The organism is Microtetraspora niveoalba, from assembly GCF_001570405.1.
GTDB classification, from domain to species: Bacteria; Actinomycetota; Actinomycetes; order Streptosporangiales; family Streptosporangiaceae; genus Microtetraspora; species Microtetraspora niveoalba.
Window position 1 is genome coordinate 1 of the sequence record NZ_BBYM01000007.1, and the last position, 57,671, is coordinate 57,671.

A 57,671-nucleotide genomic window follows, 5' to 3' on the forward strand; every position below is an offset into this window, starting at 1 on the left:
ACCAGGATCGGCTCGGCCAACGCCGCCTGCGCATCATCCAACCGGGCCGTGGCCGCACAGATCGCCGTCACATACCCCTCGGCCAGACTCCCCCGCGCGAACCGCGCCCGCACCGTAGGCAGCCGGGCCAGCTCCACCGCAAGCGCCAGTACCCGCCCCGCACCCGGCACACTCATCCCCGCCGCCGAACGCAGCCAGGATCGGGTCGAGGCGTGACCGTGTCCCTTGGCCTCCCCGGCCGCGTGCACCCGGCCCACCCGTGCCGCGATCGCCGAGGTCAGCCGATCCCGCGCGTACAGCAGGTCCTCCGCCTCGGCCAGACACACCCCCGCCTCCTCCGGCATCACGGCTACCGCAAGCGCGGAGGCGGCCTGCCGCACCTGAGCGACCAACGGCCACGACACCCCACCAGCATCCGCACCCGAGGAAGCACCACCACCGGCAGTGGACGCCTCCCGGTCGGCGGAATAGCCCTCACGGACGGGAGCATCAGGGCCGGCGGGAGCGTCACCACCAGCGAAAGCGTCACCGCCCATGGAAGCGCCACGGTTGGGGGAAGCACCACCTCCGGCGGCGGACTCGTCACCGCCCACGGAAGCGTCAGGGCCGGTGGAAGCATCACCGGCTACGGGACTGTCACAGCCGGCGACTGCCGGGCCTGCCTCCGTACCTGGGGCCGATTTCGAAGCAGTCGGGTGTGAAGCCGCAACGCCGTGAGCGGAAGCGGTCGAAGTGGGACGCGGTTGAGTCGTATTTGAGGGAATCGCCCCATGGAGCCCGGGATAGCCGTTTCCATCTCGCCGGGAGCGGGTGAGTCTCGCAATTGAGGAAATCGCGTCATTTGACTCCAGGTGACCGCTTTTGTCTCCCTGAGGGAGGAAGTCATCGAAGGTGAATGCGGCGCGCGTCTGGGGGGTCTCCGCTGCTTGCGGGGTGCCGGAGGTGGTGACGCGGGCCCACCAGTCGGTGTCGCAGGGGTGGGACTCGTCATCGTCGCGCGACTTCTCCGAAAAGAAGCCGGCGGCCCCGAAGAGCCGAGCCATATCCACCCCCGATCTTGATTAGAACACCTGTATGAATAATGCCAGAGGTGCCAGCGCCAATCAAGTTGAATTCGTAAAGAATTTCGAGGAGAATATCGGTATTGTATTTCGTGAAATATCGGCCAAATTGGTCGCTCGTATTCGATCCGCAGGCCTTCACTGCACGCCGTCCCAGCTCTGTCGCCCGCTCTAGAGAACGAGAGCCGACAGCCGAGGTCACCTGATCGGCCTCCTTGTTGCAGCCGGTTTCTGTCGGATGCTCCGGCGGCTGACGAGCGATACCGGCTTGTCCTCGGGAGGCCGCCTTGTGGGGCCGCGTGAGGGCGACATCTCGGGTCGAGCGAGGGCCCCTCCCAGGTGCCGGGACGTCCCGCCGCCGGTGCGATTGGCAGCGCCAGACAGCCCCGGAGGGCGGACGCGCGCGGGCGAGGGAAGTGCCCGCCAAGGGGGATGCCCGTCCAGGAGAAGGGCCTGACAGGAGGGACGTGCTGGCTGCGGGAAATGCCCGCAAAGGGGAAGCGCTCGCCGAGGGGAAGGGCCCGCCGAGGGGAAGCGCTCGCCAAGGGGGATGCCCGTCCAGGAGAAGGGCCTGACAGGAGGGACGTGCTGGCTGCGGGAAATGCCCGCAAAGGGGAAGCGCCCGCCGAGAGGAAGGGCCTGACAGGAGGGAAGCGCTGGCCGGGGGGAGCGTGGGCGGGCGGGTAGACGAGCGGGTCCCCGCGGTGGTGAAGGGCATGCCGGTGCCCAAGGGAATCGGAGGTGGCCGTGGCAGTGGTTCCCGCGCGCCGCCGTCGCCGCAGGCGCTAGCGTTCGAGGATGGACCGGATCTTCAGCCTTGATGAGGCCAGGTCGCTCATGCCCGACGTCCGTGACAAGGTCGCCGACCTGGTGGCGCTACGGGCGGACCTCGCCGAACTCGCCTACGACCTGGCGAGCACCGGAAGCTCGTCTCTCGGCGGTATCCCGGAGCGGAAGGGGCTGGAGGCGCGGATCGGGGAGATCCTGACGTGGTTCGGCGATCAGGGCATCGAACTCAAGGGCGCGGCGCCCGTCCTCGTCGACTTCCCAGGGGTGCTCGACGGCGTCTCGGTCCGGCTGTGCTGGGTCGAGGGCGAGACGGACCTCGCCTGGTATCACCGCACCGAGCTCGGCTTCGCCGGACGGCGTCCCCTGCCCCATTGAGCGTATGTACCTGATGTGGCTTTGCCGGTGTGAGCATGCGTATCTGACGGCGTTGCCTGGCCGTGTGGGCCTCTGTTCTCGGTTTGGCTGGGTCGTGTGAGTGTGCGCGTCCGGTGGAGCCGCTTGGTGGGCGTATGGATCTGACCGAGTTGCCTGGCCCTGTGGACAGGTACCTGACGAGCGGCCGGGCGGTTCAGGGTTTGCGACCGACGCCGCAGATCGCGTCCACCTCGGTGGGGGAGGGGCCGAGAGCGGGGATGTCCGGCCGCCACATTGACGTCGTGACCACACCCGGCTCCACCAGCTCCAGCCCCGCGAAGAAGCCGGCGATCCGCTCCGGGCTGCGCAGATGGTAGGAACCGGCCGAGTTGCGGTTGTAGATCCGGATGGCCTCGTTGAGCGTCGCGCTGGTGTCGGCGCCGTCGCTGAGGGCCAGATAGCTCCCGGACGGCAGAGCCGCGAGCAGTCGCCGGAGGATCGCCCGGGGATCGTCGTCGTCGGGGAGCTGCCCCATGATCCCGAGCATCATGAGCCCGATCGGCCGGGTGAAGTCGAGCGTCCTGGCCGCCGCCTCCAGGATCGTGTCCGGATCGCGCACGTCGGCCTCGACGTAGTCGGTCGCGCCCGCCGGGACGCTGCTGAGCAGGGCTTGGGCGTGCACCAGTACGAGCGGGTCGTTGTCGACGTAGACCACCCGCGACTCGGGGGCGATCCGCTGCGCGACCTGATGCGTGTTGTCGGCCGTCGGCAGGCCGGTGCCGATGTCGAGGAACTGGCGGACACCCGCCTCCCCGGCCAGGTGGCGTACGGCGCGGGCGAGGAAGGAACGCTGCACCCGCGCGATGCGGGCGATGTCCGGGAACATCCGAAGGATCATGTCACCGGTCTGGCGATCGACCGCGTAATTGTCCTTGCCGCCCAGCAGGTAGTTCCAGACGCGAGCGGAGTGCGCGGCACCGGTGTCGATCCGGGAGGGCCACGCCGGTCCGGATGTGGAGGAACCGTCGGTCACTGCTCACTGCTCCTGCGCTCGGGACGGACACGGCAAGCGTAGCCCCACATACCCCCACAAGATCGACTTTTCGTGAATCAGTGTGTATTTCGTGAATTTCCGGCTTTGTGGCGCTTCCTGTGTCAGTGGTCCTGACCGGATCCTGTGTCAGTGGTCCTGATCGGAGCCGGCCTGGCCGATGCCGCCCTCCAGATAGACGGCGCCGCGTCCCAGAGTGCGCAGGCAGGCCCGGATCCGCCGGGCCATGTCCGGAAGCACCAGTTCGTCGAGATCGCCGGCGGCCACGAACGCGAACCGTTCCAGCTCGTCCGGAGGGAGCCGCACGGCCGCCAGATCGGACGCGGGCAGGACACCGCCGTCGAAGACGAACATCAAGCCCCCGTCCCACGGCGGCAGCGGCGGGACCCAGTCCACGCACAGCAGGGGCCCGATCTCGGGCGAGATGGACAGCTCCTCCCGAAGCTCGCGGACGCACGCCGCGCGCGGCGACTCGTCAGCCTCCAGAGCGCCGCCCGGGATGTCCCAGGTCGTCTTGTACGTGGGACGGACGAGCATGACCCTCCCGCTGTCGTCGCGGATCAGCGCACCGGCCGCCGCTCGCACCCGCGCCAGGCCGGCGATGTACGCGGGATCGGGCTCGTGATCGTGAACGCTCACCCCGCCGACCCTATGCGCGGGCACCCCGGCCATCCAGCACGCCGCCGCCCCCTCCCGGGCGCTCATCCGGAGTCCGCCGATCCTCCGGACGGCCGGGTGGGGCGCGACCGTGAAATGACGCCAGGCGCGCGGACATGGACGCAGTGACCGACGATCAAGTGAGGAGGCCGGATGGGAGCCGATCCCCACGGCCGGTTCGTGGAAATCTACGAACGCGCCTACGAACCGATACTCGGGTACGTCCTGCGCCGCTGCCGGGACCCCGAGGACGCCGCCGATGTGGTTGCCGAGACGTTCACCGTCGCCTGGCGGCGCATCGATGAACTGCCGGAGGGCGACGAGGCGAGGCTCTGGCTGTACGGCGTGGCCCGACGGGTTCTCGCCAACCAGCGGCGGGGCGAGCTGCGCAGGGAACGCCGGACGGAGGCGTTGCGCGAGCACCTCGCGTCCCTGCCCGTCCTGGCGCACACGCGTTCGCCCGAGGAGGACTTCTCCACGGTCGGCAGGGTGTTCCGCACGCTCCCGGACGGCGACAGGGAACTGCTGTCCCTGGTGGCCTGGGAGCGGCTGGACACCCGGCAGCTCGCCGCCACGCTCGGCATCTCCCGCAACGCCGTACGGATCCGGCTCTATCGGGCGCGCAGGAGGTTCGCGCGGGCCCTCGCCACCGCAGGAGTCGACCACCCCCACGCCGCCATGCTCGAAGGGAGCTCGTTGTGAACCTCGCGAACCTCGCCCGGCTGCGTGACGAGGACCTGGCCGGACAGGTGTCCACCGCCCCGGCCCGGGCGCTGATGGAGTCGATCGTGTCCGAGGAGCGCGCGCCGGCGGCGCGGCGTCTCCGGGCTCCCCAGCGCGGCCGTTTTCGGGGGCCCCTCCCCGAGTGGGGCGGGACGCGGCGGGCGCTCGCGCTCGGCGCGGTCGCCGTCGGGCTGGGCGTCGCCGTCGCGATCGGCGTCGGCCTGCCCGGCGGACCGGCCACCCGCTACGCCAACGCGGCGGTCTCCGTCGAGAGGGCGACGGACTACTTCAGCGTCACCGTCACCGATCCGGCGGCCGACCCGGGCCGCTTCGAGGAGGCGTTCCGGGCGGTGGGGCTGAATGTCACGGTGAAGACGATCCCGGTGCCGCCCGACGAGGTGGGCAGGCTGATCGGGCCGGTCGTGCCCGACGGGTTCCGTGGGCCGGGGAGCATCGGCGTGCAGGACGTGGAGCCGTGCGCGAGTGCGTTCTGCGCCAAGGTGTGGCTGCCCGCCGATTACTCCGGGAGGGTGGTGTTCGGGATCGGCCGCGCCGCCGCGCCGGGCGAGCCGTACGCCGACGACGTCGTGGACCCCTCGTCGGCGGAGGCGCTGGACGGCTACCGCAGCCACGGCAGGACGGTCGCGGAGGTACGGGACGAGCTGCGCCGGCGGGGGCTGAAGGTCGGCTATCGCCTGCACTGGACGCTTTCGGGACCGGGGCGACCGGACGGGAGCTTCTTCGACCAGCGGGTCACCGCCGACCGGATCGAGGACGGCTGGGTCGTCGAGGGCTCCCGCCACTCCAGCTCCGACACCGTCGATCTCTATGTCGTCCCCGGTCCGGAAGCGGGCCCGGCGCCCGATCCCATGGCGGCCTACGAGGCCGAGCCTCATTGGTACGACCGGACGGACTGACGCGCTTCTCCGGCCTTACCGCGCCCGCTCCCCGGAGCATCGACGGGGGAGCGGGCGTGAGCCGTGGAGAGGGCACCGAGCGCGGGCCGGACCGCCCGATTCCGACCGAGGCCCCGGCAGGGCCTCAGTCCTCGTCGGACTCCTCGTACGAGCCGAGGACGGAGCCGTAGCGCATGCCGACCAGGCGGGCCACGGCCTCGTGGGCGCCGAGGGGAGCGGCGCAGCCCGCGCCGATGGCCTCGGCCGCGGCGGTGGCGCGCTCGTGGTCCGCCTCGGGCCCGATGACGAACGGGACGAGGGCCAGCCGGTTGGCGCCGATCTTGCGCAGCCGCTCGGCGGCGTCGGCGACGTTCGGCACGCCGTCGAGTGCGGCGGGGACGACCGGCAGGGTGAGCCGGGCGGCCAGGAGCACCGCTGTGGCGTCCGCCCCGCGCGCGCCCTCGTCGCCGCCGGTGGTCGCCACGATGATGCCGTCCACCGGCGAGGTCACGTTGAACAGCCGCATGCGGTCGACCCTGGCCAGACCGGCCTCGGAGAGCCGCATGTGCAGCGCCTCGGCGAGCAGCGGGTGCGGGCCGAGCGGGTCGGTGATCGCCACCGGGGTCTCGCTCTGGGTGACCGCGTCGCGCACCGCGCGCATGACACGCGGGTGCGGCCCGGTCACCAGCGGCACGACAACCGCGGCGGTCTCGGCGGCCGGCCGGTCGGCGGCGGCGGAGACGAACTCCTTCGCCAGGTCGGCGCCGCCGTCGCTGAGCGAGACGAGGCGGAGGTCCACCTGGGGGTTGTCGAGCCGGATGATCGAGGCGATCTCGGCCGCGACGTCCCCCGCCATGCCGGGAACGGCCAGCACCAAGGCGGGCGCGTCCGGCGGCAGGTTCGCCGGCAGCGGACGCCGGTGGCGGCCGGATCCGGGCCGGAATGACCGCTCCCGGATGGGAAGCTTCGGCGGGTCGTCGTGACCTTCGTTCACATCGGCGGATTCTAGGGCGAATCAGGCCGAATGAGTGAACCAACCCACCGCTTGATGCCGATCTTTAGCCTGATCGGTTTACGCGATCGTGACTTGACGCTCTTCCCGGCGGGCGTGTTTCATTGCCACATCCCATCCGTAAACGTTTACAGAGCCAGTGCTTTCGTAAACGTTTACACCACCGTTGACGAGGTGACTTGTGGCCGAAGGCCCCACGATCAACACGATCGCCCGGCACGCCGGGGTGTCGATCGCCTCGGTCTCCCGGGTCCTGAACGGTCTGCCGACCCGCGAGGAGACGGTCCGCCGCGTGCTGCGCGCCGCCGAGGAACTCGGGTACGTCCCCAACTCCGTGGCCCGCTCGCTGAAGAGCCGGCGCACCAATCAGGTCGCGTTCGCGATGGCCGACATCGGCAACCCGGTCTATCTCGCGATGGTGCGCGAGATCCAGCCGGTGCTCCGCGCCGCGGGCTACCGCCTCCTGCTGCACTCGACCGACGCCGACGTCGCCGACGAGCTGGACGTGCTGCGCGGGCTCGGCGAGCGGTACGTCGACGGCCTGATCATGAGCCCCCTCCGGGTCACCGAGGGGCACCTGCGCGCCCTCGCCGCCGCCCGCGCCCCCGTCGTCGTCATCGGCTCGGTGCCCGAGGGCGCCGGCGTCGACAACGTCCGGGCCGACTCGCGCACCGGCGTCCGGCTCGCCCTCGACCACCTGTACGGCCTCGGCCGCCGCCGCGTCGCGTTCGTCAACGGCCCGGCCGACACCGTCCCCGGCGCCGCTCGGGCCGCCGCCTACCGTGAGGCGCTCGAGGCCCTCGGTCTGCCGTACGACGAGGATCTCGTCGAGGTCGGTGACTTCTATCGGGAGGACGGGGCGAGGGCCGTACAGGCGCTCCTGGACCGCGCGGGCGACGTGGACGCGCTCATGTGCGCCAACGACCTGATCGCGCTCGGCGCGCTCGACGTGCTGCGCCGGGCGGGGCGGCGGGTCCCCGAGGACGTCGCCGTCGTCGGCATGGACGACACCGACCTGGCCGCCGTCGCCTGGCCGTCGCTGACCAGCGTGTCGCTCGGCTCGGCCCGCCGCGGCCGCGCCGCCGCCGAGCTGCTGCTCGACCGCCTGGAGAACGGCGAGCGCGAGCCGCGGGTCGTCACCGTCGAGCCGCGCCTCGCCGTACGCGCCTCGACCGTCGGCGTGCGCGAGGCCGAGGAGCGCGACGAGGCCCTGCGGACCGGACGTGCCCCGCGAACCGGAAGAGCCCAGCGAACCGAGGAAGCCGTACAAGCCGCGGAGGCACCGGCCGGAGAGGTCGCCGGGGACGCGGGGGAGGGGCTCCGATGACGCTCACCGCCCCACGCGCCGCCGGGACCCGGCGGCGGCCCGCCCAGGGCCGGTCGCGGGCCCGGGAGACGTTCCTGCTGCTGCTCCCCGCCCTCGTGCCCGTGCTGGTGCTCAGCGTCGGCCCGCTCGTGTACGGCATCCTGCTCGCGTTCACCGACGCGAGGTCGGGGCGGAACACCGAGACGTCGTTCGTCGGCCTGGCCAACTTCGGCGACCTGCTCGCGGACGGCGACTTCTGGGAGTCGTTCCGGATCGGCATGGTGTGGGCGGTCTCGGTGACCGTGCTGCAGTTCCTCGCGTCGCTCGGGCTCGCATTGCTGCTCAACCAGGACCTGCGACTGCGCGGGTTCGCCCGCGTGCTCGCGCTGGTGCCGTGGGCGATGCCGCCCGTCGTCATCGGCCTGATGTGGCGGCTGGTCTACCACCCGGACGCGGGCATTCTCAACGCCGTCCTCGGCACCGACGTGGACTGGCTCAACGACTTCTCCGTGGCGCTCCCGGCCGTGATCGTGGTCGGCGTCTGGATGGGCATGCCGCAGACGACCGTCGTCCTGCTCGCCGGGCTGCAGAACGTGCCCAAGGAGCTGCACGAGGCCGCGGGAGTGGACGGCGCGGGCGTGTGGCGGCGCTTCCGGAGCGTCACGCTGCCGCAGCTCCGGCCGGTGATCGTCGCGATCACCTCGCTCGACTTCGTCTGGAACATCAACCAGTTCAGCCTGGTCTACGTCCTGACGCAGGGCGGGCCGGGCGGCCGGACCCGGCTGCCGATGTTGTTCGCGTACGAGGAGGCGTTCCGTTACGGCTTCTTCGGGTACGCGGCGACCCTCGGCGTGGCGATCACGATCGTCGTCCTCGCCGTGCTCGGCCTGTACCTGTGGCGCCAGATGAGGGAGGTCGACTGAGATGGGAGGCCGGACGGTGCGCACCGCCCTGAAGTACCTCGCCCTGCTGGGCTACGTCGTCTTCCTGGCGTTCCCGCTCGCGTGGCTGCTGTCGACCGCGCTGAAGACGCCGCAGGAGATGGCGAGCCTGGACCCGACCTGGATCCCGCGCGACCCGACCCTGGCGAACTTCGCCGACGCCTTCGGCGAGCAGGACCTCGTGGGAAGCGCGACGCGCAGCCTGGCGGTCGCCCTGGCGAGCGCCGTGATCACCGTGCTCGTGGCCCTTCCTGCGGCGTACGCGCTGGCGCGGTACCGCGGCGCGCTGAACAAGGTCGCGATCGGGTGGGTGCTGGTCAGCCAGGTCTTCCCGGTCATCCTGATCATCATCCCGCTGTTCATGGTGCTGCGCGGGCTCGACCTGGTGAACACCCTCCCCGGGCTCGCGCTCGTGCACGTCACCTTCACGCTGCCGTTCGCGCTGTGGATGCTCCAGGGCTACGTGCGGGCCGTGCCCCGCGAGCTGGAGGAGGCGGCGGCCGTGGACGGGGCGGGACGGCTGCGGGCGCTCGCGGCCGTCGTCGCGCCGCTGCTCGTCCCGGGCGTCGTGGCGACCCTGCTGTTCGCCTTCATCTCGTCCTGGAACGAGTTCCTGTTCGCGCTCGTGGTCCTCAAGGACCCCGAGGTGGCCACGCTGCCGCTGACGCTGGTCAAGTTCACCGGCCCGGAGGGCGTCGTACGGCTGGGCCCGCTCGCCGCGGCCTCGCTGCTGGCGACGATCCCGAGCCTGGCGTTCTTCGCGGTCATCCAGCGGCGGCTCAGATCCGGACTGATGGCGGGCGCGGTCAAGGGGTGACGCCGCCCCCGGATCCCGTCCCCGAGCTTTTCGATAGGAGAGTCACATGAGGCGTTGGAGTGCCGCGCTCGCGGTGGCGGCCGTCGTTCTGGCGGCCGGATGTTCGAACGGGGGAGGCGACGGCGACGGCGCCGCCTCCGACGGCCCGGTCAAGCTGCGGTTCCTCAGCCTGGCCTGGCAGAAGGAGTCGATCGCCGCCAACAAGCAGCTCGTCGACGAGTGGAACAAGGCCAATCCCAAGATCCAGGTCGAGTACGTCCAGGGGAGCTGGGACAACGTCAACGACCAGCTCGTCACCTCGTTCGAGGCGGGCGACCCGCCGGACGTGATCCACGACGACTCGCCCGCGCTGTCCGGCTTCGCCTCGCGCGGCTTCCTGCTCGACCTGTCGGGCTCGCTGCCGTCCGAGCTCAAGAGCGACATCCCGCAGACCGCGTGGGACACCGTCACCTTCGGCGACGGCAAGGGCGGCCAGGGCGTGTACGGCGTGCCTTTCCTGCAGGAGTCGCAGGTCCTCTACGCCAACAAGAAGCTCCTCGACGCGTCCGGCGTCCGGGTCCCGACGTCCGACGCCCCGTGGACGTGGGACGAGTTCGCCGAGGCCGCCAAGAAGATGACCAAGGGCGGCGCGTACGGCGTGGCCTGGCCGATGAAGTCGCCGGTCAACAAGGTGCTCAGCCTCGGGCTCAACTTCGGCGGCACCTTCTTCACGACCGAGGGCGGCAAGACCAGGGTCAAGGTCGGCGCCGAGGAGCGCGAGGTGCTGAGCCGCATCCACGACCAGCTCTACAAGGACAAGTCGGCCGACCCGTCGGCGCTCGGCATGGGCACCGCCGACCCGCTGCCCGGCTTCTTCGCCGGCAAGTACGCGATGGTGCCCGCGGGCGTCTACCTGCGCCAGCAGGTGGCCGAGCAGGCGCCCGACGGGTTCGAGTGGGTCACGCTGCCGCCGCTGAAGGGCGTCACCGCGCAGCAGGGCGCGACGTCGCAGACCCTGTCCGTGGCGGCCGACAGCAAGCACCCGCAGGAGGCCGTCAAGTTCATCGCGTTCTTCCTGAACGGTCCGAACCAGGCCAAGCTCGCCAAGGGCGACTGGCTGCTCCCGACGAGCACCTCGGCGGCGGCCGACCCCGCCATGACCGCCAAGGAGAACTTCTGGGACGTCGCCACCGCGTCGGCCAAGGACCTCGTGGTCGCGCCGTACCTCAAGGTGGACGGCTACGACGAGTGGAAGAGCAAGGTGGCCACGCCGACGCTCCAGGAGTACTTCGCCGACAAGATCAGCCTTGACGAGGCGGCGAAGCGGCTCGTCGAGGAGGGCGACAAGGTGCTGGAGCGGTACGGACGGTGACCGTGCCCCCCACGCCTTCCCTCGTGCCCGTCCGCCCGCCGCGCGACCGCGCCCGGGGCTGCCTGCTCGGCCTCGCGGCCGGCGACGCCCTCGGCGCGCCCGCGGAGAACATGACGCCCGAGGCCATCGCCGCGCGGTGGGGCGTGCTCGAGGAGATCGAGGGCGGCGGGACGGACGACACCGAGTACAGCCTGTTCGCCGCGTCCCTCCTCCTCCGGCACGGCCACGCGCTGACGTCGCGGGACGTCGCCGAGGCGTGGCACGCCGAGATCGTGGACCGGATCGACGGGCCGATGCGCGGCGCCGGGTTCTCCGAGCTCGGCACCGTGCGGGCGCTGCGCCGCGGGCTCGGGCCGCCGCTGAGCGGCCGGTGGCACCCGCACGGCTGGTCCGACGGCCTCGCCATGCGGGCGGCGCCGTACGGGATCTTCGCGGCGGGCGACCCCGGCGAGGCGGCGCGGCTGGCCGAGATCGACGGGCGGGTCAGCCACGACGGCGAGGGCGTCCTGGGCGGCCGGGCGGTCGCGGCGGCGGTGGCGGTCGCGATGACCGGCGCCGGACCGGACGAGGTGGTCGAGGCGGGCCTGCGGGCGATCCCCGCGGACTCCTGGACCGCGCGCGCCGCCGGGAAGGCGGTCGAGATCGCCCGTGACGGGAGGGAGCGGACCTCGCGGGAGGAGTTCGCCCGCGCCCTCCACGACTCCGTCGTGCTGAAGCACTACCCGTGGACGGATCTGGCCCCGGAGGCGGTCGCACTCGCCTTCTCCGCCTATATCAGGGGCGGCGGAGAGGTCGAGGCGGCCGTGGTCACCGCGGCCAACCTGGGCCGGGACGCCGACACGACGGCCGCGATCGCGGGCGCGCTGGCCGGCGCGGGCGCCGGAGAGGCGGGCGTGCCCACACGCTGGGCCCGCCGGATCGCGCCGGTCACCGGCCGCTGCCTGCCCGCGATGGCGGGCCGGCACGTCCTGGACGCCGCCGACCGGCTCGCCGGCGCTCTGACGGACCGCCAGGCGGACGGCCCCGCCGGCGGATGACCCCTGGAAGGGATGGAGAGAGCATGTCATCGGGGGGCGGAGGCGGCATGCCGCCGCCGGAGGAGGACCGCGTTCTCGGCGCGTTCGCCGGCCTCGCCGTGGGCGACGCCGCGGGCTGGCCGGCGGCGCGTCACCGGTCGCTGCGGCTCGCGCCGTGGAGCAGGCGGCTGCACCGGGAGCTGGACGCGTTCGCCGAAGAGCGCCAGGTGACCACGTTGCCGGTGCCGTTCGCGCTGAACCAGCCGGTCGAGCCGCTGGCGCTCGGGCCGTCCGACGACGCGGAATGGCTCGCCTGGACGGCGACGACGATCCACGAGGACCGCGCGGAGGCGTTCGGGCGGCTGGCCCGGCGTGACGACCTGCGCGCCCGGATCTCGGTCTGGTCCGCGCTCGACAACCTCGCCGCCGGCCTGGGGCCGCCCGCGAGCGGCCACGACAACCCGCACTTCTTCGACGACGCGGCGGCGGTGCGTGCGGTGGCGTTCGGCGCGGCGGGGATGGACCCGGTCGCCGACGCCGAGGTCACGAACTCCGGGGACGGCGTCCTCGGGGCGGTGGCGATCGCGACGGCGGTCGGCGCGCTGGTGAGGGGCGCGCCGATGCGGGAGGCGGTGGACGCGGCCGTCGCCGTGCTCCCGGAGGACACCGCGATCGGGCACGCCGCACGTACGGCCGTCGCGGTGGCGCGTAAGCACGGCGACCCGTTCGCCGCCGTCCCCGCGCTCGACGCGGCGCTGCTCGACCACGTCTACAGCTACGGCGTCGCCGCCGCCGAGACCGTCCCGATCGCGCTCGCCCTCGCCGACGCGGCGATGCCGGGCGAAGGCGCGTCCGGCTCCGCACGGTCCTTCACACGGTCCTCCACACGGTCCTCCACGGGGGGACGCGGGGCGGGGGAGGCGTTCGGCGCCGCCGTGTCCGCGGCGGCCTGCCTGGCGTCGGTCGCGGACTCGGCGCCGGCGCTCACCGGGGCGCTGGCCGGGGCGTACGCGGGGTACGCGGCGCTGCCGGAGGCGTGGCGGGAGTCGGCGCGCACGCTGGCCGGCTGCTGCCTGCCCGAACTGGCCGGCACCGACCTGGTCGCCGTCGCCCGGACCCTGGCGTCCGGAGGTCCGGCCCGAAGCGCCCCGGAGCAGGAGGGCGCGGCACAGGAGGGCGCGGCACTGGACGGCGCGCGACAGCACGGCGTGGCAAAGGACGGCCAGACAGGCAGCGGTACGACACAGAGCGGTTCGACAGACAGCGGTTCGACAGACAGCGGTTCGACAGACAGCGGTTCGACAGACAGCGGTTCGACACGGAGGGGGACGGCATGACGCCGCTTGAGGACAGGGCCGTCGGCTGCGTGGCCGGTGCGGCGGTCGGCGACGCGCTCGGCGGCGCGACCGAGGGGTGGACGCCGGAGCAGATCCGGGCGCGCTACGGGGGCCCGGTCGAGGGTGTGGTCCCGCCGTACCACGCGGACTGGCGCAACGCCCGGCCGATCGCGCCGTACCACAAGGGCGACGGCCACGTGACCGACGACACGCTGATGACCCACGCGCTGATCCGCGTGTACGAGCGGGTGGGCGGGCACCTGGACGCCTACTCCGCCGCCGAGCACCTGGTGCCCGAGATGATGGGCCAGAAGCGCTGGATCCCCGAGCTGGAGGCCGAGGCGCTGCCGCTGCACCGGGTGTTCCTGGCCGAGAAGTGGCTGGTCCTGCGGCTGCACTACGGCCACGCCGACCCGCGCGAGGCGGGCGTCGGCAACATCGTGAACTGCGGCGCGGCCATGTACATGGCCCCGGTGGGCGTCGTCAACGCGGGCGACCCGGACGGCGCGTACGCCGAGGCGGTCGACCTGGCGGGGGCGCACCAGTCCAGCTACGGCCGTGAGGCGGCCGGGGTGCTCGCCGCCGCCGTCGCCGAGGCGATGCGGCCAGGGGCCACGCCGGACTCGGTGGTCGCGGCCTGCCTGCGGCTCGCCCGCGACGGCACGCGGGCGGCCATCGAGGCGGTGTGCTCGGCCGCGCGCGGCATCGGCCACTGGGAGGGCTCGTTCGAGACGCTGCGCGCCGCCATGCGCCCGTACGACACGGTGGCCGACACCTATCGGGACCAGGGGCTGGGCGCGCGCCGCCCGAGCCGGGTGCACAGCATCGAGGAACTGCCGCTCGCCCTCGCGTTCCTGCTGATCGCCAAGGGCGACTTCCGCGAGACCGTGCTGGGCGGGGTGAACTACGGCCGGGACGCGGACTCGATCGCCTCCATGGGCGGCGCGATCGCCGGGGCGCTGGGCGGGCGGTCCGCCGTACCGGCCGGGTGGATCGAGGAGGTGGCGGCGGCGAGCAGGACCGACCTCGTCGCGCCCGGCCTCGCCCTCGCCGCCGTGGCGCGCCGGGTGCGCGCCGCGGACGCGGAGCGCCGCCGCGCGGCCGACGCCGCGTTCGCCGAGCTGCTGGCCGGGGGCGGGGCGTGACGCGGCTCACCTGGGTGCAGCCGGAGGACCTGGTGGGCCACGAGCTGCGCCAGGCCGCCGAGGACGGCAGGGGCGACCTGCCGGAGGTGCGGGAGATCGCGGCCCGCTGGCGGGCGGCCGGGGGGCATCCCGCGCCGCCCCGGGCCGGCGCCTCGCCGCAGGCCGCTCCCGTACGGCTGCGCCGCCTGGCGGAGGACCTGCTCGACGAGCTGGCCGCGATCCCCTCGCCGCTGCCCGAGCCGTCCGCCTGGGAGGAGATCGTCGCCGCCTGTCCGGACTGGCCCGGCGGAAGAAGCGCGGGCGGGGCAGGCAGCGTGGATCCGGCGCGGGTGCTCGGCGCCTGGCGGGGCCGGGCGGCAGGATGCGTGCTCGGCAAGCCGGTGGAGAAGATCCCCCGCGAGGGCATCCGGGAGATCGCCGAGGCGACCGGCAACTGGCCGATCCGCGGCTGGTTCACCGCCGAGGGCCTGCCGCCGGAGGTCGCGCTCAGGTGGCCGTGGAACCGGCGCAGCGCCGTCAACAGCCTCGCGGAGAACATCGACGGCGTTCCCGAGGACGACGACCTCAACTTCCCGCTGCTCGCGCTCGCCCTGCTGGAGCGGTACGGCAGGGGCTTCACCACGGCGGACGTCGCGCAGATGTGGCTCGACGAGCTGCCCGGCGGCCGGGTGTTCACCGCCGAGCGGGTCGCGTACCGGAACCTGCTGACGGGCATCGAACCGGAGCCGGTGGAGCCCGCGCCCGGCGCGGAGCGGGAGCCGGGGCGGACGACGGCCGCCTACCGCAACCCGTTCCGGGAATGGATCGGCGCGCTCATCCGGGCCGACGTGTACGGCTGGGTCAATCCGGGAGATCCGGCGACGGCGGCCGAGTTCGCCTGGCGCGACGCCCGGCTCAGCCACACGGCGAACGGCCTCTACGGCGCGATGTTCACCGCCGCGATGTGCGCGCGGTCCCTGGACGGCTCCTCCGTGACGGAGGTGGTCGAGGCGGGCCTGTCCGTGGTGCCCGCCGGGTCCAGGCTGGCCGGCGCCGTACGGGACGCCGTGGAGGCGGCCGGCGCCGAGCCGGACTTCGAGCGGGTCGTGGACCACCTGTACGCCCGGCACGGCGGCCTGCACTGGGTCCACACGATCAACAACGCGGCCCTGATCGCGGCGGCGCTGGTCCACGGGAAGGGGGACTTCACCGCCTCGATCGCGGCCGCGGTCGCGGCCGGCTGGGACACCGACTCGGCGGGCGCGACGGTCGGCTCGATCGTCGGCGGGCTGAACGGAGGCGTGCCCGGGCAGTGGTCCATGAAAGACCGCCTGACCAGCAGCGTCACCGGATTCGACGGCATCGCCCTGGGGGAGCTCGCCCGGCGCACCCGGTTGATGGCAGGGTAAGCGGGATAAAGGTGACGATCCTGGAGGAAGCATCGTGATCTCGGTGTTCGGCAGCGCCAACATGGACCTGGTGGCCTACGTACCGTCCGCTCCCAAGCTGGGCGAGACCGTCACGGGGCGGGCGTTCCGCACGATCCCCGGCGGCAAGGGCGCGAACCAGGCGGTCGCCGCCGCGCGGGCGGGTGCCCAGGTGGCGTTCATCGGCGCCGTCGGCGACGACGCCTTCGGCCCGGAGCTGCGCGGGGCGTTGTTCGAGGCGGGCATCGACACCAGCAGGCTGCGGGTCGTGCCCGGACCGTCCGGGATCGCCCACATCGTGGTGGAGGACAGCGGCGGCAACTCGATCGTCGTCGTGCCCGGCGCCAACGGCTCCGTCACCGGCTGCTCCGCCGAGGACGTCGCGATGATCGCCCGTTCGCGGGCGTTGCTGCTGCAGCTCGAACTGCCCCTTGAGGGGGTCGTCGAGGCCGCCCGCGCCGCGCGCGCGGCCGGGGTGCCGGTGGTCCTGACCCCCGCGCCCGTCGTGGAACTGCCCGGCGAGCTGCTCGACGCCGTGGACCTGATCGTGCCGAACGAGCACGAGGCCGCCGCCATCACCGGCGCGGCCGACCCGGACGACGCGCTCAAGGTCCTGCTCGACCGCGTCCCCGAGGCCGTGATCACCCTGGGCTCCCGCGGCGCGCTGTACGGCTCGCGCGCCGGGGTCCGGCTGCTGGTGCCGGCCGTGCGGGTCGAGGCGGTGGACACGACGGCGGCCGGCGACACGTTCGTCGGCGCGCTCGCCGTCGCCAGGTCCGAGGGCCGCGACCCCGCGGACGCGCTGCGCTTCGCCTCGACGGCGGCGGCGCTGTCCGTCCAGCGGGAGGGCGCGAGCACGTCGATGCCGAGCCGCGCCGAGATCGACGCGGCGCTTCTGTCGTGACCGCGGGCCGCGCGAGGCGGGGCCTGCCGCCCCGTCCGTGCGGCCCCGACGCGATCGCCGGGGGCGGCCCCGGTGCGCGAAACCCATGGGAGGAACGAATGACCGCCCCCGCCACGCCGCCCCTGTCGGGCGTACGCGTGCTGGACCTGGCGACGCTGTTCGCCGGGCCGATGGCCGCGATGCTGCTCGGCGACTACGGCGCGGACGTGATCAAGGTGGAGCATCCGGCGAAGCCGGACCCCTCGCGCGGCCACGGGCCGGAGGGGTTGTGGTGGAAGATGCTCGGCCGGAACAAGCGTGTGATCACGCTCGACCTGTCCACGCCGGACGGCCAGGACCTGTTGGTCGAGCTGGCGCGGGACGCCGACGTGGTGATCGAGAACTTCCGTCCGGGCACGCTTGAGCGGTGGAATCTCGGATACGAGCGGCTGAGCGCGGCCAATCCCGGGCTGGTGCTCGCCCGGGTGACCGGCTTCGGGCAGTTCGGCCCGTACGCCAGAAGGCCCGGCTTCGGCACGCTGGCCGAGGCCATGAGCGGGTTCGCGGCGATGACGGGGGAGCCGGACGGCCCGCCGACGCTGCCGCCGTTCGGGCTGGCCGACGGCATCTGCGCGCTCGCGACCGCGTTCGCGGTCATGACCGCGCTCAAATCGGGCCGGGGGCAGGTGGTCGACCTGTCGATCATCGAGCCGATCCTGGGCGTCCTCGGGGCGCAGCCCACCGTCTTCGACCGGCTCGGCGTCGTGCCCCCGCGCACCGGCAACCGGTCGGTCAACAACGCGCCGCGCAACACGTACCGGTGCGCGGACGGCTCGTGGCTGGCCGTCTCCACCTCGGCCCAGAACATCGCCGAGCGCGTGATGCGGCTGGTCGGCCGTCCCGAGTTCATCGCCGAGCCGTGGTTCGCGACCGGCGCGGGCCGGGTCCGGCACGCCGACGAGCTGGACGGGGCCGTGGCCGCCTGGGTGGCCCGGCACACCCGCGACGAGGTGCTCGCCGCCTTCGAGGAGGCGCAGGCCGCCGTCGCGCCCGTCTACGACGTGCGGGACGTCATGGCCGACCCCCAGATCGCGGCGCTCGACGCGATCACCACGGTCGAGGACCCCGAGCTGGGGCCGCTGCGGATGCAGAACGTCATGTTCCGGCTGTCGGAGACGCCGGGGACGATCCGCTGGACCGGCCGCCCGCACGGCGCCGACACCGACGAGGTGCTGGCCGCGCTCGGCCTGCCGCCCGGCCGGATCGCCGAGCTGCGCGAGAAGGGGATCGTGTGACGGATCACAGCCCCTCCGCGGTTGACCCGGTGTGTCAGGGGGATCATCAGGCGGCAGAAAAAGCCGTGAGGAGTGACCCCGTGCCCCCGACCATGCCCCCGACCGCGCCCCCAGCCGCGTCCGTGACCGCGCCGCTGACCTGGTTGTACGTGCCCGCCGACCGGCCGGACCGGGTCGCCAAGGCGCTCGCCGCGGACGCCGACGTCGTCATCGTCGACCTGGAGGACGCGGTCGCGCCCGAGAACAAGGGCCGGGCCAGGGCCGAGGCCGTCGCCCTGCTCGCCACGCCGCAGCCCCGGGTGCAGATCCGGGTGAACGACGTGCGCACGCCGTACGGGCAGGCGGACCTGCACGCGCTGGCCGCCCTCGTCACGGGGACGTGCGGCGTCCGGCTGCCCAAGGTGGAGTCGGCGGCGGAGGTGCGGGAGATCGCGGCGGCGCTGCCCGGCGTGCCCCTGCACCCGCTGATCGAGTCCGCCCTCGGGCTGGAACGCGCCTTCGAGATCGCCACCGCCTGCGACGCGGTGGCGAGCGTCGGGCTCGGCGAGGCCGACCTGCGCGCCGACCTCGGCGTCAGCTCCGATGGCGGGCTCGCCTGGGCGCGCTCGAGGATCGTGGTCGCCGCCCGTGCCGCCGGGCTGCCCGCGCCCTCGCAGTCGGTCTATCCGGACGTCCGGGACCTCGCCGGGCTGGCGGCGTCCTGCCTGGAGGGGCGCGCGACCGGGTTCCGCGGCCGGACGGCGGTCCACCCGGCCCAGCTCCCGGTCATCGTGGAGGCGTACCGGCCCAGCGAGGCGGAGATCGCCGCCGCCCAGGAGGTGCTCGCGGCGGCGGGCCAGGGGGCGGTGGCCCTGCCGGACGGCCGGTTCGTGGACGAGGCCGTGGTGCGGCAGGCCCGCCGCGTCCTGGAGAGCGCCCGCCCCGCCGCGTACCCGGGGCCGGCCGCGTATCAGGGCGGGGCCGGGGCGAGCAGGCCGTAGGCGACCGCGTACCGGTGGCCGAGCGCGTCGAGTCGCCGCGTGCCGCGCCTCGGCGGGGGGTAGGGGCCGGGGGAGACCCCGCGCGAGAGGACCCCCGCCGTGGACGCCGTCGACCCCGCCGCCGATCCAGCCCCCGACCGCACCGCCGACCGTGCTCTCGGTCATGCCGCCGACCGGACGTTCGATCGTGCCGCCGACCGGGCCTTCGATCGTGCTCCCGATCGTGCCGGGGGCCGGACGCCCTTCGGTCCCCGCGTCAGGGTGGCGAGCGCGCCGGTCAGCTTCGGTGTCTACGACGCGGAGAGCGCGTCGATCGCCCCTGACGACATGCTCGCCACGATGCGCGCCGCCGGATACGCGGGGACGGACTCCGGGCCCGTCGGCTACCTCGGCACCGGCGCCGAACTGGCGGACCGGCTCGCCCGGCACGGCCTCGCCCTCGCGGGCGGCTGGGTGGACCTCCGGTACGGCGACGCCCGCGGCTTCGCGGAGGACCTGGCCGGACTGGAGGCCGCGCTGGACGTGTTCGCCGGGGTCCCGGTGGACGACCCGCGGTTCGCGCCCCGGCCGACGCTCGCCTGCCCGGCCGACCCGGCGAGGTTCGCCCGGCCGGGCGCGCCGGTCGATCGGGCGCTCCAGCTCGCCCCGGACGTGTGGCCGGGGTTCGCCGCCCGGGTGCGGGAGGCCGCCGCCCGGTGCCGCGACCGCGGCCTCGAACCCGTCTTCCACCACCATCTCGGCACCGACGTGGAGACGGAGGAGGAGGTCGAGCGGCTGCTCGACCTCGCCGACGTCTCCCTGTGCCTGGACACCGGGCACCTGTGGCTCGCGGGCGGCGACCCGGTCGCCGCGATCGCCCGCTGGTCCGGCCGGATCCGGCAGGTGCACGTCAAGGACGCCTCCCGCGACACGCTCGCCCGCGTACGGGCGGCGGGCGGCGACCTGTGGGACGCCGTCCGCGGCGGCGTCTTCCCGCCGCTCGGCGGGGGCGACCTCGACCTGGACGCCGTGGTCGGCGCGCTCGCGCGGACCGGCTACGAGGGGTGGGTGGTCGTGGAGCAGGACGTCCCGGCGACCGGCCCGGACCTGGGAAGAGTGGCCGCCGACCAGGTGGCCAACCGGGAACGGCTGGCCCGGGCGGGTCTGGTCGGCGGCCCGCCTACCGCTCCGTCGGCGCCGCGAGGGCGCGGGTGACGGAGGCGAGCTCGTGCCAGCGGGCGGACAGGACGTCCGCCGCGCCGGGGATCAGGGCGGAGCCGGCGTCGAGCAGGTCCGCCCACAGCGACCGGCCGACGACGAAGCCGCTCGCGCCGGACGCGCACGCGACGGCCACCTGGCGGACGACCGCCCCGAAGTCCTGTCCTCCGGACAGGATCGTCCACGGGAGCGATCCGGCCGCGGCGTCCAGGTCGTCGCAGGCCGCGCGCGCGGCGGCGTGCCCGGCGACGGCGTCCACCCCGGCGGGGAAGGCGAGCTTGAGGAAGTCGGGCGCGCGACGCGCCACCTCCGCCACGACGTCGAGTTGACGGCGGCGCAACGACTCGGCCGACTCCTCCCGGTCGCGCGGCGTCACCAGGACCTCGGCCATGACGGCGAGGCCCACCGCGTGGAAGTCCGCGATCACCCGTTCGAGCAGCGCGAACCGGTCGGCCGACCCGGCGTCGTCCAGGTCCTCCACCCACATGAGCTTGATCGCGTCCGCTCCGGCCGCCGCCACGGTGGCCGCGTCCCTCCCGTCCGCCACGAGTTCGGCGGCCGGTACGGGCGCGGTGGGCGCGGTCTGCCGCTCCAGCCCGACGATCAGGCCGGACGGTGTGACGAGGTCACGGGACAGGCAGGCGGGCGCGCCGTGCTCGACGTCGACGAGTACGGACGACGGGAGGCCGCGCAAGGCGGCGACGATGTCGGCCTTGGGACCGGCCAGGGCGGCCGCGTCCGGGACCGGCGTCACCGGCCAGGCGTCGGGGCCGTGGTCGACGGCGAGCGACAACATCCGGCCGGACGGGTCCAGGACCCGCTGCACCGCGAGCCGGCGTCGCCCCGCGCCCGGCGCGGGGACGCGGGGGGCGGCCGGGGTGCGGCGCGGGCCGGCGGACGGCGTGCCGTACGGCGCGTCCGTGCTCCAGCGGCGCTCCGCCCGTGTGCCGAGAGCGCGGGCGGCGGCCGCGCAGAGGCCGAGGAACCCGTCCGGGTCCCAGGCGGCCCGGCCGACGAACAGGCCGTCCACCTCGGCGCTGCGCGACAGCTCGTCCACGTTGCCCGGGTTGACGCTGCCGCCGTACAGGATGACCGGGTCGGCCTGGCCGAGATCCTTCAGCACCGCGCGCACCGCCGCGTGGACCGGCTCGACCTCGGGCAGCGTCGCCGCCCGGGAGCCCTCGCCGATCGCCCACACCGGCTCGTACGCCACCAGGACCCGGTCCCGCTCGTCCGGCCGTACGCGGGCGAAGGCGGCGCGGACCTGGCCGGTCACGTGCTCGAGCGCCCGGCCCTCGTCGCGGACCACCTGGGTCTCGCCCACGCACAGCAGCACCCGGAGGCCGCGCGCGAGCGCCGCGCCCACCTTGGCCGCGACCACGTCGTCGGTCTCGTGGTGGTCGCGGCGCCGCTCGGCGTGGCCGATCTCGACCAGGGCGGCGCCCGTCTCGGCGATCATCGCGGCGCTGACGTCCCCCGTGTGGGCGCCGTCGGGCCAGGGGGAGGTGTCCTGCGCGCCGACGAGGACCGGCGACCCGCGCAGCGCCCCGGCGACCCGGTTCAGGTGCGTGTACGGCGGAACCACGAAGAGCCGCAGCGGCCCGTGGTGGGCCGGCCACCCCGCGGCGAGGGCCGCGGCGAACCGCTCGGCCTCCTCCGCGGACTTGGTCATCTTCCAGCTCGTGCCGATCCAGAACTCTCTGCCGGACATGACTGTCTCCCTCGTCCCCACGTTCATCCCCACGTTGATCTCGCCCCGTCCGCGATGCGCCGGTACCGCTCGTACGCGTCGGCCATCCGCCGCCGCCCGGCCGCGCCGGGCTCGTAGGTCGCGAGGTCCCGCACGGTTGCCGCGACCGCCTCGGGCAGGCCGGTGTACACGCCGGCCCCGACGCCCGCGACCATCGCCGCGCCGAGCGCGCCGACCTCCCGGGCCGACGTCGTGGTCACCGGCAGGTCCAGCCCGTCGGCGAACATCTGCAGCCATGTGCCGCTTCTGGTCGCCCCGCCGCTGATCCGGGCGGAGTCCACCGTGAAGTGCGAGCGCAGCGCGTCGGCGTGCCGGCGGTGGTTGTGCACCACGCCCTCGTACAGGGCGCGCACCAGGTGGCCGCGGGTGTGCCAGCCGCGCAGGCCCGCGAACCCGGCGCCGACCGCCGCCCCGTCGGGCGAACCGTACAGGAAGGGCAGGTAGGTGACCTCGGACGGGCCGTCGAGGACGGCGTCCACCTCGTGCGACAGCCGGGTGAAGACCTCGTCCGGCTGCCCGGCCGCGCTCAGCTCCGCCCCGCACAGGGTCTGGACGAACCATTCGAGGTTCGTGGCCGAGGCGGGGGACAGCGCCATGTTCAGCCAGCGGCCCGGCTCGACGAAGGTGCGGCAGTACCACGAGCGGCTGGGCGCGGGCGCGTCGCTGACGACCTGGTTGATGCTGTACGACCCGGCGACGACCGACAGCGTGCCCGGCCGGTGGACGCCGGTGGCCAGCGCGCACGCGTCCACGTCGTGCAGGCCCGACACGACCGGCGTCCCCGCCCTCAGGCCGGTACGGCGGGCGGCGTCGGCGGTCACGGCGCCGGCCACCTCGTGGCTGTTCACGATCGGCGGCAGCAGGTGCCGCCACCGGCCCAGCCCGTACGCGTCCACGACGGCGTCGGACCAGGTCTGGGTGTGCGGGTCGGTGAAGGACTGGCTGGCCTCGGTGGGGTCGGTGTTCACCTCGCCGGTGAGCCACGACTTCAGCAGGTCCTTGCAGCCGATGACCGCGGCGGTGCGCGCGACGACGTCGGGCTCGTGCTCGGCGAGCCAGGCCAGCACGGTGGCCGGGCTGGGCGCCCACGGCCGCTGCCCGCCGGTGGCGAAGGCCCGCTCGGCCGTGCCGTCCCGCTCCCAGCGGTCGAGCAGCGGCTGGGCCCTGCTGTCCAGCGACAACACGCCGGGCCGGGTCGGTACGCCGGCGGCGTCGACGAGGTAGAGGCCGTCGCCGTGCCCGGTGATGCCGACGGCGAGGATGTCCCCGGCCGGCACCCGCGCGGTGATCTCACCGAGCACGGTGTCGAACGCGGAGCGCAGGGCGGTGAGGTCACGCTCGACGTGGTGCGGGGCGGGGGTCTCGGCGCGCAGCCGGGCGGAGCCCCGGGCGACCTCGGCGCCGGACCGGTCGAACGCCACGGCCTTCAGGACGGTGGTGCCGGCGTCGATCCCCAGCAGAAGTCCGGTTCCCGGACGGTGACCGGACATGTGTCAGCCGATCTCGCCGAGCCGGCGGATGTAGGTGCGGTAACCGGCGATGTCCCGCTCGACCCGGCCCGCGTCCCAGCCGCAGTGCTCGGCCAGCACGGCGCCGACCCGCTCCAGCGCCGGGACGCCGAGGTCGGGTTCGAGGCCGATCATGGTACGGCGGGCGACGACGTCGGAGATCGTGGTCGCGAGCTCCTCGCGCACCGCGAAGACGACCTGGGCCGCGATGGTGCCGGTCGCCTCGTCCACGACCTCGGCCAGGCGCGGGTCGGCGGCGGCGAGCGCGGCGACGTCGGCCGCGCGCGTGCCGTACACGCGCAGCAGGCGCTCGGCGGTCGCGGCGGGCAGGCCGGACGCCGCGGTGAACTCGCGGGCGAACGCGTCGAGGTCGAGGGCGCGGGCGCCGGGCAGCCGCATCCGGGTGGTGGAGCTGCGCCGCCTGGTCCAGCGGCGGGACAGGCGCGGCGGGCGGGGGCCGTGCCTCCGGGCCTGGCGGGCCATGACGGCGTCGACGGTCTCCTCGGCCAGCCCGCGGAACGTCGTGAGCTTGCCCCCGATCACGGAGATCAGGCCGATGATCTCGGGGGCGTGGTCCACGAGCAGGTGCCGCCGCGAGATGTCGCCCTCGGGCTTGCCCGCGTCGTACGGCAGGGGCCGCACGCCGCAGTAGCTGTAGCGGACGTCCGCCGGGGTCAGCCCGGCCATGGGGATGATCCGGTTGGTCTCCTCCAGGATGTAGGCGAGCTCCTCCTCGTCGCTGCGCACGGTGTCGAGGTCGCCGTCGAAGCGCAGGTCGGTGCTGCCGATGAGATAGCGGCCGAGCCAGGGGATGACCATGAGCGGGCGGCCGTCGCGGTGCGCCTCATAGTAGAACGCCTGGTCGGGGGCGCCGGGGAACGGGTCGACGACGTAGTGGCTGCCCTTGGTGCCGCCCATGCGGCGGGCGCCCGCGCGGGCGCCGAGCGCGGCGGCGAGCGTCTGGTCCACCCAGGGGCCGGAGGCGTTCACGACGACGGGGGCGGCGATCTCGTGGCGCTCCCCGGTGAGCCGGTCGGTGAAGCCGACCCCGCGCACCCGGTCGCCCTCGGTGAGGATCTCGTCGACCTGCGCGTACGTGAGCACGGTGGCGCCCTCGGCGGTGGCGGCGAGCGCGGTCTCCAGGACCATGCGCTCGGCGAACTCGACCTGCGCGTCGTAGTAGGCGGCGCCGCCCTGGAGGCCGTCGGGGCTGAGGCCGGGGCACAGCTCCAGGAGCCGCTCCTTGGAGTACGCCCGGTGGTGGTCCACCGTCTTGTCGAAGCTGAGCAGGTCGTAGGCGATCATGCCGAGCCGCAGGATCGCCTTTCCGTGCGAGTTCCCCCGGTAGAACGGCAGCACGAACCGCAGGGGCTTCACCAGGTGCGGCGCCGCCTGCAGCAGCCACTCGCGCTCGCGCAGGGACTCGCGGACCAGCAGGACGTCCTTCTGCTCCAGGTACTTCAGACCGCCGTGGACCATGCGGCTCGACCAGGACGAGGTGCCGGAGCCGATGTCGCCCTTGTCCAGCAGGGCGACCCGCAGCCCTCGGGCCGCCGCGTCCCAGGCGATCCCCGCGCCGTTGACGCCGGCGCCGATCACGACGAGGTCGACGCCGCGGGCGAGCCGGGCGAGGGCGTCGGCGCGCCGCCGGAGCAGGGTCTCCGGTGTGCCGGCGGTGTCCCGGGTCAGCCCGTCCGGCGCCGACGGCGCGGACTCAGTGGAGGACGCGGCGGAGGGCGCGGACGACGTGGTCGGGTCCGGCTGGTTCATATCTCGTGCCACCTTGGTCGGTCGTTTCGACATGGCCGGGCCCCCGTGAGCGCGGCTGCGGTCGTACGCCCGGCGGGGCCGTTCGGCGATGGGTCGCCCAGATGTCGCGGCCCGCCTCGTGGACGTTCATCACATCTTTCGTGTGACATCCGCCAGTATCAGATGTGAAAAATATACCTGTCAACGTCTTGTTTCGGTGAAATTAACCATCTAGCGTGTCCCATCAAGCAGCGACGCTGTTAGATCTACCTTCTACCTTGTTACATCGGAGTCGGCGTGAACGGTTCGCTCGAGTGCCGGGATCTCACGAAAAGCTTCGGAGGTCTCCCCATCCTGCGCGGCGTGAGCCTGTGCCTGGAGCCGGGCACGGTCACCGTGCTGGCCGGTGAGAACGGGGCAGGCAAGTCCACGCTGATGAAGATCATCTCCGGCCAGCTCCGCCCCGACACGGGGGAGGTCCTCTTCGGCGGCGAGCCGCTCGCCCCGGGCGACGTCCACGCCGCGCGCGGCGCGGGCGTCGGCATCGTCCCGCAGGAGCTCGCGCCGATCCCCGACCTGTCCATCTACGAGAACCTCTTCGTCGGCAGGGAGAAGCGCACCAGGACGGGCCTGCTCGACCGCCGCGGCATGATCAGGGCGGCGCGCGAGATGCTCACCGTCTTCGGGATCGACCTCGACCCGCGCACCCCGATGCGCCGGCTGTCGGTCGGCATGACCCAGCTCGTCGAGATCGTCAAGAACACGTCGTGGGGCGCGCGCGTCGTGCTCCTCGACGAGCCGACCTCCGCGATCTCCGACCGCGAGGTCGAGCGCCTCTTCACGCTGGTCGACCAGCTCCGCGAGCGCGGCGTGGCGATCGTCTACACCACCCACAAGATGGCGGAGATCCAGGCGGTCGCCGACCGGGTCGTGGTCCTGCGCGACGGAAGGCTCGTCGCCGACGAGCCGCTGGCCGCCCTCTCCGAGCACGACATCGTCCAGCACATGATCGGCCGCGAACTGTCGGAGCTCTTCCCCGAACGGCCGGAGCCCGGCACCGAGGTCGCCCTGCGCGTCGGCGGCGTCCGGCGTGACGGCGCGCCGCCCGTGGACCTGGAGGTGCGCGCGGGGGAGATCGTGGGGCTCGCCGGCCTCATCGGCGCCGGCCGCACCGAGCTGCTGGAGACCCTCTTCGGCGTACGCGCCCGGACCGGCGGCGAGATCGAGGTCGGCGGGAGGCGGCTGCGGCCGAACCGGGTGACCGAGGCGATCGCGTCCGGCATGGCGCTCGTCCCCGAGGACCGCAAGGGCGCGGGGCTGGTCCTCTCCATGGACGTTCTCGACAACGGCTCGCTTCCCCACCTCGGAGCCTTCTCCGTCGCCGGGTGGCTCCGCTCCAAGGCACGGGCCGAGGCCGTCGGCTCATGGGGGCGGACGCTGGGACTGCGCAGCCGCGGGCTCTCCCAGGAGGTGCAGACCCTCTCCGGCGGCAACCAGCAGAAGGTCGTCCTCGGCCGCTGGCTGTCCGGCGACGTCAAGGTCCTCCTGCTGGACGAGCCAACCCGCGGCGTCGACATCGGCGCGCGGAGCGAGATCTACCGCGCGATCATCCGGCTCGCCGAGTCCGGGCTCGCCGTGCTGATGGCGTCGTCCGACATGGCGGAGGTCATCGGACTGTCCCACCGGCTCCTGGTCATGCGCGGCGGCGGAGTCGTCGCCGAGCTGGACCGCCGGGCCATGGACGCGCCGGACGTGCAGGAACGGATCTTCCGGCACGCCGCGGGCCTCCACGTCGCTTAAGAACCACTGATCCAAGGAACCCATCGTGAACGTAGCCGCGCCCAGCACGACTGGGAAGAACTCGCCCGCACAGCCGCCGGAACGGCGCGGCCCCGCCCTCGGCCGCGCCGGCGAGGCCGTACGGGAGTGGGCGATCCGCAATCCCATGGTCCTCGTCATGGCCCTGGTGATCCTCTACTTCCTGTACATGAGCGACCGTTTCGGCACGGTGGGCAACCTCCAGACGATCGCGATCGCCGCCGCGCCGTTCGCGCTCATCGCCCTGGGGCAGACGCTGGTCATCCTCACCGGCGGCATCGACCTGAGCGTCGGCAGCGTCATCGCCGCAAGTGCGATGACGGCGGCCCTCGTGGTGAAGGACCATCCCGAGCGGATGTGGCTGGCCGTCCTCGCCGCCGTCCTGGTCGGCGTGGTCGTCGGCGGGATCAGCGGCTTCGCGGTCTCCCGGCTCGGCGTGCCGCCGTTCGTGGCCACCCTGGGCATGATGACGGTCGCGTCGGGGCTCGCCTACGTCCTCGGCAACGGAGCGCCGATCAACGGCCTGCCCGCCGACTACTCCACGATCGCCAACACCAAGGTGCTGGGCATCGACCTTCCGGTCGTCATCATGATCGTCGGCTTCATCGTCATGATCGTCCTGATGTCGCGGACCACGTACGGCCTGCGCGTGTACGCGGTCGGCGGCAACCCGCTGGCCTCCCGGATCGCCGGCCTGAACGTGAACCGGACGCTGTTCAGCGTCTACGTCATCAGCGGCGGCCTCGCCGGGTTGTCCGGGGTGATCCTCTCCTCCCGCGTCATCTCGGCCTTCCCCAGCCTCGGCTCGGGCTACGAGCTCGACGCCATCGCCGCCGTCGTCATCGGCGGCGCGAGCCTCATGGGCGGTCGCGGCACGGTCTGGGGCACCATCCTCGGCCTGTTCCTGATCCAGACCCTCAACAACGGCCTGGACCTGCTGATCGTCCCCTCGTACTGGCAGAAGGTGATCAAGGGCGTTCTCATCATCGCCGCGGTCGCGCTGGACGTCTGGGTCGTACGGCGCCGATCGCGCTGACCCCCGGCCCGCGCCGCGCCTCACGGCGTCGCACCTCCACCGGGCCGCAACCGAACCACGCGGACGCCCCCGTGCGCCCGCATCCTCAGCAAAGGGAGCGCAAGTCACATGTTCAAGAAGATCCGGGCCACCGCCGCGATCACCGCGGTGCTCGCCCTCGGCGCGGCCGGCTGCGGCGCCGGAGCCTCCGGCTCCGGAGGCGGAGACGGCCAGGTCAGGATCGGTGTCACGGTCTACGACATGACCTCCTTCATCACCCAGGGCAAGGAGGGCATGGAGGCGTACGCCAAGGCCCGCGACATCAACCTGACCTGGCTCAACGCCGGCGGCGACGTCAACACCCAGGCCAGCCAGATGGAGCAGCTCGTCAACGCGGGCGTCGACGCCATCGTCATCGCGCCGGTGCAGGCGGACTCGCTCAGCCCGCAGATCGCCCAGGCCAAGGCGAAGAACATCCCGGTGATCGCGGTCAACACGTCCCTCAAGGACACCAGCTCGCTCGCCGCCACCGTGCTGCCCGACGACGTCGCCGCGGGCGCGCAGGAGATGCAGCAGATGGCCGACAAGCTGGGCGGCAAGGGCAACATCGTCGTCCTGCAGGGCCCGCTCGCCTCCTCGCCGGAGCTCGACCGGACCAAGGGCATCATGCAGACCCTGGCGAAGTACCCGGACATCAAGATCCTCGCCAAGGACACCGCGAACTGGAACCGCGAAGAGGCGGTCAACAAGACCAAGAACTGGCTGTCCAGCTTCGGCGACCAGCTCGACGGCATCGTGGCCGAGAACGACGACATGGCCCTCGGCGCGCTGCGCGCCCTGAAGGAAGCGGGCAAGACGCTGCCCGTCGTCGGCATCGACGGCATCCAGGACGGCCTGCAGGCCGTCAAGAACGGCGAGCTGATCGGCTCCTCGCTCCAGCACGGCCGGGTCGAGATGGGCGCCGGCCTCGCCGTGGCGCTCAAGGTCGTCAAGAAGGAGAGCGTCAAGAAGGACAACACGTACGTGATGCCGGCCATCACGCCGGAGAACGTCGACAAGCTCCTCGACCACGTGGTCACCGGCAAGGACGCCTTCCTCGCCAAACTTCCCGATCTTGTTGACAAGAACCTCGAGAGCGGCAACATCGCCAACGAGGAATGACCCGGTGGGCGGGGCGGTCACGGCCGCCCCGCGCACATCGTAGGGCGGGACCGGCACGGCCCCGCCTCGGAGCGGATGCGAGGTTCGGTTCAGGTGGGGAACAACACGGAGTTCCTGGAGGGCACGGGGCAGGGACGCCCCAACCGCCAGCAGGCACGGTGGGACCGGATCGCCGAGTACGTGATGCAGCACGGCTCCGTCCGCATCGAGGAGCTCAGCGAGCAACTCGGCGTCAGCGTCATGACCATCCACCGGGACCTGACCGAGCTGGAGAACAAGGGGCTGCTGCGCAAGACGCGCGGCCAGGCCACCGCCGTCGCGACCAGCCTGGTCGAGGCGAGCACGGTCTACCGCGGGTCGCGGAACCGCGACAGCAAACGCGCGCTCTCGGCCGCCGCGCTCGAGCTGATCGAGCCGGGGGAGGCCGTCGTGCTCGACGACTCGACCACGATCGTGCCGCTCGCGGAACGGCTGGTCGAACGCGCCCCCCTGACGGTGATCACACCGTCGTTGCACCTGATCAAGATGATGACCCGGCAGCCCGGCATCACGCTGCTGTCGCTGGGCGGCCAGTACTACGAGTGGGCCGACGCGTTCCTCGGCCGCGTCACCGTGGCCGCCGCCAGGGAACTGCGCGCCGACGTGTGCGTCATGTCCACCGCCGCGATCGTCGGAGACGTCTGCTACCACCAGATGGAGGAGATCGTCACGGTGAAGCAGGCGCTCCTGGAGTGCGCCGAGCGCAAGATCCTGCTCGCCGACCACACGAAGTTCACCCGGCGGGCCCTGCACGCGCTCATGCCGCTGGCCAGCTTCGACGTCGTCATCGTGGACGAGCAGACCCCGGCCGCCGAGGTGGAGCGGCTCCGCGGCAAGGGGATCAACGTGGTCGTCGCGCCGCCCGTTCCCTAGACGGCCCCGACCGCCGACCCGCCGGCCCAGCCGCCGGCCTACCGACTGGAGGATGTGATGACGCGCCTGTACAACGACCCCCGCGCGTTCGCCGACGAGATGCTCGCCGGATTCGCCGACGCCCACTCCCGCCATGTGACGCGGGTGCCCGGCGGCGTGGTGCGGGCCGCCGAGACGCCGGCGGGCAAGGTCGCGGTGGTCGTCGGCGGCGGCTCCGGGCACTACCCGGCCTTCTGCGGCGTGGTCGGCGCCGGTTTCGCCGACGGCGCGGTGGTGGGGCACGTCTTCACCTCGCCCTCCACCCAGGACGCGGTGTCGGTCGGCCGGGAGGCCGCCTCCGACGCCGGGCTCCTGTTCATCACCGGCAACTACGCCGGCGACGTCATGAACTTCACCCTCGCCCGCGACCGGCTGGCGGCCGAGGGTGTGGACACGCGGGTGCTGTTCGTCACCGACGACATCGCCAGCGCGCCCGCCGACGAGGCCGGCAGGCGGCGCGGCATCGCCGGGGACTTCGTCGTCTTCAAGGTCGCGGGCGCCGCCGCCGAGGAGGGCTACTCCCTCGACGAGGTCGAGCGGGTCGCGCGGCACGCCAACGACCGCACCCGCACGCTGGGCGTCGCCTTCGGCGGCTGCACCCTGCCCGGCGACCCGGCCCCGCTGTTCACCGTCCCCGGCGGACGTATGGGCGTGGGCCTCGGCATCCACGGCGAGCCGGGCATCTCGGAGGAGGACCTGCCGACCGCGGACGAGCTCGCCCGGCGACTGGTGGACGGCGTGCTCGCCGAGGTCCCGGCCGACGGCGCGCGGCGGCTCGGCGTCATCCTGAACGGCCTCGGCACCACCAAGCACGAGGAGCTGTTCATCGTCTGGCGCTCCGTGGCGACGCTGCTGGCCGAGCGCGGGTTCACCGTGGTCGAGCCCGAGGTCGGCGAGCTGGTGACCAGCCTCGACATGGCCGGCTGCTCGCTCACCGTCGTCCCGCTCGACGACGAGCTCGAACGGCTGTGGCGGGCCCCCGCCGACACGCCCGCGTACCGGAAGGGAACCGCGACGACTCCCGCGGCCCCGGGCGGGGCCCGCCGCCGGGCGGGCGGGACCTCCGGCGCGCGCCAGGAGACGGAGGCCGCGGGCTCGGCCGCCTCGCGGGCGTGCGCGGCGACGGTGGTCCGCGCCCTGGGCGCGATGAGCGAGCGGTTGCGCGCGGCCGAGGCCGAGCTCGGCCGGATCGACGCCGTCGCGGGCGACGGCGACCACGGCCGGGGGATGGTCAACGGCGTGAGCGCCGCGCTCGAAGCCGCGACGGCGGCCGCGGGCCGGGGCGCGGGAGCCGGGTCGGTCCTCGCCGCCGCGGGCGACGCCTGGGCCGCGAAGGCCGGGGGCACCTCGGGTGTGCTGTGGGGCGCGATCCTGCGCGCCGTCGGCGACGGCCTGGGCGACCAGGGCGAGGAGGTCCCGGCCGCCCGGGTGGCGGCGGCGGTTCGCGCCGGCGTCGCCGAGCTGCGCCGCCTCGGCAAGGTCGAGGTCGGCGACAAGACCATGCTCGACGCGCTCGCGCCGTTCGCCGAGACGCTGGAGACGGGCGTCGAGCCCGGCCGGCCGCTGGCGGAGGCATGGGCCGAGGCGGCCGGGGCCGCGGGGCGCGCGGCCGAGGGTACGGCGGCGCTGCGGCCCAGGGTCGGGCGGGCGCGGCCGCTCGCCGAGAAGAGCGTCGGGACCCCCGACGCGGGGGCCCTGTCGATGGCTATGTGCCTCGACGCGGTGGCCGGCGTGCTCGCCGCCGAATGACTTTTGCTTCAAGGCACAAATAAGTGCGAAATGTACAAAGAGGTGGGGGAATGACCGACAAACTGCGCATCGTCGTGGGCAGCGACGATGCCGGGCTCGACTACAAGGAGGTCCTCAAGGCCGACCTGGAGGCGGACGACCGCGTCAGCCGGGTCATCGACGTCGGAGTCGGCGCCGGGCAGCACACCGCGTACCCGCACGTGGCCGTCGCGGCGGCCCGGCTCGTCGCCGCGGGCGAGGCCGACCGCGCCCTGCTGGTCTGCGGCACCGGGCTCGGCGTGGCGATCAGCGCCAACAAGGTGCCCGGCATCCGGGCCGTCACCGCGCACGACAGCTTCTCCGTCGAGCGCGCCGTCCTCAGCAACGACGCGCAGGTCCTGTGCTTCGGCCAGCGGGTCATCGGCCTGGAACTGGCCCGGCGGCTGGCCAGGGAGTGGCTGGGCTACCGGTTCGACGACAGGTCGCCCTCGGCGTCCAAGGTCGAGGCGCTCAACTCGTACGAGACGGGCGGGGCCGCCGCCTCCGAAGACGAGGCGCTCGCCGTCTCCTGCTCGGACCCCCGGGCCGAGTAGCCCCCGGCCCGATTCGACGATCAAGGAGAAACGATGAGCACGCTCGACCTTTCCTTCGGCCTGGACGGCAAGGTGGCCCTGATCACCGGAGGAGCCTCCGGGATCGGCGCGGCCGTCGCCGACGCCTTCGCGGCCAAGGGGGCGCACGTCGCGGTGCTCGACCGCGACGGCGACGCGGCCGCGGCCAAGGCGGCCGCCCTCGGCCCGGACAGCTCGGCGACGGCCTGCGACGTGTCCGACGCCGCCGCGGTCGAGAGCGCGGTCCGGGCGGTGATCGACCGCCACGGCCGGGTGGACGTCCTGGTCAACAGCGCCGGCGTCGCCATCCTCGCCCCCGCCGAGGAGCTGACCGAGTCGATGTGGGACACCACGATGAACGTCAACCTCAAGGGGACGTTCCTCATGTGCCAGGCCGTCGGCCGGCACATGCTGGAGGCGGGACGCGGAAAGATCGTCAACCTCGCGTCGCAGGCGGCCACCGTCGCGCTGGACGCGCACGCGGCCTACTGCGCCTCGAAGTTCGGCGTCGTCGGGCTGTCCAAGGTCCTCGCCTCGGAGTGGGCCGGGCGCGGCGTGACGGTCAACACGATCTCGCCGACCGTCGTGCTCACCGACCTCGGCCGCAAGGCGTGGGCGGGAGAGAAGGGCGACAGGCTCAAGGCGCTGATCCCGACCGGGCGCTTCGCCTACCCGGAGGAGATCGCGGCGACCGCCGTCTTCCTCGCGTCCGACGCGTCCGACATGATCAACGGCGCCGACATCCTGGTGGACGGCGGCTACACGATCCGCTGACGTGAGCCGTCTCTCCCGCCGGGGCCCTGATCGCGTCGGGAGAACAATCACGAATCGGTGACCCCTCCCAGAAATGGCGACATCGCGTACTTCGTCGCGGCAAGGTGGAGCCATCCACGGACGAGGAGGCGATCGGTGGCTCTGGCTCGGGTGACGCGGCTGCCGCCGTCGGCGGCCCTGCCGTACACGCTGCGACGGAACGCGGACGGCGCGGCCGCGCGGGAGGAGGCCCTGGCGGCCTTCCTCGCCCCGCGCACCAGGACCACCGTGAAGCGGGTCCTGGAGACCGCGTCCCGGGTGGCGACGCGCGGGCGGCCGGCCGGGGTGCTGAAGGGCGTGGCCGCGACCGACTGGTTCCGCCTCGACGCCAAGGACGACGTCACCGAGAAGTGGTACCCGCAGGGGTTGTCCTGCGGCTCCGACGCCGGGCTGAGCGACCCGGCGGCGTTCGCGATCAGCTGGTACTGGAAGCCCGACCCCTCCGCCGAGCCGGAGCGCGGCGTCCGGGTCAGCTTCCTGAACGTCGCGACCCTCCGGTACGCCCACGTGCTGCTGGTGGAGCCGGACGCCTCCGGCGAGCCCGCCCCGATCGACGTCCACGCGGGCGGGCTCGTCTGGTACAAGAACCTGCTCTACGTGCCCGACACCACCGGCGGCCTGCGGGTGTTCGACCTGCGCAACCTGTGCGTGGGCGGGCCGTTCGGCTACGCGTTCACGCTGCCGCAGTCGGACATGTGGTCCTGCGACCGCGCGCTGGGCGCGAGGTTCTCGTTCGCGTCACTCGACCGCAGCGCCGACCCCGTCCTGCTCGTGTCCGGCGAGTACCTCACCTCGGGCACCGGCCGCGTCGTCCGCTGGGCGCTCGCCCCCGACGGCTCCCTCGCCGCGGGCGAGAAGGGGGCGGCCGTGCCGGTGGACGCGTACAGCGCCCCGGGCGCCAAGATCCAGGGCGCGGTCTCCTACAAGGGGCGCTGGTACTTCAGCCAGTCCGGGCTGACCGGGGCGAACGACCGGCTGCTGACCGCGCTCCCCGGGGAGGCCGTGCGGGAGCGCAAGTACCCCAAGGGTCCCGAGGACCTCACCGTGTGGCGGGGGAAGGGCACGGTCTGGACCGTCGCGGAGAAGCCCGGCGGCCGGGTCATCGTCGGCGTCCCCCTCTGACGGACCCCGTTCGCAGTCCCCGACCGGGCGCGGGCCCCGGCGTATCGTGGCCGCATGGTGCTCGAACTCGACGGCAGGGAAGTGGAGATCACCAACCCGGACCGCGTGGTCTTCCCGCGTACGGGACACACCAAGGGCGACCTGATCGCCTACTACCGGGCGGTGGCCGAGGGCGCCCTGCGCGGCGTCGCGGACCGTCCGGTCATCCTCAAGCGGTACGTCAACGGCGTCGACGACGCGCCCTTCTTCCAGAAGCGCGCCCCGGCGAAGCGGCCCGGGTGGGTCGAGGTCGCGCGGTTCGCCTACCCCTCCGGCCGGACCGCCGACGAGGTCGTCATCCGCGACCTCGCGCACCTGGCGTGGACGGTGAACCTCGGCTGCGTCGACCTCAACCCCCATCCCGTACGCGCCGGGGACCTCGACCATCCCGACGAGCTGCGGATCGACCTGGACCCGGTGCCCGGCGTCGGATGGGAGCAGATCGTCCGGGTGGCCCTGCTCGCCCGGGACGTGCTGGAGGACCACGGCCTGGCCGCGTGGCCCAAGACGTCCGGGTCGCGGGGCTTCCACGTGTACTGCCGGATCGAGGCCCGCTGGACGTTCCGCGAGGTGCGCGGGGCCGCCGAGGCGGTCGCCCGCGAGGTGGAGCGGCGCGCTCCCGACATCGCCACCAGCCGCTGGTGGAAGGAGGAGCGGGAGGGCGTCTTCGTGGACTACAACCAGAACGCCCGGGACCGGACCGTCGCCTCGGCGTACTCGGTGCGGCCGACCGGCCGCGTCTCCACGCCGCTGGCCTGGGACGAGGTGGAGCGGTGCCGCCCGGAGGCGTTCACGATCGCCACCGTCCCCGTACGGCTGGCCGAGACGGGGGACCCCTGGGCGCCGATGGACGGCGCCGCCGGGTCGCTGGACGCGCTGCTCGAACTCGCCGAGTCGCAGGGCCCCCGGCCCGCCCCTGCCGGCACGACGGGGAAAGCCGCCAAGGCCGAGAAGACTGCGAAGACCACGAAGGCAGAGAAGACCACGAAGACAGAGAGGTCCGCGAAGGCCGGGGACGGCGCCGCGGGCCGCCGCCGCCCGGTCAAGCCCCTGATCGAGATCGCCAGGGCCGAGACCGCCGACGAGGCGATGGCCGGGTTCGAGCGGTGGAAGGCGCGCCACCCCGGCGTCGCGCGGCTGCTGCGCCCGGCCGACGTGCTGGTCGACTCCATGCGGGGCCGCAGCTCGACCTGGACCCGGATCCGGGTGAACCTCCAGCACGTCCCCGAGGCGGACCGGCCGCCGCAGGAGCCGCTCGAAGTCGACTACGACCCCTGGCGCGGCCGGTAGACCTCCCACAGCTCGCCGAGGAAGAACCGGCCGAACCTCGCCAGCGCCGCCGCGCCGTCCGGCCCCTCCGTACGGAACGTGGTGAGCATCCGGACCAGGTCGGACGGGAGCACGTGCAGCGTCCCCGCCGCGAGCACCGGCGCCCCGGCGTCCCCGTCCACGTCGCCGTCCTCCTCCGCGACCCGGCCGTCGAGCAGCCGGACGAGCAGCGTCGTCGTGTCCGGCCACAGCCGGGCGGGCGGTCCGGGCCGTACGTCCTTCCAGCCCACGAGGGTGCGGGGCCGGCCTTCGCCGTCGGTGAACTGCAACCGGTAGCGCATCTCCCTCGCGTCCGGGCGGTCGCCCGGCGCGAAGAGGTTGAACCAGCCCCGCTCGATCGGACGCCGGCCCCCGCATATGGCGGCGTCGATCCATCCCTCGGCCCGCGCCGGATGCTCGGGCTCGGCCAGGAAGCGGCCCACATCGTCGGCGGTGATCGTCAGCCGGAAGGCGAACCGGCCCCCCTCGGGCATGCCGTCCAGCTCGCGCGGGTCGCTCAGGCCGGGGGCCAGGAACCCGCGCATCTCCTCCACGAACGACAGCGACGTGCGACCGCCCTTCGGGCTCGGGCCGCCCAGACCGGCCGGGCCGTCCGCGCGGCCGCACGCCGCGTCTCCCCCCACCACGCCCGCGGGGACGACCGGTGGCCCGGCCTCCAGCAGGCGCGTGCACATGCGGTCCGCCAGGGCCGCGATGGTGAGCGACGGGTTCGCCCCCACCGGCCCCGGCATGGCCGCACCGTCCGCGACGTACAGTCCGGGGAAGCCGAACACCTCCCCGTAGGCGTCGCACACCCCCTCGCCCGGATGGTGGCCCATCGGCGCCCCGCCGAGCGGGTGCACCGTGATGGTCCGGTCCCGGTGCCAGGCCGGGCCGTCGGCGTACTCGGCCCCGAGCACGTGGCCGATCCGCCGCATCGTCGCCCGCACCCGGTCGGCGTACGCCTCGCTGGTCTCGGCCGTCCACACGGCGTCGAGCCGCCCGTTCCTGAGCCGGAGCACGCCGTCGGGCACGTCCCGGCCCATGCCGAGCAGCGGCAGCGAGCTGCCGGACAGGTCGCCGGGCCCGAGCAGCGCGGCGATCTCCGCCGACATGTTCGTGTCGTGCCCCACCAGCGCGCGCAGCCGGTCCAGGACGAACCGCGCGACCCGGCCGAGCTCGCCGCGCACGTCGGCGCCCTCGACCAGCCAGTCGACGAACCCCGGGTAGCCGCCCTCCTCGATGTAGGCCCCACGGCCGCTCTCGCCGTCCGGCAGCCGGACGGCGCTGGTGATGACCGGCCCGTGGCTGGCGCTGACCGGCAGCGTGCGGCTGCGGTCCCTCGCCCGCAGCAGGAAGGACAACATGTCGCCGTTGCCGGAGAACCGGGTGCCGAGCGTCCCGCTGAGCCCCGGGAACCGGCCCCGGTTCTTCAGCAGCAGGTACGACGTGCCGAGCGTGCCGGCGGCCAGCACGAGACGGTCGCAGGTGATCGTCCCGGACGGCCGCAGCTCCGGGTCGGCCGGGTCGTGCCGCACGTAGTCCACCGCGTAGCCGCCCCGGTCCAGGGGCCCGATCCCCTTGACCTCGTGCAGGGTGCGCAGGTCGGCGCCGTGGTGCCGCGCGGCGGCGAGATAGGTGTGGTCGAGGCTGTTCTTGGCCCCGTCGTTGCAGCCGATGTCGCACTCGCCGCACAGCCGGCAGGTGCGGCGCAGCACGCCGTGCATGTTGCCGTACTCGGGGTCGGCGACCGGCAGGCCGAGGCCCGGCTCGGCGCCGGGGGAGGGCGCGAAGCTGATCGCCAGCGGCGGCAGCCCCCAGTCGAGGCCCAGCTCGGCCGCCGCGTCCCGCATCGCGCCGGTCTTCAGCGTGCCCGAGTACGCCGGCCGGTCGAACGGGTACGGCGTCACGCCGATCATCCGCTCCACCGCGTCGTAGTGCGGGTCGAGGTCGGCCCGGCCCACCGGCCAGCACTCGTGGCCGCCGCCCGGCAGCGGGTCCTCGTGGACGAAGGTGTCCTCGTCCTTGCGCAGCAGCACGTTGGCGTAGATCAGCGAGCCGCCCCCGAGGCCGCTGGCCACGACCGAGTCGCAGTCGCGGAAGCTCCACACGTCGAACATGCCGTACAGGCGCTCGGCCGGGTCCCAGAAGGCGCGGCCCATCTGCGAGGGGCTGCGCGGGAACGACCCCGGCGGGTACGCGCGCCCGCGTTCCAGCACGACCACCGACAGCCCCGCCTCGGCGAGCCGGTAGGCCGCGACCGCGCCGCCGAAACCGGAGCCGACGACGACGGCGTCCACGTGCTCGGCGCCCGGTCCGGCGCCGTCCGCTCTGCCATGTGCCACGTCAGTGCCGCTTCAGGAAGTCGAGGATCCGGGGGAACACGTCGAGGTGCGCGTTCTTCCCGATCATGGTGTCGATGTGCCCGTAACCCGGGACGATCTCCAGCTCGTGCCGGCCCGGCAGGGCCCGCTCCAATACGCGGTGGGCCGCGATGTTGGAGTCGGTGAACACGTCGTTGTGGTCGCCCGTCAGGTAGAGGACCGGCGTGGTCGCCCGCGCCGGGTTCGCCAGGTGATGGGCGAGATAGTCGGCGGGCAGCCCGGAGTGACGGGGGTCGGACGGGTCGAGCCGCACGGCGCGGCCCGCGCGCACCATCGCGGCCACGTGCCGGTAGTAGTGCAGGCCGGCGGCGCCGTTCAGATCGGCCAGCCGCTCGTGGACGTGCGTCTCCGGCCGCAGGTTGGCGTGCCGGTACATCGCCGGCCTGCCGTCGCCCCACATGAAGCTCTGCATGTGGCAGGCCGGCTCCCGGCACTCCGGATGCGCCAGCGACACGGCCCCGGCCAGGAGGCGGCGGCGCGACAGCGGCGGCGCGTCCGCGAACCGCGGGTCCAGGCAGGTCAGGCCCATCACGTGCTCCAGCATGGGCGGGCCGAACCTGAGCTTGAGCCGCGCCCACGGGTGCACCCGGGGGATGGGCCCCACGCTGTTCGCCACCAGGCTGGCCACACCCCCCGTGTCATCGGTGTCAAGCGCGCCCCCGAACAGGCTCATGTGGAACGACACCGACCCCAGGCAGTGCGCGATCACGTGGATCCGCCGCGCCCCAACGTGGCGGCGGAGCTCACGCAGCGCGGCCGGGTGGTCGAAGTGCGCGATGTCGTCCAGTGTGTGCCCGCGCGTCTCGACGTTGTACGGGAACCGGTTGCTCATGCGGAAGTCGAGCGCCCAGACGTCCCCGAACCCGTTGCCGTGCAGGAACCGGACCAGGTTCCGATGCTCCGGCATGATGAACATGTCGCTGGACGACGTCAGCCCGTGGACCAGCAGCACGACGTCGCCCTCGGAGGATCCCGGCGCCGGGTCGAGGAACCGGGTCAGCGTGAGCCCCAGATCGTCCTCGGTCGTGAACGGGTGGACCGACACCTTCGCGCCGGACACGCCGTCCAGCGTGAAACGCGGAATGTTGCGGCCCATCTCGTCCTCCTCCTTGACGGCGTTTATGCTCCCAAGACCGCCCGTATCGCCACATCGTGGAAAACCCGTACTTCGACGCATCCGGGTGTCCTGAATCAGTGGACGGACGGGGATCAGGTCGCGCGGCTCAGGGCGGTCGCCACGCCGACCCGGGACGAGACGTCGAGCTTGGCGAAGATCCGGGACAGGTGCGTCTCGACGGTCCGCACGCTGAGGAAGAGCCGCTGGGCGACCTGCTGGTTCGTCAGCCCCTCGGCGACCAGCAGGGCCACCTCCAGCTCCCTCGGGGAGAGGCCGAACGGCGTGTCCCCCTTCCCGGCGGGCGCGCCCGCCACCCGGACGCCCAGGCGGCGCAGCTCGCGGTCGGTCCGCGCCTTGAGACCGCGCGCGCCGCACGCGTCGAACGCGGCGGCGGCGTCCTTCAGGTCCGTACGCGCCCTGGCACGTTCCCCGGCGTCCAGATGGGCCAGCCCGGCGGCCAGCAGCGCCCGCCCCGCGTCGAGCCGCCGCCCCGCCGCCGCGAGCAGGGCCGCCGCCTCCCCGGCCGCCTCGGCGGCGCGGGACGGCTTGCGCGCCCGCAGCGCGTGCGCGCGGGCCAGCGAGACGAGCCCCCCGTAGGCGGGCAGCCCGGGGTCGTGCAGGGCGGCGGCCCGGTCCGCCCAGCGGGCGGCGCGGTCGGGGCGGCCGAGATCCGCGGCGGCCTGCGCGAGCGTCTCGCAGCTCAGCAGCAGCGTGCCCCGGTCCAGGCGGGGCGAGGCGAAGCCGTCGCACGCCTCCAGCACCGCCTCGGCGCCCTCCTCCAGCCGCCCGGAGTTGATCAGGGCCTGGCCGCGCGCGTGCCGGGCCATCGCCCCCCAGACCTCGCCGCCGCCCACGCCACGCCGAACGGCCTCCTCGCCGGCGAGGATCGCCGCGTCGTCGTCGCCGCTCCACGACGCGGCCAGGCAGCGTTGGGTGAGCGCGAAGACGAGCTGCTGCCCGGAGTCGAGCAGCCGGGCCTCCTCCTCCGACTCCTCCGCCGTCGCCAGCGCCTCGGCCAGCCGTCCGGTCATGACCAGGGTCCGCGCCTTCCCGGCCAGCAGGTTCGTCAGGATGTAGCTCTGCCCGGTCGCCGCCGCCACCGCCGCGGCCCGGTCGAAATGCCGCAGCGCCTCGTCGTGCCTGCCCATGTTCATCTCGGCCCAGCACAACCACGAGACGGCGTCCAGCCACTCGGCCAGGTGGTCGTCGGGCGCCGCCGCCATCAGCCGCCCGGCCGCCTCCGCGTACCGCACCGCCTCGGCGCTGCGGCCCGCCGCGTACGCCGGCATGGGCCGCAGCGCCGCCACCGCGACCGCGAGCCCCGGCTCCCAGTCCTCCGCGGCGTCGGGCATCAGGTCCAGCACGGCCTGGGCCGCGTCGAAGTCGACCCGCATGAGGCTCTCGGCGACCAGCCGCATCCGCAGGGGTACGGCGGCGGCGGCCCTCGGGTTGGGCATGCGGCCCAGCTCGTCCAGGAGGAGCGCGCGAGCCTCGTGCGGGCGGTCGAGCTGGCGCTCCATCAGCGCGCACAACCGCGCCGCCCTGCCCCGCCGCGCGTAGTCGTCCAGCGGCAACATCCGCAGCAGCTCACGCGCGGTGTCCCGGCCCTCCGCCAGCCGCCCGCTGACGCCCTGGGCCCGGCTGAGCTCCAGCAGCAGCTCCATCCGCGAGTCGCGGCCCTCCGGGTCGTCCGGCATCAGCCGCACCGCGGCCTGCAGCCAGTGCGCCGACGTGGCGGGCGCGTGCGCGGCGACCGCGCGGGCCGCCTCGACCAGCACCTCGACGGCGCCCGGGTCGCCGAACGAGCCGGAACGTTCGAGATGGCCGGCCCGCGAGACGGCGGGCGCGCCCAGCGCGGTCAGGCGGGCGGCGATCCGCGCGTGCGCGGCGACGCGCCAACCGGCCGCCGCCGACTCGTAGACCGCGCGCCGGACGAGGGGGTGCCGGAAGCGGAACCGGCCGCCGTGCGCGCGGACGATGTCGCGCCGCGCCAGCTCGTCCAGGGCGTCGAGGGCGTCCGGGGTCTCGACCTCGGCCGCGACCGCGGCGATGGCGGGGTCGAACTCGTCGGCCGCGACGGCGGCGCCCTGCGCCACCAGCAGGGCGCCGGGCGACAGCTCGCCCAGCTCGACCTGCAGCGCGGCGAGCACGGTGGGCGGCAACGTCCCCGGCACACCCAGCCCGCCCTCCTCCATCCGGGCCAGCGCCTCCAGATAGAAGGGGTTGCCGCCGCTCGCCTCGTACAGCGCCCGGCCGCGGCCCTTGCCGACCCGCGCGCCGAGCAGCTCCTCGGCCTCGAGGGGGCTGAGCGGGCCGACCGCGATCTCGTGGGCGCGCGCGCCCGCCGCCAGCGGCAGCGCGGCCAGCCGGGGCGGGGCCTGGGCGGGGCGGAAGGCGACCGCGAGCAGCACCGGACCGGCGGGCGGGTGCCGCGTGAGGTGGTCGAGGAACTCCAGCGAGCTCTCGTCGGCCCAGTGGACGTCGTCGAGGATCAGGACGAGCCCGCCCGGACCGGACAGCGTGTCCAGCACCCGCCGCACCGCCCGGTAGAGCCGGTACCGCGCGAGACCCCGCTCCTGACCCGGTACGGCGGGCTCCCCGGCACGCCCGGGGCCCCCGGAGACGGGCATGTGGCCCGGGCCGTGGTCCGCGCCGTGGTCGGGCCATGGGCGGATGCCGTGCTCCGTTCCGGGATCCGGGGCGCGGCCGGTGGCGTGCTCCGTGTGGTGGCGCTGGGCGAGCGCGGGGAACACGGTGGAGAGCAGCCGGCTCTCGTCCGTCCCGAGCGCTTCGGCGACCTCCGAGTGCCGCGCCTCCAGATGGTCGTCGAGCGCGTCGACCAGCGGGCTGAACGGCATCATCTGTTCGAACTCGGCGGCCCGGCCCCACATGGTGGCCCGGCCGAGCCCGGCGGCCATCGCGGCGAGCTCGCCGAGCAGGCGGGTCTTGCCCGCTCCGGGATCGCCGGCCAGAGTGAGGAACCGGAACCCGTCCCGCCCGCTCGCGGCGAGCGCGCCGCGCATCGCGTCCAGCGCGTCTCGCCGTCCGACCAGGGGCATGAGGCCGCCCGGTACGGCCGGCCCCGCCGTACGACCCTCCATGCCCACCCCAGCAGTGACGCGTTCCGCGTCACCACCAGTTCACGCGGACATCAGTTCGTAAGGCACTTTACAGATCATGCCTATCTGGAGCAGTACATATCTCCTGGGAACGGATAAAAATCCGACTTCCGCGAGGCGGTGGCGGCGTCATTCGGGTTTGCGGCCCATTCCGGCGAGGAGGTAGCCCGGCAGCGCGCTCTCCCAGGCCGTCTCCTCCGTCTCGGGCCGCCAGCGGGAGCACTCGACCAATCCGGGCTCCACGAGTTCGAAACCGTCGAAGAACGCCATGATCTCGGCCGGGCTGCGATCGGCCGCACCGGCCGACGACGATCCCCGGTAGACCTCGCGCACGCCCTCCTCCGCGTCGGGCCGCCGCCCGCCGCTGCCGTGGGTGAGGACGAGGAAGCTGCCCGGCGCCATCCGGTCCCGAAGCAGGCGCACCAGGGCGACCGGGTCGTCGGCGTCCTGGATGAAGTGGAGGATCGACACCATCAGCACCGCGACCGGCCGGTCCAGGTCGATCACCCGGGTCAGCTCGGGTGAGGAGAGGATCTCCTCCGGCCGCCGGAGGTCGGCGTGGACGAACACCGTCGAGCCCCTGTCCCGCAGCAGGGCGCGGGCGTGCGCGGCGACCACGGGATCGTTGTCGACGTACGCGACCCGCGCGTCCGGCCTGGCCTCCGCGGCAACCTCGTGGACGTTGCCGGCGGTGGGCAGGCCGCTGCCCAGGTCGATGAACTGGCGGATCCCGCCGTGCGCCAGGAAGCGCACCGCCCGCCGCAGGAACGCGCGGTTCGCCCGCGCGAGCGCCGGGGCTTCGGGGAGGAGCCGGATGACCGCGTCGGCCGCCTCGCGGTCCACCGCGAAGTTGTCCTTCCCACCCAGGAAATAGTCGTACATCCGGGCGACATTCGCGGTCTTCGCGGTGAATTGCGGCATGGACGCGTTCCGCTCGGTCACGAGACCGCCTCTCGATCGCCGGTCCGGAGGAGATTTTCACCGGCGATCGTAACGTCCGGTCAGCGGCCTTGCCAGATCAGATCTTCATCATGAATACGTCGTATGTATGTCGTGATCCCCGGCGGCCCCCGGTGCGGCCGGGATCCGCATCATCCGGCCGTGCCCCGATCGCGCGGCGCGGGACGACGGCGTCGGTGCTCTCACGCGGCGTGGCGCGCCCCCCGAACGCGAGGGCGGTCTTGATCGGCAGAGCGCGGTGCGCCTCAGGGACGCTCGTCGCCGGGTTCGGCGCCGAGGGGGATCCCGCGCAGCGTGAGCAGCGCGAGCAGAGCGCAGCCCGCGGTGAGCGCGATATCGGCGACGTTGCCGATGAAGAGGCCGCCGTAGTCGATGAAGTCGACGACATGCCCCCGGCCGAACCCGGGAGAGCGCAGGAGGCGATCGAGCAGGTGGGACGCGGCGCCGCCCAGCAGCCCGCCCAGCACCCAGGTCCAGGCGGCCGAGCGCAGCCGTCGCGCCGCGTACAGGATGCCGGCCACCGCGATGGCGGTGGTCACGGCGAACACCGGCGTCGCCCCGGTCCCGAAGGAGAACGCCGCACCGGGGTTGTACCAGAGCCGCAGCTCGAGCAGCCGCGGGAGCACCGTGATGCGCTCTCCCCCCGAGAGGGCGGAAACCGCCCAGATCTTCGACGTCTGGTCCACGAGGAGAACGACCGCGGCCAGCGCGATCATCCACCCGTACAGTCGCGGCCGCCCCTGCGCCCGCGAGCGTCGTCCGCCCACCCTGCCACCTCGCAATCGACGATCTCGCGCATCCTAGTGCCTCGACCGGCGAGGTTCGCCCGGACGGAGCGGTGCCCGGGGTGGTGCGGCGCAAGGCGGGCAAGGAGGCCGGAGCGGGATCGCCAAGGAGGGGCGCCGGCTCCGGTCACGTCGTGCGGGCGCGCGGTTCGACGCCGGCGAACGCCTTGCGGAGCAGGTCGTGCAGCAGCGCCCGCTCCCGCTCGTCCAGCGCCGCCAGCACGTCGTCGCGCACGCCGGCCGGGCCTGACCAAGGGGACCCCGGACGGGCCCTACGCGCGCGCCGTCCCGTCCCTTCACAGATCTTGCGCCGCCCCCGGCCGGAACAGGTGCCAATAGCCGATTGAGACGCCCCAGACCGCGACGAACAGCCCGACGATGACGAACCCGACGTTGTCGAGGTCGAGCCCGGCGATCCACGCCGTCAGGGGAACGTCCAGGCCGAGGTCGTCGCGCAGGATCGCGACCAGCTCGATGGTCCCGACGACCAGCGCGACCGCGACCGAGAGACCGGTGACGGTGATGTTGTAGTAGACCTTGCGGAGCGGGTCGGCGAACGCCCAGCCGTACGCGAAGTTCATGAAGGTGCCGTCGATCGTGTCGAGCAGCGTCATCCCGGCGGCGAACAGCAGCGGCAGCACGATGACCACGTGCCAGGGCAGCCCGCCTGCCGCGCCGGTTCCGGCCAGGACCAGCATCGTGACCTCGGTCGCGGTGTCGAACCCCAGCCCGAAGAGCAGCCCGAGCGGGAACATCTGCACCGGGCTCCGGACGGACCGGGTGAGCCCGCCGAGGAAGCGGTTGAGGAACCCGCGGCTGTCGAGCCGCGCCTCAAGCTCGGCCTCGTCGAAGTCTCCCCGGCGCATCCTCCGGAAGACCTTCACGATGCCGACCAGGGCGGCGAGGTTGAGCAGGCCGATCAGGTAGAGGAATCCGGCCGAGACGCCGGTGCCGAGGAAACTCAGCACGTGGTGGGTCGTGGACCGGTCGGAGGTCAGCGTCCCGACCGCGCGGGTGCCGACCAGGATGATCAGTGCCAGGATCACGACCACGCTGGAGTGGCCGAGCGCGAACCAGAAGCCCACCGACACGGGCTTGCGCCCGCCGTCGTTCATCAGTTTGCACGTGGTGTTGTCGATCGCCGCCAGATGGTCCGCGTCGAACGCGTGCCGCAGGCCGAGGGTGTAGGCGGTGACGCCGAGCCCGAGCCCGAACACCTGGGAGCCGATCGTGTAGTGCCCCGGCAGCACGCCCAGAAGCAGCGTGCCCCAGGCGACCGCGTGAAGAAGGACGATCACCGCGACCATCGCGCCGATACGGGTCCAATCCCGCCGGCCGATGCCCCTGTGAGGATTCGCGATGATCGTCCCGGCCCGATCAGGAAGCACGCCTATACCGCTTCCAGGCGGGCGCGTACCTCTTTCATCTTCGCTCGGAGCTCCTCTTCGGTGAAGATCTCCCGGTCCATCAGCGAGTGAGCGACGGTCAGGGCCGATCGCGTGTGAACGGGGAAGCGGGCGTAGACCGTCTCGCCCAGCCGGTCCTCGGCCTGGCGGCGCTCCAGGTTGTCCAGCGTTCCGGCCGAGGAGAGGCACTCGCAGGTCGCCTGAACGGCGGACTCCCACGGCGCGGGGGTCCGCTCGCCGCACACCAGGTCGTTTCCGGTTCGTTCCTCGACGTCGCTCAGGGCGCTCATGAGCACGTCGTACGGGCGGGCTCCGCCGCGGCTCATCGCTTGTTCCCCCCGTTACGTCCCTTGGGCTGCTTGGGGACCTGGGAGGCGGTCACGTCCGCCCTCGGCAGCGCGACCCCGATCAGGCAGTCGCGGGTGACGATGGCGGCGAGCTGGTCCTCGCTCCAGCCCTCGGTCCCCTCGGGCCGCATCGGCATGACCATGAACCGGGACTTCTGGTTGGAGTCGTGCACCCGGACCTCGACGTCCGGCGGGAGGTGCAGGCCGAACTCGGCGAGCACCTGGCGCGGCCAGCGGACCATCCGGCGGCGGTAGTTGGGCGTCCGGTACCAGTCCGGCGACATCCCGAGGACGGGCCGCGGGTAGCAGGAGCACAGGGTGCAGACGATCACGTTGTGGAGCTTCGGCGTGTTCTCCAGCACGTAGAAGTAGGTGTAGTCGCTCGGCGTGCCCTGGCCGGTCGGCTGCAGCCAGTCGACCCCCACCTCCTTGCTGGTCTCGGTGCCGTCCCTCAGGAGCCGCTCCTTGAAGGCCGGGTCCAGCCAGCTCCTGGCGACCATGCGGGAGCCCACGGTGTAGGTGCGGGACTCCGCCCACTCGGCGAACCTGCGGTGGTCGTCCGCGGAGAACAGCCCCTTCTCGATCGCGAGTTCGCGTACGGCGAGTTCGAGGACCTCGAACTCGGTGAGCGGGGACTCCTTGAGTGGAGCATGGCTGTGCGTCGTGCTCACTTCTTCTCCTTGCCTGCCGGTTCGAGCCACAGCTCCGAACACTCGGTCTCGAGCGTGTCGACCTCGAAGCCGGTGTAGTCCGGCCAGAGGTCGGTCTGCTTGAAGCGCACGACGTAGAAGGGCGTGTACCGCCCGTTCTCGATGATGCCGAACGCCTCGTCCTCGGGCACGATCCACGCGGGCCGGTGCTCCGTCACCGTGCCGGTGTGGCCGCGGACGTAGCCCTGGGTCCGGGTGTGGAACATCGTCGTCGCGTCGCGAACGGTGACCTGGTCGCCGACCTGGAATCGCGGCGTCGGTGTCGTGGTCATGAGCGCTGCCCTTCCAGACGCGCCCGCACCTCGTCCATCTTGCGGCCGAGCTCGTCGGTGGTGATGAGTCCGCGGTCGACGAGGGCCTTCGCCGCCGTCGTGATCCAGCGGGCGTAGTACGGGAGCCCGAAGTACTGCGTCGCGCCGAGGTCGTTCTCGCGGCGGCGCCGCTCCTCGGAGTTCCACACACCACGCCACCCGAGGCATTCGCAGGTGAGGTAGGTGTTCATCTCCCAGTCCTCCTCACCCTTCTCCGTGAACGGAACGGGCGTGTCCGGCTGACCGCCGAGGTCGTGGAGCACCTTGCGCAGGAGGCCGTACAGCTCGTTGGAGATCTCGTACGGAGAGTCCAGCGGAAGGCGGTCCGCCGGGGTCAGGTTCGCGGCCTGCCTCTGGAATGAGTCGTATTGCGTCGGCGTGCTTGCCATGGAGATCTCCGTTCGTTCGGAGAGTCGGTCGGGGGGGCAGATACCCGCGCGGCCCCCCGGGACGCCGGGTCAGACGCGCTCTTGGCGGCGGGATGCGGTTTCTTGCCGGGTCACGCGCGGTCTCCGGCGCCGCCTGCCCGGCGGCATCGGGTGATGTGTGCCTGGGAGACGGACCGAGACCGGCGAAGGAGTCAGGTGGAGAACCAGGCGGAACCTTTCCCTGAAGACGCGGCCGCCGACCACGGCCCGGCCGTCTCCGTGGTCGCGGCACAGGGAAAGGGGATCCGCGAAGTCGTCGCCGTAGGCCGTCCCGGCGTGATGAGACGCTCCCGCGGGTGAGAGCCGGGGTGCTGAAAAGCCGAGGACCCCGGAACCTGTCTGGCCCGGGGTCCTCGAACTGGTGGACGATACTGGGATTGAACCAGTGACCTCTTCCGTGTCAGGGAAGCGCTCTCCCGCTGAGCTAATCGTCCGTGCAGGAACTGCGAGCGGAAGACGGGATTCGAACCCGCGACCCTCACCTTGGCAAGGTGATGCTCTACCACTGAGCCACTTCCGCGCGATCGCTTGAGGTTTCCCTCGGCGACGCCTTCTTTACTTTAGCGGATCAGACGGAGTGCCCGTGCCGTCCGCTAGAGGTGGAGACGGGATTTGAACCCGTGTACGCGGCTTTGCAGGCCGCTGCCTCGCCTCTCGGCCACTCCACCAGGATCACAGGCAGCACCGAGGTGCCGCCGGCGAAACCGAGCGGAAGACGGGATTCGAACCCGCGACCCTCACCTTGGCAAGGTGATGCTCTACCACTGAGCCACTTCCGCGTGCTTCCGGGAGAACTCCCGGCCACGCGGAAGACTCTATCGCCTTCCGGCCACTGCCCGTGCAAGTACGGCCGGAGGCCGGGCGGGTCGGGGGAGGGGCGCCGATCGACGGGAGCGGGGAGCGAGAACCCGGACGCGGCGATCACGGAGCGCTTTGAGATACTGATTTCTGCCCGATTTCGGGCACGAAACTTGGTGTCACACATCTTCCGTCCGTAGGGTCCTGCTCTGTGTCGACGCAACGGCATCCCCACGAGGACCTCATCGTGCACCTGACCCGGACGACCGCGCTCGGGCCCGGGGAAGCGGCGCGTGTCGTCGCCGACGTGCTCACCTACTTCGGAGAGCCGGTGGACGAGTACGTGCGCCGCCGCCACGGCGAGCTCAGGTCGAAGGGGTTCTCCAACGACAAGATCTTCCCGAGGATCTCGGACGAGCTGTCGGGAAGGCGCGTCGCCGCACCGGAGCTGTCTCTACGCCAACTGCGCCGGATCGTCTACGGATAGGAGCGGATATGTGCGGAATCGTCGCTTATGTCGGGCCGAAGGACGCGGCCCCCATCCTGCTCGAAGGACTCCAGCGACTGGAGTACCGCGGGTACGACTCCGCCGGCCTCGCCGTGGTCAACGGCAAGTCGCTGAAGATGCGCAAGGTCAAGGGCCGGGTGGCCGACCTGGCGGAGGCCGTGCCGGCCCGGTTCAAGGGCGCCTGCGGCATCGGGCACACGCGGTGGGCCACGCACGGCGTGCCGAGCGACGTCAACGCGCACCCGCACCTCGACGGGGAGGGGCGGATCGCGGTCGTGCACAACGGGATCATCGAGAACGCCGATGCCCTGCGCCAGCGGCTCGAAGGCGAGGGCGTCACCTTCGAGAGCGAGACCGACACCGAGGTCCTGTGCCATCTCATCGCGCGCACCGTCAAGGAGACCGACTCCCTCGACGACGCCGTGCGCCGCGCGCTCAAGAGCGTCGTCGGCACGTACGGCATCGCCGTCGTCGACGCGCAGCGGCCCGGCGAGATCGTGGTGGCCCGCAACGGCAGCCCGATCGTCCTCGGCATCGGCGAGAAGGAGATGTTCGCCGCCTCCGACGTCGCCGCGCTGGTGCGCTACACCCGGCAGGTCGTCCACCTCGAGGACGGCGAGCTGGCGGTGCTGCGGGCCGACGGTTTCCACACGTTCACCAGCGACGCCAGGGAGACCGCCAAGGAGCCCTTCACCGTCGACTGGGACACGGGCCACTACGACAACGGCGGCTACGAGCACTACCTCCTGAAGGAGATCTCCGAGCAGCCCGACACGGTCGCCCGGACCCTGCGCGGCCGCATCGACGACCGCTTCCACATCGCCCACCTCGGCGGCCTCAACATGGACGCCAGGGAGACCCGGTCGTTCCGCCGCGTGAAGATCATCGGCTGCGGGTCCGCGTACTACTCCGGCCAGATCGGGGCGCAGCTCATCGAGGAGCTGGCCCGCATCCCCGCCGACGCCGAGCCCGCCTCCGAGTTCCGGTACCGCAACCCGGTCGTCGAGCCGGACACCCTCTACGTCGCGATCAGCCAGTCGGGGGAGACCTACGACACGCTCGCCGCGGTCCAGGAGCTCAAGCGCAAGGGCGGTCGGGTGCTGGGCATCGTCAACACGGTCGGCAGCGCGATCGCGCGCGAGTGCGACGGCGGGCTCTACCTCCACGCCGGGCCCGAGGTGTCGGTCGCCTCGACGAAGGCGTTCACCTCGACCGCGGTCTCCTTCGCGCTGCTCGCGCTGCACCTGGCCCGGGTGCGGGACCTGTCCCCGGCCGACGGGCGGCGGATCTGCGAGGGCCTGCGCCGGCTGCCCGAGCAGATCGAGCAGATCCTCAAGCTGGACGAGCAGATCAAGACGCTCGCCGAGAAGTACGCCCAGGCCCCGAGCATGATGTTCGTCGGCCGGGTCCGCGGCTATCCGGTGGCCCGCGAGGGCGCGCAGAAGCTCAAGGAGATCTCCTACGTCCACGCCGAGGCGTACCCGGCGAGCGAGCTCAAGCACGGCCCGCTCGCGCTGATCAACCCCGACATGCCGACCGTGGCGATCGTCCCCGACGACGAGCTGCTGGACAAGAACCTGACCACGCTGGGCGAGATCCGGGCGCGCAGCGGGCGCATCCTGATGATCGGCCACCGCACGGCGGACGCGGCCGACGACTGCGTCGTGGTGCCCAAGAACGAGACCGAGCTGGACCCGATCCTGCTGACGATCCCGCTCCAGCTCTTCGCCTACCACGCCGCCGTCGCCCTCGGCCGCGACGTGGACCGGCCGCGCAACCTCGCCAAGAGCGTCACCGTCGAGTAGCCGCCCGCACGGACGACGTCGTACGGCTCCCGCCCCGGAAGGGGGCGGGAGCCGTACCCGTTTCCGGACCGGGAGCCGTGCCCCGCCGGGCGTGCGCGAGGCCCCGCCGCGTGGGCGGGGCCTCGAACCGGGCTCAGGTCCGCCGGGTCAGGACGTCACGGCGCACTGCCCGCGGTCCTTCCTGACCGGGCCGTCGGCGGTCGGCCGCACGTCGAAGTCGAAGATCGCGGTGGGCAGGTAGAGGGAGCAGCACGCGTTCGGGATGTCGACGATCCCGCTGATCCGCCCCTCGATCGGGGCCGACCCGAGCAGCAGGTACGCCTGCTCGCCCGTGTACCCCCACGTCTTCAGGTACTCGATCGCGTTCAGGCACGCCCTGCGGTAGGCGACCGTCGCGTCGAGGTAGTGGTTCGTGTCGGTGTCGTGGTCCACCGAGATGCCGACGAACGACAGGAACTCGGAGTAGCGCGGCTCCACGTTGCCCGGCATGAAGAGCGGGTTGGTGGTGACCCCGTACTTCGCCATGCCGCCCTTGATCAGGTCGACGTGGAGGTCGATGAACCCGCCCATCTCGACCGCGCCGCAGAAGGTGATCTCGCCGTCGCCCTGGCTGAAGTGCAGGTCGCCGACCGACAGGTTGGCCCCCTTGACGAAGACCGGGAAGAAGATCCGCGATCCCCGGGTGAGGTTCTTGATGTCCTGGTTGCCGCCGTGCTCGCGCGGCGGGACCGTCCTGGCCCCCTCGCGCGCGATCCGCTGGGCGACCTCGCCGGTCGCGGTGCCGGTGACCGCGTTGGTCGGGTCCGGCGGGTTGGCCAGCGGCGGCACCCGGCCGGAGTCGGTGTCGATCAGCGCCTGCTCCCTGCGGTTCCACTGCGAGAGCAGCTCGGCCGAGGGCGCCGTGGCGAACAGGCCGGGGTGGGTGATCCCCGTGTAGCGGACGCCGGGCAGGTGCCGGGACGTCGCGTGGATGCCGTGGAAGTCCCAGATCGCCTTGTACGCGTCGGGGAAGTAGTCGGTCAGGAAGCCGCCGCCGTTCGCCCGCGCGAAGACGCCGGTGTACCCCCAGCCCTCGCCCGGCACGCCGCCGATCCGCTCGGGGTGCTGGACCTGGCCGATGTCCAGGATGTCGACGATCAGGAGGTCGCCGGGCTCGGCCCCCTCGACCGCGAAGGGCCCGCTCAGCATGTGCACCTTGGTCAGGTCGATGTCCCGCACGTCGTTGGCCGAGTCGTTGTTGCCCACCTGGCAGTCGGTCCAGTCCCGGCACTCGACGCGGAACTCGTCGCCGGGACGCACCGTGGCGACCGCGGGGATGTCCGGGTGCCAGCGGTTGTGCCCCGGCACGTCCTGCTCGCTCATGGGCTTCGACTGGTCGATGCTGAACACGACTTTCGGCATTGCAGGTCCTCTCTGTGGAGGGAGCCGGGAGCGGCCCCGGCCTCCCGCGGATCGGTGTGGATCGGCCTCCTGCGGGGTGGGCGCGCGGCCCGGTCTCTCCGTACGCCGCCGTGCGCCTCCGTGCGCCTCCGTGCGCGTCATCGGGCGGCGGGGGCCCGCCGGGTGAGCGGCCAGAGCGCCGCGAACACGACCACGCCGAACGCGGCGAGGACGATCGCGACGAGGCCCTGGTTCCAGCTCTTCCAGAAACCGGCGAGCGTGAGATAGGCGGGGACCGCGCCGGTGACCCACCCTTCGACGGCCGTCACCGCGCCCACGTACATGGTGAGGTGGCCGCGTTTCAGGCCGAGCAGCAGAAAGAAGAGGAACCACAGGAACGACCAGTAGAGCCAGATCACGCCGAACGGCGGGTCGTCCAGGATCTGGAAGCTCGCGTACGAATAGCCCAGCGCCATGATGGCGACGAACAGCGAGAAATACCCGACGCCGGTGGTGTCGAACCCCCCGAGAAGCCCGATTCCCACATAAAGATAGGTGAATGCGAAAAGATACAGTCCCGAGGCGGAAAGGATCTCCTTCGCGCCGCCGCCCGCACTGATGATCAGATAGGTGGGCGTGAACACCTGGAGCCCTCCGACGAACAGGTTGAAGAGGGCGGCCGCCCGCGCGTCGACCAGGCCGAGCAGCATCAGTCCGTTGATGAACAGCACCGCGCCGACGTACAGAAGTCCGACATCTCCCATCGGGACGCACCTCCTGGCACCGGTGGCGGACGGCGGGCGCGCCCCTCGGTCCAGATCGCGGTGGGGCCCCGGCCCGCCGGGCGCCGGCGCAGGTCAGGGCCGGGGCAGGCGGGCCAGCGCCGGGTGCGGCGGCCGCGCCGACCGCCCCGAGGGCCGCCGGGGGCCCACGTCGTGGCCGCCCCGGCCCCCGTGGTCGGGCTCGCCGCCGGATCCGGCGCGGACGACCTCGGGCGCCTCCCTGCTCCGCTCCTCCATCGCCAGCCCGGCGGCCAGCGCCCGGTTCACCCTGCGCAGGTTCGGGCCGGAGTAGCGGCGGCGGGCGGCTCCTCCGCACGCGGTGCAGCCCCGGGCCTCCGGCGCGGTCCCCATCGGCAGGAACACGTCGAACGGCCCGCACTCCGGGCAGAGATATTCGTAAATCGCCATTCGCACCCTCTAACAGGCCGGACGGCCGCGCCCCCCGAGCGCGGCCCATACATATCCAGACAAGACATATAAAGAGTTATCTGTCAAGGATCGTGGGATGTGTTCTCAGGGGGCGGTCCGGTCGGTCAATAATCGGCGAAGAATTCGGAGGATCCGATGGCTCGGAGAACGGCGCGCTTTTTCCTGTAGCGGCGTTTCCCTTTGCGATGTCTTCCGTTTTCCCTGCGGAAAGCCGCCCCGCGCCGCCCTGTCGACCGTCCCGCGTCGATCCTCGCCAGATCCCGACATTTCATCACGAACCGTGACGAGCCGTACGCTTGGCGTGCCAGGGACTCTCGGGGGAGGGGGACCGATGCGGCGCCGCACGTTTCTTGCTCTGGGGGTGGGTCTGCTCCCTCTGTCGGCCGGATGCGGGACGGACCGGCCGCGGATCGGCCGCCCGATCTCACTCCTCGTCCCCGCCCGGGCCGGAGCCCAGGGCGGCCCGTTCGCCCAGGAGCTGAAGGGCCTGATCGAGCGGCAGCGACTGGCCGGGAAGGTCGAGGTGCGGACGCGCACCGGCGAGACGGGCGCGCGGGCGATGGCCGGACACCCGGCCGACTCCGCCTCGGGCGACCTGATGGTCACCGGCCCCGCCCTCGTCGCCCTCGCCGCGATGAACGGCACGGGCGGGCTGATGGACCGGGTCACGCCGCTGGCCAGGTTCGCGGGGGAGTGGCTGGTGCTGGTCACCGGGCGGGACTCCCGCTTCCGCACGTTCGACGACCTGGCCGTCGCGCTGGCCCGCGACCCCGGACGGCTGCGGCTGGCGGGCCGCGACACGGGCGGCCCCGACCACGTGCTCTACGGGCTGACCGCGCAGGGGCTCGGCATCGACGCGCGGACCCTCAACTACGCGCCGCTCCCCGACCTCTCCCACGTGGTCGCCGCGACGACCGAAGGCAGCGCCGCCGCCGGGCTGGGCGGCCCGCGAGAGCTGGCGGGCCACATCAGGGCCGGGCGGGTCCGGCCCCTCGCCGTCTCGTCCCTGGAACGCCTGGACGGCCTGGACGTGCCCACGCTGAGGGAGTCCGGCGTGCGCCTGCAGTACGCCAACTGGAGCGGGCTGGTCGCGCCCGGCCGCCCCGCCGAACAGGAGCGGGAGCGGCTGCTCGACCTGTGCCGCGCCGTCGCCGACCTGCCCGGGTGGGCGGACGCCTGCCGCGCGCACGGGTGGGCCCCGATGTACCTGGACGGCGACGACTTCCGCCAGTGGCTCGGCACCGAGACGCGCCGCACGAAGGCGGTCCTCGGCGACCTCGGGCTGCTCTGACCGGCCCCGCCTCCGCTCGGGCCGGCAGGCGTCATCGGGCGTCCGCCCCCGTATCGCCACAATTTCTTGTGGTGGTTGCGCGAAGCGGCACTAGATGTAGGATCCTCCACGTCGCTGGTTCACCCCATGCCCGGGGTGAGGCAAGAGGGAACCCGGTGCGAATCCGGGACTGCCCCGCAGCGGTGAGCGGGAACGACCGCCGTCACACGAGCACTGGGCCGGACTCCGGCCCGGGAAGCGACGGCCAGTAGGACCGGCGCGCGAGAGCCGTACCCATCGGCCCGGCAGCGCCCCGCCCGCGAGTCCGAAGACCTGCCGGCGACCTGCGCGCGGACCCGTTGTCCGCGCGTGTTGTGCCGGGCCTCGAGGGAGGGCCCGCCGACGAGCGACGCGCCCGCCGCGCATACGGCCGGGCGCGGACCTGGCGCGAGCCCGCCCGCTCCGACGCGTACGCCCGCCCGCCCGAGGCCCCTGACGGGGTTCCGACACGGGAGGGAGATCACGTGGGACTGGCCACGATCGCGGATGCGGGGACCGATGCCCGATGGGAGGCGATCGAGGAGGCGGCGGCGCGTGTCGTCACCGACCCGGAGAACTCGAAGGCGGCCGCCCGCCTGCTGGCGGCGCTGATCGCGGACGAGGCGGCCGGGCACGGCGTGACCGGCGCGTCCGGCTTCTCCCGCTCGGTGGCCGCGACCCACGAGGCGGGCCTGGTCCACGACGAGCTGGCCGCGTTCGTCGCACGGCACGCCGACGAGCTGGACGCGCTCGTCGACCACGCGGCGGACGAGCGGTTCGAGTACTTCGGCCTGCGCACGGTCTACGACCGCTACCTGCTGCGGCACCCGGTCACCCGCGGCGTCCTCGAACGCCCGCAGCACTTCTTCCTGCGCGTCGCCTGCGGTCTGGCGTACCGGTCGGGCGGCTCGGCGGTGGCCGAGGCGGCCGAGCTGTACCGGCTGATGTCCGCGCTGGCCTACCTGCCCAGCTCGCCGACGCTGTTCAACTCGGGGGCGCGCCGCCCGCAGCTCTCGTCGTGCTTCCTGCTCGACTCGCCGCGCGACGAGCTGGAGAGCATCTACGAGCGGTACGGCCAGGTGGCCCGCCTGTCCAAGTACGCCGGCGGCATCGGCGTCTCGTGGACCAGGATCCGGGCCCGCGGCTCGCTGATCAGGGGCACCAACGGGCACTCGAACGGCATCGTGCCGTGGCTGCGCACGCTCGACGCCTCCGTGGCGGCGGTCAACCAGGGCGGGAGGCGCAAGGGCGCGGCCTGCGTCTACCTGGAGACCTGGCACGCCGACGTCGAGGAGTTCCTGGAGCTGCGGGACAACACCGGCGAGGACGCCCGCCGCACCCACAACCTCAACCTGGCCAACTGGGTGCCGGACGAGTTCATGCGCCGGGTCGAGGCGGACGGCGTGTGGTCGCTGTTCGACCCCAAGGAGGTCCCGGAGCTGACCGACCTGTGGGGTGAGGAGTTCGACGCCGCCTACCGCGCCGCCGAGCACGAAGGGCGGTATGTCCGCCAGATCCCGGCGCGCACGCTGTACGGGCGCATGATGCGCACCCTCGCCCAGACCGGCAACGGCTGGATGACCTTCAAGGACGCCGCCAACCGGACCTCCAACCAGACGGCCCTGCCGCAGAACGTGATCCACCTGTCCAACCTCTGCACCGAGATCCTGGAGGTGACGAGCGACACCGAGACCGCCGTGTGCAACCTCGGGTCGGTCAACCTCGCCGCGCACCTCACCGGACCGTCGCACGCCCGGACGGTGGACTGGCCCCGTCTGCGCGCCACCGTCCGCACCGCCGTACGGTTCCTGGACCGGACCATCGACCTGGGCTTCTACCCGACGCCGGAGGCGGAGGCGGCCAACCGGAGGTGGCGGCCCGTCGGGCTCGGCGTGATGGGCCTCGCGGACGTGTTCTTCGCGCTGCGGCTGCCGTTCGACTCGCCCGGGGCGCTCGCCCTCTCCACCCGGATCGCCGAGGAGATCGCGCTCGCCGCGTACGGGACGTCCGCCGACCTCGCGGTGGAGCGCGGGCGGCACCTGTCCTACGACGACACCCGCGCCGCGCGCGGCGTGCTGCACCCGGACCACTATCCGGACCGTTATCCGGACCGCGCGGAGCACGCCGCCGAGTGGGCCGCCCTGCGCGAGAAGATCGCGGCGACCGGGCTGCGGAACTCGCTCATGATCGCGATCGCGCCGACGGCCACCATCGCGTCGATCGCCGGGTGCTACGAGTGCGTCGAGCCCCAGGTGTCCAACGTGTTCAAGCGGGAGACCCTGTCGGGGGAGTTCCTCCAGGTCAACCGGTATCTCGTCGCCGACCTCCGGGCGCTCGGGTTGTGGACTCAGGAGATGCGCGACGCCGTCAAGCGGGCCGACGGGTCGATCCAGGAGATCCCCGGCATCCCCGACGAACTGCGCGCGCTCTACCGGACGGCGTGGGAGCTGCCGCAGAAGGCGCTCATCGACCTCGCCGCGGCGCGCCAGCCGTACGTCGACCAGGGGCAGTCGCTCAACCTCTTCATGGCGACGCCGACGATCGGCAAGCTCTCGTCGATGTACGCCTACGCGTGGCGGTCCGGCCTGAAGACCACCTACTACCTGCGCTCCCGCCCGGCCACCAGGATCAGCCAGACCACCGTGCCCGCCGCCGTGCCGGTCGCCGTACCCGCCGCCGTGCCGGTCGCCGAGGCGGTGGCCTGCTCGCTGGAGAACCCCGAGATCTGCGACGCCTGCCAGTGACCGCCCCCACCCAGAAAGCGTGATGACGATGTTGCTCGACCCCGGCATGGACCTGACCCTCCGGCCGATGCGCTACCCCGGCTTCTACGAGCGCTACCGGGCGGCGATCAGGAACACGTGGACGGTGGAGGAGGTGGACCTCCACTCCGACCTCGCCGACCTGGCCAGGCTGGACGCGCAGGAGCGGCACCTGATCAACCGGCTGGTCGCGTTCTTCGCCACCGGCGACTCGATCGTGGCCAACAACCTCGTGCTCAACCTCTACCAGCACGTCAACGCGCCGGAGGCGCGGCTGTACCTCAGCAGGCAGCTGTTCGAGGAGGCCGTGCACGTGCAGTTCTACCTGACGCTGCTCGACACGTACCTGCCCGACCCGGACGAGCGGGCCAAGGCGTTCGCGGCGATCGAGCACATCCCCTCGATCCGCGACAAGGCCGAGTTCTGCTTCCGGTGGATCGACTCGATCAACGACCTCGCCCGGCTGGAGACCCGGGACGACCGGCGCCGCTTCCTGCTGAACCTGATCTGCTTCGCCGCCTGCATCGAGGGCCTGTTCTTC

General features: G+C 72.9%; 49 protein-coding genes, 4 tRNA genes and 1 riboswitch (1 of these 54 running past the window's edge). Of the genes, 29 read left to right on the plus strand and 24 right to left on the minus strand.

Annotated elements, in window-relative coordinates; genetic code table 11:
• The coding region (locus AWQ70_RS39780) for a DUF222 domain-containing protein (RefSeq protein ID WP_218004443.1) at positions 1-392 on the minus strand (392 nt) is incomplete at its 3' end.
• Between the two features lie 1,467 nt (positions 393-1,859).
• Here AWQ70_RS39780 and AWQ70_RS06775 point away from each other — a divergent pair.
• Complete coding sequence (locus tag AWQ70_RS06775) at positions 1,860-2,225, plus strand: DUF2203 domain-containing protein (protein WP_067171852.1); 366 nt, start codon at positions 1,860-1,862, stop codon at positions 2,223-2,225.
• Positions 2,226-2,418: 193 nt separating this feature from the next.
• On the opposite strand, the gene AWQ70_RS06780 is transcribed toward AWQ70_RS06775, so the two are convergent.
• Positions 2,419-3,237 carry an SAM-dependent methyltransferase gene (locus AWQ70_RS06780; protein ID WP_067171854.1) on the minus strand — a complete coding sequence of 273 codons (819 nt, stop codon included), beginning with the start codon at positions 3,235-3,237 and terminating at the stop codon, positions 2,419-2,421.
• Between the two features lie 147 nt (positions 3,238-3,384).
• Positions 3,385-3,894 carry an NUDIX domain-containing protein gene (locus tag AWQ70_RS06785; RefSeq protein WP_067171856.1) on the minus strand — a complete coding sequence of 170 codons (510 nt, stop codon included), beginning with the start codon at positions 3,892-3,894 and terminating at the stop codon, positions 3,385-3,387.
• Positions 3,895-4,065: 171 nt separating this feature from the next.
• On the opposite strand from AWQ70_RS06785, the gene AWQ70_RS06790 reads away from it, so the two are divergent.
• Together AWQ70_RS06790 and AWQ70_RS06795 are read left to right on the plus strand one after the other, a co-directional pair.
• Positions 4,066-4,614, plus strand: a complete 549-nt coding sequence (locus AWQ70_RS06790; RefSeq protein ID WP_067171858.1) for an RNA polymerase sigma factor — start codon at positions 4,066-4,068, stop codon at positions 4,612-4,614.
• Positions 4,611-5,552, plus strand: a complete 942-nt coding sequence (locus tag AWQ70_RS06795) for a hypothetical protein (RefSeq protein ID WP_067171860.1) — start codon at positions 4,611-4,613, stop codon at positions 5,550-5,552. The genes AWQ70_RS06790 and AWQ70_RS06795 overlap by 4 nt, the downstream gene beginning before the upstream one ends.
• Positions 5,553-5,676: 124 nt before the next feature.
• On the opposite strand, the gene AWQ70_RS06800 is transcribed toward AWQ70_RS06795, so the two are convergent.
• Positions 5,677-6,525 (minus strand): sirohydrochlorin chelatase, encoded by an 849-nt coding sequence (locus AWQ70_RS06800; protein ID WP_084516601.1) that lies wholly within the window; start codon positions 6,523-6,525, stop codon positions 5,677-5,679.
• A gap of 199 nt (positions 6,526-6,724) precedes the next feature.
• Between AWQ70_RS06800 and AWQ70_RS06805 the strand changes: the two genes are divergently transcribed.
• The 12 genes from AWQ70_RS06805 to AWQ70_RS06860 all read left to right on the plus strand — a co-directional run bounded on the left by AWQ70_RS06805 (position 6,725) and on the right by AWQ70_RS06860 (position 20,214).
• Complete coding sequence (locus tag AWQ70_RS06805) at positions 6,725-7,870, plus strand: LacI family DNA-binding transcriptional regulator (protein WP_084516602.1); 1,146 nt, start codon at positions 6,725-6,727, stop codon at positions 7,868-7,870.
• The gene (locus tag AWQ70_RS06810) at positions 7,867-8,772 is read left to right on the plus strand and encodes a carbohydrate ABC transporter permease (protein ID WP_067171862.1); all 906 of its coding nucleotides are present in this window, start codon (positions 7,867-7,869) and stop codon (positions 8,770-8,772) included. The genes AWQ70_RS06805 and AWQ70_RS06810 overlap by 4 nt, the downstream gene beginning before the upstream one ends.
• A gap of 16 nt (positions 8,773-8,788) precedes the next feature.
• Positions 8,789-9,607 carry a carbohydrate ABC transporter permease gene (locus tag AWQ70_RS06815; RefSeq protein WP_157529926.1) on the plus strand — a complete coding sequence of 273 codons (819 nt, stop codon included), beginning with the start codon at positions 8,789-8,791 and terminating at the stop codon, positions 9,605-9,607.
• A 46-nt stretch (positions 9,608-9,653) separates the two neighbouring features.
• Complete coding sequence (locus tag AWQ70_RS06820) at positions 9,654-10,958, plus strand: ABC transporter substrate-binding protein (protein WP_067171866.1); 1,305 nt, start codon at positions 9,654-9,656, stop codon at positions 10,956-10,958.
• Positions 10,955-11,995 carry an ADP-ribosylglycohydrolase family protein gene (locus tag AWQ70_RS06825; RefSeq protein ID WP_084516603.1) on the plus strand — a complete coding sequence of 347 codons (1,041 nt, stop codon included), beginning with the start codon at positions 10,955-10,957 and terminating at the stop codon, positions 11,993-11,995. Before AWQ70_RS06820 ends, AWQ70_RS06825 begins: the two co-directional genes overlap by 4 nt.
• Before the next feature lie 23 nt (positions 11,996-12,018).
• Positions 12,019-13,311 (plus strand): ADP-ribosylglycohydrolase family protein, encoded by a 1,293-nt coding sequence (locus AWQ70_RS06830; RefSeq protein WP_245646796.1) that lies wholly within the window; start codon positions 12,019-12,021, stop codon positions 13,309-13,311.
• Complete coding sequence (locus AWQ70_RS06835) at positions 13,308-14,456, plus strand: ADP-ribosylglycohydrolase family protein (protein ID WP_067171870.1); 1,149 nt, start codon at positions 13,308-13,310, stop codon at positions 14,454-14,456. The genes AWQ70_RS06830 and AWQ70_RS06835 overlap by 4 nt, the downstream gene beginning before the upstream one ends.
• Positions 14,453-15,844: an ADP-ribosylglycohydrolase family protein gene (locus AWQ70_RS06840; protein WP_067171872.1), complete on the plus strand. Its 1,392-nt coding sequence runs from the start codon at positions 14,453-14,455 to the stop codon at positions 15,842-15,844. Before AWQ70_RS06835 ends, AWQ70_RS06840 begins: the two co-directional genes overlap by 4 nt.
• 34 nt (positions 15,845-15,878) lie before the next feature.
• Positions 15,879-16,766, plus strand: a complete 888-nt coding sequence (gene rbsK, locus AWQ70_RS06845) for a ribokinase (RefSeq protein ID WP_084516605.1) — start codon at positions 15,879-15,881, stop codon at positions 16,764-16,766.
• A 98-nt stretch (positions 16,767-16,864) separates the two neighbouring features.
• Positions 16,865-18,040, plus strand: coding sequence for a CaiB/BaiF CoA transferase family protein (locus tag AWQ70_RS06850; protein ID WP_067171874.1), 1,176 nt, complete (start codon positions 16,865-16,867; stop codon positions 18,038-18,040).
• An 80-nt stretch (positions 18,041-18,120) separates the two neighbouring features.
• Complete coding sequence (locus tag AWQ70_RS06855; RefSeq protein ID WP_245646797.1) at positions 18,121-19,020, plus strand: HpcH/HpaI aldolase/citrate lyase family protein; 900 nt, start codon at positions 18,121-18,123, stop codon at positions 19,018-19,020.
• A 99-nt stretch (positions 19,021-19,119) separates the two neighbouring features.
• Positions 19,120-20,214 (plus strand): sugar phosphate isomerase/epimerase family protein, encoded by a 1,095-nt coding sequence (locus AWQ70_RS06860; protein WP_245646799.1) that lies wholly within the window; start codon positions 19,120-19,122, stop codon positions 20,212-20,214.
• On the opposite strand, the gene tpiA is transcribed toward AWQ70_RS06860, so the two are convergent.
• Genes tpiA through AWQ70_RS06875 form a run of 3 tightly spaced genes read right to left on the minus strand, consistent with a single transcriptional unit; the run spans position 20,180 to position 25,245 of the window.
• Positions 20,180-21,928 carry a triose-phosphate isomerase gene (gene tpiA, locus AWQ70_RS06865; RefSeq protein WP_067171876.1) on the minus strand — a complete coding sequence of 583 codons (1,749 nt, stop codon included), beginning with the start codon at positions 21,926-21,928 and terminating at the stop codon, positions 20,180-20,182. The two genes, AWQ70_RS06860 and tpiA, sit on opposite strands and share 35 nt — an antisense overlap.
• 23 nt (positions 21,929-21,951) lie before the next feature.
• Entirely contained in the window at positions 21,952-23,457 is a 1,506-nt protein-coding gene (locus tag AWQ70_RS06870) for an FGGY-family carbohydrate kinase (RefSeq protein ID WP_067171878.1), read from the minus strand.
• 3 nt (positions 23,458-23,460) lie between these two features.
• Complete coding sequence (locus tag AWQ70_RS06875; protein ID WP_084516606.1) at positions 23,461-25,245, minus strand: glycerol-3-phosphate dehydrogenase/oxidase; 1,785 nt, start codon at positions 25,243-25,245, stop codon at positions 23,461-23,463.
• 342 nt (positions 25,246-25,587) lie between these two features.
• Between AWQ70_RS06875 and AWQ70_RS06880 the strand changes: the two genes are divergently transcribed.
• From AWQ70_RS06880 to AWQ70_RS06920, 9 genes are all read left to right on the plus strand, one after another.
• Complete coding sequence (locus AWQ70_RS06880; RefSeq protein WP_218004444.1) at positions 25,588-27,024, plus strand: sugar ABC transporter ATP-binding protein; 1,437 nt, start codon at positions 25,588-25,590, stop codon at positions 27,022-27,024.
• A gap of 25 nt (positions 27,025-27,049) precedes the next feature.
• On the plus strand, positions 27,050-28,078 hold the full coding sequence (locus AWQ70_RS06885; protein ID WP_218004445.1) for an ABC transporter permease: 1,029 nt from the start codon (positions 27,050-27,052) through the stop codon (positions 28,076-28,078).
• 108 nt (positions 28,079-28,186) lie between these two features.
• Entirely contained in the window at positions 28,187-29,218 is a 1,032-nt protein-coding gene (locus tag AWQ70_RS06890; protein WP_067171882.1) for a substrate-binding domain-containing protein, read from the plus strand.
• Positions 29,219-29,311: 93 nt separating this feature from the next.
• Entirely contained in the window at positions 29,312-30,130 is an 819-nt protein-coding gene (locus AWQ70_RS06895; protein ID WP_218004446.1) for a DeoR/GlpR family DNA-binding transcription regulator, read from the plus strand.
• A 57-nt stretch (positions 30,131-30,187) separates the two neighbouring features.
• On the plus strand, positions 30,188-31,918 hold the full coding sequence (locus tag AWQ70_RS06900; protein WP_067171886.1) for a dihydroxyacetone kinase family protein: 1,731 nt from the start codon (positions 30,188-30,190) through the stop codon (positions 31,916-31,918).
• A 50-nt stretch (positions 31,919-31,968) separates the two neighbouring features.
• Complete coding sequence (locus tag AWQ70_RS06905) at positions 31,969-32,490, plus strand: ribose-5-phosphate isomerase (protein WP_067171888.1); 522 nt, start codon at positions 31,969-31,971, stop codon at positions 32,488-32,490.
• 33 nt (positions 32,491-32,523) lie between these two features.
• Positions 32,524-33,282 carry an SDR family oxidoreductase gene (locus tag AWQ70_RS06910; RefSeq protein WP_067171890.1) on the plus strand — a complete coding sequence of 253 codons (759 nt, stop codon included), beginning with the start codon at positions 32,524-32,526 and terminating at the stop codon, positions 33,280-33,282.
• A 135-nt stretch (positions 33,283-33,417) separates the two neighbouring features.
• Positions 33,418-34,443, plus strand: coding sequence for a hypothetical protein (locus tag AWQ70_RS06915; RefSeq protein WP_157529927.1), 1,026 nt, complete (start codon positions 33,418-33,420; stop codon positions 34,441-34,443).
• Between the two features lie 54 nt (positions 34,444-34,497).
• Complete coding sequence (locus tag AWQ70_RS06920; protein WP_067171895.1) at positions 34,498-35,772, plus strand: DNA polymerase domain-containing protein; 1,275 nt, start codon at positions 34,498-34,500, stop codon at positions 35,770-35,772.
• On the opposite strand, the gene AWQ70_RS06925 is transcribed toward AWQ70_RS06920, so the two are convergent.
• From AWQ70_RS06925 to AWQ70_RS06990, 14 genes are all read right to left on the minus strand, one after another.
• Positions 35,748-38,135 carry an FAD-dependent oxidoreductase gene (locus AWQ70_RS06925; RefSeq protein WP_067171897.1) on the minus strand — a complete coding sequence of 796 codons (2,388 nt, stop codon included), beginning with the start codon at positions 38,133-38,135 and terminating at the stop codon, positions 35,748-35,750. The two genes, AWQ70_RS06920 and AWQ70_RS06925, sit on opposite strands and share 25 nt — an antisense overlap.
• A gap of 1 nt (position 38,136) precedes the next feature.
• Positions 38,137-39,270, minus strand: coding sequence for an alpha/beta hydrolase (locus tag AWQ70_RS06930; protein ID WP_067171899.1), 1,134 nt, complete (start codon positions 39,268-39,270; stop codon positions 38,137-38,139).
• A 113-nt stretch (positions 39,271-39,383) separates the two neighbouring features.
• A complete protein-coding gene (locus tag AWQ70_RS06935; RefSeq protein ID WP_067171901.1) occupies positions 39,384-42,392 on the minus strand; it encodes a helix-turn-helix transcriptional regulator in 3,009 nt (1,002 codons plus the stop codon).
• A gap of 147 nt (positions 42,393-42,539) precedes the next feature.
• On the minus strand, positions 42,540-43,352 hold the full coding sequence (locus tag AWQ70_RS06940; RefSeq protein WP_245646801.1) for an SAM-dependent methyltransferase: 813 nt from the start codon (positions 43,350-43,352) through the stop codon (positions 42,540-42,542).
• 263 nt (positions 43,353-43,615) lie between these two features.
• The gene (locus AWQ70_RS06945; RefSeq protein WP_218004447.1) at positions 43,616-44,137 is read right to left on the minus strand and encodes a signal peptidase II; all 522 of its coding nucleotides are present in this window, start codon (positions 44,135-44,137) and stop codon (positions 43,616-43,618) included.
• A gap of 314 nt (positions 44,138-44,451) precedes the next feature.
• Entirely contained in the window at positions 44,452-45,543 is a 1,092-nt protein-coding gene (gene nicT, locus AWQ70_RS06950) for a Nickel transporter NicT (protein WP_505794462.1), read from the minus strand.
• Positions 45,544-45,545: 2 nt separating this feature from the next.
• Positions 45,546-45,887, minus strand: coding sequence for a nitrile hydratase subunit beta (locus AWQ70_RS06955; protein ID WP_067171902.1), 342 nt, complete (start codon positions 45,885-45,887; stop codon positions 45,546-45,548).
• A complete protein-coding gene (scnC, locus tag AWQ70_RS06960; RefSeq protein WP_067171904.1) occupies positions 45,884-46,579 on the minus strand; it encodes a thiocyanate hydrolase subunit gamma in 696 nt (231 codons plus the stop codon). Before scnC ends, AWQ70_RS06955 begins: the two co-directional genes overlap by 4 nt.
• Positions 46,576-46,890 (minus strand): SH3-like domain-containing protein, encoded by a 315-nt coding sequence (locus AWQ70_RS42360; RefSeq protein WP_067171906.1) that lies wholly within the window; start codon positions 46,888-46,890, stop codon positions 46,576-46,578. The genes scnC and AWQ70_RS42360 overlap by 4 nt, the downstream gene beginning before the upstream one ends.
• Positions 46,887-47,318: an SH3-like domain-containing protein gene (locus tag AWQ70_RS42365; protein WP_067171908.1), complete on the minus strand. Its 432-nt coding sequence runs from the start codon at positions 47,316-47,318 to the stop codon at positions 46,887-46,889. Before AWQ70_RS42365 ends, AWQ70_RS42360 begins: the two co-directional genes overlap by 4 nt.
• A 398-nt stretch (positions 47,319-47,716) precedes the next feature.
• A tRNA-Val gene (locus tag AWQ70_RS06975) sits at positions 47,717-47,791 on the minus strand.
• Between the two features lie 14 nt (positions 47,792-47,805).
• Positions 47,806-47,877, minus strand: a tRNA-Gly gene (locus AWQ70_RS06980).
• A 77-nt stretch (positions 47,878-47,954) separates the two neighbouring features.
• A tRNA-Cys gene (locus tag AWQ70_RS06985) sits at positions 47,955-48,025 on the minus strand.
• Between the two features lie 39 nt (positions 48,026-48,064).
• A tRNA-Gly gene (locus AWQ70_RS06990) sits at positions 48,065-48,136 on the minus strand.
• A 230-nt stretch (positions 48,137-48,366) separates the two neighbouring features.
• Here AWQ70_RS06990 and AWQ70_RS06995 point away from each other — a divergent pair.
• Together AWQ70_RS06995 and glmS are read left to right on the plus strand one after the other, a co-directional pair.
• A complete protein-coding gene (locus AWQ70_RS06995; RefSeq protein WP_067171910.1) occupies positions 48,367-48,642 on the plus strand; it encodes a hypothetical protein in 276 nt (91 codons plus the stop codon).
• An 8-nt stretch (positions 48,643-48,650) separates the two neighbouring features.
• Positions 48,651-50,468, plus strand: a complete 1,818-nt coding sequence (gene glmS, locus AWQ70_RS07000) for a glutamine--fructose-6-phosphate transaminase (isomerizing) (RefSeq protein ID WP_067171912.1) — start codon at positions 48,651-48,653, stop codon at positions 50,466-50,468.
• Positions 50,469-50,615: 147 nt separating this feature from the next.
• Here glmS and fmdA read toward each other — a convergent pair whose 3' ends face one another.
• The 3 genes from fmdA to AWQ70_RS07015 form a co-directional block, all read right to left on the minus strand.
• Complete coding sequence (gene fmdA / locus AWQ70_RS07005; RefSeq protein WP_067171914.1) at positions 50,616-51,869, minus strand: formamidase; 1,254 nt, start codon at positions 51,867-51,869, stop codon at positions 50,616-50,618.
• 137 nt (positions 51,870-52,006) lie between these two features.
• The gene (locus tag AWQ70_RS07010; RefSeq protein ID WP_067171916.1) at positions 52,007-52,612 is read right to left on the minus strand and encodes an AmiS/UreI family transporter; all 606 of its coding nucleotides are present in this window, start codon (positions 52,610-52,612) and stop codon (positions 52,007-52,009) included.
• Between the two features lie 93 nt (positions 52,613-52,705).
• Positions 52,706-53,038 carry an FmdB family zinc ribbon protein gene (locus tag AWQ70_RS07015; RefSeq protein ID WP_067171918.1) on the minus strand — a complete coding sequence of 111 codons (333 nt, stop codon included), beginning with the start codon at positions 53,036-53,038 and terminating at the stop codon, positions 52,706-52,708.
• Between the two features lie 382 nt (positions 53,039-53,420).
• Here AWQ70_RS07015 and AWQ70_RS07020 point away from each other — a divergent pair, with 382 nt between their 5' ends.
• From AWQ70_RS07020 to AWQ70_RS07030, 3 genes are all read left to right on the plus strand, one after another.
• Complete coding sequence (locus AWQ70_RS07020; RefSeq protein ID WP_067171920.1) at positions 53,421-54,350, plus strand: Bug family tripartite tricarboxylate transporter substrate binding protein; 930 nt, start codon at positions 53,421-53,423, stop codon at positions 54,348-54,350.
• A gap of 98 nt (positions 54,351-54,448) precedes the next feature.
• Positions 54,449-54,684, plus strand: a riboswitch (cobalamin riboswitch).
• Between the two features lie 169 nt (positions 54,685-54,853).
• Positions 54,854-57,112: a ribonucleoside-diphosphate reductase subunit alpha gene (locus AWQ70_RS07025; protein WP_067172246.1), complete on the plus strand. Its 2,259-nt coding sequence runs from the start codon at positions 54,854-54,856 to the stop codon at positions 57,110-57,112.
• Between the two features lie 22 nt (positions 57,113-57,134).
• Positions 57,135-57,671: the 5' portion of a ribonucleotide-diphosphate reductase subunit beta gene (locus AWQ70_RS07030; RefSeq protein WP_245646803.1), read on the plus strand. Its footprint extends 465 nt past the window's final position; only the first 537 of its 1,002 coding nucleotides appear in the window; it begins with the start codon at positions 57,135-57,137; its stop codon lies beyond the right edge, outside the window.

What these genes read in the sequence shown, in the direction of transcription:
- AWQ70_RS06875 (WP_084516606.1), bottom strand. Translation starts at nt 25,245, where the DNA reads ATGAACCAGCCGGACCCGACCACGTCGTCCGCGCCCTCCGCCGCGTCC.
- AWQ70_RS06810 (WP_067171862.1), top strand. Translation starts at nt 7,867, where the DNA reads ATGACGCTCACCGCCCCACGCGCCGCCGGGACCCGGCGGCGGCCCGCC.
- AWQ70_RS06820 (WP_067171866.1), top strand. Translation starts at nt 9,654, where the DNA reads ATGAGGCGTTGGAGTGCCGCGCTCGCGGTGGCGGCCGTCGTTCTGGCG.
- AWQ70_RS06850 (WP_067171874.1), top strand. Translation starts at nt 16,865, where the DNA reads ATGACCGCCCCCGCCACGCCGCCCCTGTCGGGCGTACGCGTGCTGGAC.
- AWQ70_RS06790 (WP_067171858.1), top strand. Translation starts at nt 4,066, where the DNA reads ATGGGAGCCGATCCCCACGGCCGGTTCGTGGAAATCTACGAACGCGCC.
- AWQ70_RS07010 (WP_067171916.1), bottom strand. Translation starts at nt 52,612, where the DNA reads ATGGGAGATGTCGGACTTCTGTACGTCGGCGCGGTGCTGTTCATCAAC.
- AWQ70_RS06870 (WP_067171878.1), bottom strand. Translation starts at nt 23,457, where the DNA reads ATGTCCGGTCACCGTCCGGGAACCGGACTTCTGCTGGGGATCGACGCC.
- AWQ70_RS07015 (WP_067171918.1), bottom strand. Translation starts at nt 53,038, where the DNA reads ATGGCGATTTACGAATATCTCTGCCCGGAGTGCGGGCCGTTCGACGTG.
- glmS (WP_067171912.1), top strand. Translation starts at nt 48,651, where the DNA reads ATGTGCGGAATCGTCGCTTATGTCGGGCCGAAGGACGCGGCCCCCATC.
- AWQ70_RS06775 (WP_067171852.1), top strand. Translation starts at nt 1,860, where the DNA reads ATGGACCGGATCTTCAGCCTTGATGAGGCCAGGTCGCTCATGCCCGAC.
- AWQ70_RS42360 (WP_067171906.1), bottom strand. Translation starts at nt 46,890, where the DNA reads ATGACCACGACACCGACGCCGCGATTCCAGGTCGGCGACCAGGTCACC.
- AWQ70_RS06955 (WP_067171902.1), bottom strand. Translation starts at nt 45,887, where the DNA reads ATGAGCCGCGGCGGAGCCCGCCCGTACGACGTGCTCATGAGCGCCCTG.
- AWQ70_RS06910 (WP_067171890.1), top strand. Translation starts at nt 32,524, where the DNA reads ATGAGCACGCTCGACCTTTCCTTCGGCCTGGACGGCAAGGTGGCCCTG.
- AWQ70_RS06890 (WP_067171882.1), top strand. Translation starts at nt 28,187, where the DNA reads ATGTTCAAGAAGATCCGGGCCACCGCCGCGATCACCGCGGTGCTCGCC.
- AWQ70_RS06930 (WP_067171899.1), bottom strand. Translation starts at nt 39,270, where the DNA reads ATGGGCCGCAACATTCCGCGTTTCACGCTGGACGGCGTGTCCGGCGCG.
- AWQ70_RS06920 (WP_067171895.1), top strand. Translation starts at nt 34,498, where the DNA reads ATGGTGCTCGAACTCGACGGCAGGGAAGTGGAGATCACCAACCCGGAC.
- tpiA (WP_067171876.1), bottom strand. Translation starts at nt 21,928, where the DNA reads ATGTCCGGCAGAGAGTTCTGGATCGGCACGAGCTGGAAGATGACCAAG.
- AWQ70_RS42365 (WP_067171908.1), bottom strand. Translation starts at nt 47,318, where the DNA reads ATGGCAAGCACGCCGACGCAATACGACTCATTCCAGAGGCAGGCCGCG.
- AWQ70_RS06830 (WP_245646796.1), top strand. Translation starts at nt 12,019, where the DNA reads ATGTCATCGGGGGGCGGAGGCGGCATGCCGCCGCCGGAGGAGGACCGC.
- AWQ70_RS06835 (WP_067171870.1), top strand. Translation starts at nt 13,308, where the DNA reads ATGACGCCGCTTGAGGACAGGGCCGTCGGCTGCGTGGCCGGTGCGGCG.
- AWQ70_RS06935 (WP_067171901.1), bottom strand. Translation starts at nt 42,392, where the DNA reads ATGGAGGGTCGTACGGCGGGGCCGGCCGTACCGGGCGGCCTCATGCCC.
- AWQ70_RS06900 (WP_067171886.1), top strand. Translation starts at nt 30,188, where the DNA reads ATGACGCGCCTGTACAACGACCCCCGCGCGTTCGCCGACGAGATGCTC.
- AWQ70_RS06905 (WP_067171888.1), top strand. Translation starts at nt 31,969, where the DNA reads ATGACCGACAAACTGCGCATCGTCGTGGGCAGCGACGATGCCGGGCTC.
- fmdA (WP_067171914.1), bottom strand. Translation starts at nt 51,869, where the DNA reads ATGCCGAAAGTCGTGTTCAGCATCGACCAGTCGAAGCCCATGAGCGAG.